The organism is Baia soyae, assembly GCF_004341445.1.
Classification (GTDB): Bacteria; Bacillota; Bacilli; order Thermoactinomycetales; family Thermoactinomycetaceae; genus Baia; species Baia soyae.
In genome coordinates this window covers 1-44,226 of the sequence record NZ_SLXV01000023.1, presented here as the reverse complement: position 1 = coordinate 44,226, position 44,226 = coordinate 1, and the positions used below count along the sequence as shown (strand labels likewise).

33 protein-coding genes are annotated in these 44,226 nt (G+C 42.5%); 7 read left to right on the top strand and 26 right to left on the bottom strand.

Annotated features, from left to right (window positions below; translation table 11 throughout):
* Positions 1–74: 74 nt before the first annotated feature.
* Entirely contained in the window at positions 75–4,160 is a 4,086-nt protein-coding gene (locus EDD57_RS08595; protein ID WP_131849051.1) for a DNRLRE domain-containing protein, read from the bottom strand.
* 142 nt (positions 4,161–4,302) lie between these two features.
* Between EDD57_RS08595 and EDD57_RS08590 the strand changes: the two genes are divergently transcribed.
* Positions 4,303–6,114 (top strand): cell wall-binding repeat-containing protein, encoded by a 1,812-nt coding sequence (locus tag EDD57_RS08590; protein WP_165873730.1) that lies wholly within the window; start codon positions 4,303–4,305, stop codon positions 6,112–6,114.
* A 244-nt stretch (positions 6,115–6,358) separates the two neighbouring features.
* On the top strand, positions 6,359–7,165 hold the full coding sequence (locus tag EDD57_RS08585; protein WP_131849049.1) for a DUF2797 domain-containing protein: 807 nt from the start codon (positions 6,359–6,361) through the stop codon (positions 7,163–7,165).
* Here the strand turns inward: EDD57_RS08585 and EDD57_RS08580 are convergent.
* From EDD57_RS08580 to EDD57_RS08520, 13 genes are all read right to left on the bottom strand, one after another.
* A complete protein-coding gene (locus EDD57_RS08580) occupies positions 7,162–7,695 on the bottom strand; it encodes a glycerol-3-phosphate acyltransferase (protein WP_131849048.1) in 534 nt (177 codons plus the stop codon). The genes EDD57_RS08585 and EDD57_RS08580 overlap by 4 nt on opposite strands.
* 18 nt (positions 7,696–7,713) lie before the next feature.
* A complete protein-coding gene (locus tag EDD57_RS08575; RefSeq protein WP_131849047.1) occupies positions 7,714–8,763 on the bottom strand; it encodes a YkvI family membrane protein in 1,050 nt (349 codons plus the stop codon).
* 121 nt (positions 8,764–8,884) lie between these two features.
* Positions 8,885–11,635: a transglycosylase domain-containing protein gene (locus tag EDD57_RS08570; RefSeq protein WP_131849046.1), complete on the bottom strand. Its 2,751-nt coding sequence runs from the start codon at positions 11,633–11,635 to the stop codon at positions 8,885–8,887.
* 254 nt (positions 11,636–11,889) lie between these two features.
* Entirely contained in the window at positions 11,890–14,328 is a 2,439-nt protein-coding gene (locus tag EDD57_RS08565; RefSeq protein ID WP_165873729.1) for a penicillin-binding protein 1A, read from the bottom strand.
* A gap of 380 nt (positions 14,329–14,708) precedes the next feature.
* Positions 14,709–15,632 (bottom strand): RluA family pseudouridine synthase, encoded by a 924-nt coding sequence (locus EDD57_RS08560; RefSeq protein WP_131849044.1) that lies wholly within the window; start codon positions 15,630–15,632, stop codon positions 14,709–14,711.
* 244 nt (positions 15,633–15,876) lie between these two features.
* Complete coding sequence (locus EDD57_RS08555) at positions 15,877–17,124, bottom strand: transglutaminase domain-containing protein (protein ID WP_131849043.1); 1,248 nt, start codon at positions 17,122–17,124, stop codon at positions 15,877–15,879.
* A gap of 50 nt (positions 17,125–17,174) precedes the next feature.
* Positions 17,175–18,428 carry a transglutaminase-like domain-containing protein gene (locus EDD57_RS08550; RefSeq protein ID WP_131849042.1) on the bottom strand — a complete coding sequence of 418 codons (1,254 nt, stop codon included), beginning with the start codon at positions 18,426–18,428 and terminating at the stop codon, positions 17,175–17,177.
* A 190-nt stretch (positions 18,429–18,618) separates the two neighbouring features.
* Positions 18,619–20,628, bottom strand: a complete 2,010-nt coding sequence (gene ligA, locus EDD57_RS08545) for an NAD-dependent DNA ligase LigA (protein WP_131849041.1) — start codon at positions 20,626–20,628, stop codon at positions 18,619–18,621.
* Positions 20,629–20,645: 17 nt separating this feature from the next.
* Entirely contained in the window at positions 20,646–22,853 is a 2,208-nt protein-coding gene (gene pcrA, locus EDD57_RS08540) for a DNA helicase PcrA (protein WP_131849040.1), read from the bottom strand.
* Positions 22,854–22,900: 47 nt separating this feature from the next.
* Entirely contained in the window at positions 22,901–23,602 is a 702-nt protein-coding gene (gene pcrB, locus EDD57_RS08535) for a heptaprenylglyceryl phosphate synthase (RefSeq protein WP_131849052.1), read from the bottom strand.
* 93 nt (positions 23,603–23,695) lie between these two features.
* Positions 23,696–24,010, bottom strand: a complete 315-nt coding sequence (locus tag EDD57_RS08530; RefSeq protein ID WP_131849039.1) for a YerC/YecD family TrpR-related protein — start codon at positions 24,008–24,010, stop codon at positions 23,696–23,698.
* 366 nt (positions 24,011–24,376) lie between these two features.
* Entirely contained in the window at positions 24,377–24,808 is a 432-nt protein-coding gene (locus EDD57_RS08525; protein WP_131849038.1) for a peptidylprolyl isomerase, read from the bottom strand.
* Positions 24,809–24,932: 124 nt separating this feature from the next.
* Complete coding sequence (locus tag EDD57_RS08520) at positions 24,933–25,520, bottom strand: N-acetylmuramoyl-L-alanine amidase family protein (RefSeq protein ID WP_165873728.1); 588 nt, start codon at positions 25,518–25,520, stop codon at positions 24,933–24,935.
* A 458-nt stretch (positions 25,521–25,978) separates the two neighbouring features.
* Here EDD57_RS08520 and EDD57_RS08515 point away from each other — a divergent pair, with 458 nt between their 5' ends.
* Positions 25,979–28,669 carry a phosphoenolpyruvate synthase gene (locus EDD57_RS08515; RefSeq protein ID WP_131849036.1) on the top strand — a complete coding sequence of 897 codons (2,691 nt, stop codon included), beginning with the start codon at positions 25,979–25,981 and terminating at the stop codon, positions 28,667–28,669.
* 574 nt (positions 28,670–29,243) lie between these two features.
* Here EDD57_RS08515 and rlmD read toward each other — a convergent pair.
* The 5 genes from rlmD to gatC form a co-directional block, all read right to left on the bottom strand.
* Positions 29,244–30,617 (bottom strand): 23S rRNA (uracil(1939)-C(5))-methyltransferase RlmD, encoded by a 1,374-nt coding sequence (gene rlmD / locus EDD57_RS08510; protein ID WP_131849035.1) that lies wholly within the window; start codon positions 30,615–30,617, stop codon positions 29,244–29,246.
* A 35-nt stretch (positions 30,618–30,652) separates the two neighbouring features.
* Positions 30,653–30,949, bottom strand: coding sequence for a hypothetical protein (locus tag EDD57_RS08505; RefSeq protein WP_131849034.1), 297 nt, complete (start codon positions 30,947–30,949; stop codon positions 30,653–30,655).
* A 78-nt stretch (positions 30,950–31,027) separates the two neighbouring features.
* Entirely contained in the window at positions 31,028–32,458 is a 1,431-nt protein-coding gene (gene gatB / locus EDD57_RS08500; protein ID WP_131849033.1) for an Asp-tRNA(Asn)/Glu-tRNA(Gln) amidotransferase subunit GatB, read from the bottom strand.
* Positions 32,455–33,921: an Asp-tRNA(Asn)/Glu-tRNA(Gln) amidotransferase subunit GatA gene (gene gatA / locus EDD57_RS08495; RefSeq protein WP_131849032.1), complete on the bottom strand. Its 1,467-nt coding sequence runs from the start codon at positions 33,919–33,921 to the stop codon at positions 32,455–32,457. Before gatA ends, gatB begins: the two co-directional genes overlap by 4 nt.
* 12 nt (positions 33,922–33,933) lie before the next feature.
* Complete coding sequence (gene gatC, locus EDD57_RS08490) at positions 33,934–34,224, bottom strand: Asp-tRNA(Asn)/Glu-tRNA(Gln) amidotransferase subunit GatC (RefSeq protein WP_131849031.1); 291 nt, start codon at positions 34,222–34,224, stop codon at positions 33,934–33,936.
* 269 nt (positions 34,225–34,493) lie between these two features.
* Here gatC and EDD57_RS08485 point away from each other — a divergent pair, with 269 nt between their 5' ends.
* The 3 genes from EDD57_RS08485 (at position 34,494) to EDD57_RS08475 (ending at position 38,071) form a co-directional block, all read left to right on the top strand.
* Positions 34,494–35,699: a cytochrome P450 gene (locus EDD57_RS08485; RefSeq protein ID WP_131849030.1), complete on the top strand. Its 1,206-nt coding sequence runs from the start codon at positions 34,494–34,496 to the stop codon at positions 35,697–35,699.
* A gap of 119 nt (positions 35,700–35,818) precedes the next feature.
* Positions 35,819–37,888 (top strand): carbon starvation CstA family protein, encoded by a 2,070-nt coding sequence (locus EDD57_RS08480; protein ID WP_131849029.1) that lies wholly within the window; start codon positions 35,819–35,821, stop codon positions 37,886–37,888.
* Positions 37,889–37,894: 6 nt separating this feature from the next.
* Positions 37,895–38,071, top strand: coding sequence for a YbdD/YjiX family protein (locus tag EDD57_RS08475; protein ID WP_131849028.1), 177 nt, complete (start codon positions 37,895–37,897; stop codon positions 38,069–38,071).
* Positions 38,072–38,201: 130 nt separating this feature from the next.
* Here the strand turns inward: EDD57_RS08475 and EDD57_RS08470 are convergent, their stop codons facing one another.
* The 7 genes from EDD57_RS08470 to EDD57_RS08445 form a co-directional block, all read right to left on the bottom strand.
* On the bottom strand, positions 38,202–38,996 hold the full coding sequence (locus EDD57_RS08470) for a tRNA-specific adenosine deaminase (RefSeq protein ID WP_131849027.1): 795 nt from the start codon (positions 38,994–38,996) through the stop codon (positions 38,202–38,204).
* A 667-nt stretch (positions 38,997–39,663) separates the two neighbouring features.
* Complete coding sequence (locus EDD57_RS08465) at positions 39,664–40,854, bottom strand: multidrug effflux MFS transporter (RefSeq protein ID WP_131849026.1); 1,191 nt, start codon at positions 40,852–40,854, stop codon at positions 39,664–39,666.
* Between the two features lie 586 nt (positions 40,855–41,440).
* The gene (locus tag EDD57_RS08460) at positions 41,441–41,629 is read right to left on the bottom strand and encodes a hypothetical protein (protein ID WP_131849025.1); all 189 of its coding nucleotides are present in this window, start codon (positions 41,627–41,629) and stop codon (positions 41,441–41,443) included.
* A 146-nt stretch (positions 41,630–41,775) separates the two neighbouring features.
* Complete coding sequence (locus EDD57_RS08455) at positions 41,776–42,297, bottom strand: DUF4367 domain-containing protein (protein WP_131849024.1); 522 nt, start codon at positions 42,295–42,297, stop codon at positions 41,776–41,778.
* Positions 42,298–42,469: 172 nt separating this feature from the next.
* Positions 42,470–42,835: a peptidoglycan-binding domain-containing protein gene (locus EDD57_RS08450; protein WP_243649498.1), complete on the bottom strand. Its 366-nt coding sequence runs from the start codon at positions 42,833–42,835 to the stop codon at positions 42,470–42,472.
* A gap of 77 nt (positions 42,836–42,912) precedes the next feature.
* Positions 42,913–43,065 carry a hypothetical protein gene (locus tag EDD57_RS14390; protein WP_165873727.1) on the bottom strand — a complete coding sequence of 51 codons (153 nt, stop codon included), beginning with the start codon at positions 43,063–43,065 and terminating at the stop codon, positions 42,913–42,915.
* Between the two features lie 8 nt (positions 43,066–43,073).
* Entirely contained in the window at positions 43,074–43,385 is a 312-nt protein-coding gene (locus tag EDD57_RS08445; RefSeq protein ID WP_131849023.1) for a hypothetical protein, read from the bottom strand.
* Between the two features lie 265 nt (positions 43,386–43,650).
* Between EDD57_RS08445 and EDD57_RS08440 the strand changes: the two genes are divergently transcribed.
* Positions 43,651–44,154, top strand: a complete 504-nt coding sequence (locus EDD57_RS08440) for a helix-turn-helix domain-containing protein (RefSeq protein ID WP_165873726.1) — start codon at positions 43,651–43,653, stop codon at positions 44,152–44,154.
* Positions 44,155–44,226 lie beyond the last annotated feature (72 nt).

Below are 44,226 nucleotides of genomic sequence, written 5' to 3'. Positions count from 1 at the left end.
CATTCCATCCCTCGGTAAATCAGTTCTCATTTTAGTTTTCTAAAACGGTCTAGTTTCGTGCTTGAGGCACTTATCTAGAAACGTGTCGCACCGTTATATTGGTACTCAGTTTTTATACCAAACGGATCTTCCATGCTCTTAAGCTGGCCATTATCAAAATACTGCATCTTACTATTGATACGATCAACTTGTCCATAGGAAGGTGGAGTGCTTACTTCGACTACATTCCCCAGTTCATCATATTTGTAGGTCATGCTATCCCGCTGCAATTGCTTGCCATCATGCGGATAGATCACCTCTGTAACACGATTTAGTTCGTCATATACTTTTTCGTGAGTAAAGTCGCCCTTAGTTGGTGTAGCAACACCACGAGGGGTCTCTACTTTACGAAGGTTTCCGATAGGATCATATTCATACTTGGTAATACGCTCTTTACCACCAAAAGGAGAACGTGTTTCTGTTAACATTCCTCGCTTGTCGTAGTAATTATAGTGATGGTTTCCTTCTTTATCTTTCAGGCGTGTCACCAAACCATCGGAATCATAGGTAGCATGAGTATATTGATCTTTAGCATCAATCTCACGAACGACTCGATGGTTTTTATCGTATTCCGTGCGAAGGGTATGGTCTTTATCGTCCGCCTGGGAGTTGATCCCTTCTGGCAATGTAACCTTAATCTGGTTACCCACATCGTCATATTCGTACGAAATCTTATTCCCAAGCGAGTTGGTGACAGTTGTAAGTTGATTAAAGTCATCATACTCATACGTTGTAGTGTAGTCTTTATCGTCATCCTTGGTTAAGCTACCGTTTGGATCGGTCTCTTTAATGAGCTTCCCAACATTGTTATACTGAAACTTTTTCACTCGAGGAGTCTTCGTATCCGAATCGGACGGAAGTTTCGCCTCGATCATCCGATCCATCGCATCATAATCAAAATAGGTTTCTGCTCCATTAGGGGCTGTTTCCTTAATGATGTTCCCATTTTGGTCGTATTCAGGAGCCGTTATCGTGATGTACTGATCTTTCTCCAAGTCCTTTGGAAGTTTAGTCGTATGCAAACGCTCGTAGATGTCATACGTCATCGTGGTTCGTTTACCCTTCGGATTGGTGGAAGTTAATGTCTCTCCACGTGGTCCGTAAGTGAAATAAGTAACATTCCCCTTGGCATCCTTGATTTCCTTAGCTAAACCATTTGGATCATAATCACTCATGAATGTGGTATGCCCATTGGCATTGGTGGTACTCTTTACAAGTCCTCCATCTCCGTATTCATAAGTGGTTCCAAAGCCAAAACCATTTTGCTTCGTTAGCATGTTCCCGTTGGCATCATAGGTATAGCGAATCTCTCTTCCTTCGGGTGATATCTCTTTAACAAGCTCTGAAACCCGTCCATCCATACCCATTTGGTATTCGTAACGAGTGGATTTCCGTGCGGAAGCATCAGATAAAGCATTGTTTTCCGCATCCATCTTGGTCAGGGGCTGTTTGTGTTCATTGTATGTCCAAGTAGTAACCGCACCGTTAGGCTCTTCTAAACGAATCATGTTATCGTCATTGTCATATTCATACTTGGTAGTAATGCTTTTTGCTTTGGCGGTAACTGTTTGTTGTGTTTTCCGCCCTCTGCCATCAAAGTAGTATTCGGTATGTCGATCTTTATTTGCATCGGTCACAACCCGCTGATTAGCGTTGTAACTGATAAAAATATTTTCATTCGCTCTGTTGGTCATCTTGGAAACTTTATTAGCTAGGTCACCACTTGTATGGTAATCAAAGCTAGTTGGGTTCCCTCTAGAATCGGTCACTTTCGTGATGAGCGATGTTAAAGTTGGATGATATTCAAATTGATATGTTTCTAAGCGGGTTAAATCGTAACTTTTATCCCGATCGATCCCATCTATTATCTTGGTAAGACGATTTTGTTTATCATAGAGAAACTCCATCCGTCTACCGGCAATATCATCAATCGATTGGATTTTATTCTGTTCATTATAAGTAATTTGTAATGTTTCCCGGTTCATCGAATCCTTGATGCGACGAAGCAGTTGGGCTGGCTTGTTATTCACTTTTCTTTCTTCGTACTCAAGACTCAACTTGTTACCGTTTTGGTCGACAACCTCACTGGTGTATCCGTGTTCGTCCACGTAGTATTGATCTCGACTCTGTTCAGTGAAGACCCACTTTTTCCGTTTGTCTTTACCGCCAAGGTATTGTAGCGATATATTTAAGTCTTTAGGAGGATCAAATTTCTTTTTACTTGGATTCCAAGTAAACTGGTGACTTTCTCCCTCTTCGTCTACCACGATGACAGATCCAGAAACGACTTCATCGTCTTTATTCACCTTCACAACATCAGTAGCTGGGGCTAATACATCTACAAAAGAGCCTACCCCAAGCGACCAGCCCTTGCCTAATCCAGAATCACTCGTGCTCAAGCTATTGTAATTAAGCTGGGCATAAGTATTAAAGCCACGGGAAGGGTTTGAGTACGGTTTATAGAAAAAGGTGACGTTACCTTGGTTAACGTTTACCCCTACTTGACTATCATTACTAGCAACATCCGTAATATGAGTAGCACTATGTCCGAGGCCTTTTAAGTCCCCCTTCTTCTCCACTGCTACTTTCTGTTCGAGTGTGGCGACTGGATTAGCATCTTGCGAGAGCCATTTCCCATTTTTTAGAAAATCCCAACGCAATTGATAGTCTTGGCGTTGCTGGTTTCCTAAAAGCTCAGGAGCTTTTACTTTTGCCCGAACCTTGATGGTTTCTCCGGGATTGACATCAATCGCGTTAGGAGCTTCTAAACCATCCGCATCAACAGGACGTAGCGGACTTTCAAGCTTAGCATTTGTCACTTCTTTTCCATCTGGATCAATCCAGTGATAGGAAAGCTTATCTGTGGAACCGCTCCATTTTTGATCGGTGGTATTGGTTAAGGTAACATCAACCAAGTACTCGCTACTTGTGATCATGTGAGAAGGGGTTCCCGGAGCATAGTAGCTGTTTTCTGCGGATTTATTCGTATAGGTAACAATTAATTTAGGGCGTAAAGACGTTTCAGGTGATTCACTACTGAGGAAAGATGTATTCTCTTTCACAGTCCCTGACTCATGCTGATGCTTTAACAAGAATCCATGGTTGGTTTTGGTACCACTTACCCATGCTTGTACGGCTGGAGTCGTATCCCAGATGTGCCACTTTTGTGTATAACTAGCACCAGTGGAACCTAGGGATCCTGCCTCATAATCTCCACCCGGTTGACTCCATGGAGAGTTCCAAGTGGCTGCTTCGGTAAAAGCTTTCGATAAGGCATAAACGTCATATTTGGTAGGTACTTCACTCGATATCTCATGCTCTACATTTATGAGAGCTAGTTGTGACTTCGATATCTTAGCTCCTTTTGGCAACTCGGAGAGATCAAATTTTAGTACTCCCCGTGTAATTCCATACGTAGCTCTGTTATTTCCTGCCGAAATCCACGGTTTCCCGTCGAGTTGATCTAGATTTGAAGTAGGCTTTTCACTGGAGAGAGTCGTATCCTCCGCCTTTTGGATTACTTGTTGCGTAAATCCAGCCTTTGGCAATTGGGTTTTTTGTGCCTTTGAAGGAAAGATCTTTTGCTCAGAGGTTTTCACTGCGACTATGTAATAGTACGTTCTACCAATTGGATGAGGGCTAACTGCTGGAGTTGGCTCAGCTGTTGTATCCCGAAACTGAAGCTGATTCACTCCGTCAATCGGGGCAAGTAAGGTCGAACTGTCTGGGGTAAAGTCCGGTTTTAGACTTCGATGAATCTGGTATTCAACAAAGCCAGATCCGGTGTACTTGCTCCAGCTTAACTCAGCTCCATCACCGTGAATCTTCGTCGGTTCTTGTAGCGTGACGACTGGTTCCTTATCTGTGATTACCTGATCTTTCAGGATAGAAGCAGGCTTCACTTGCTTTGTCTGCTTCTCCCCACTTGTTTTCGTGTGGAGCGCTAAGAGCGCATTGGACGAAGGAGCAGAGTCCTTTTCCATGCTGTATGGTTGTTGGGATTTCCATGCATAGTACGCATTGCTTGCCATATCTGCCGCATAAGCAGGTAAGGGTTGAATGCTTGTCCATAGAAAAATGACAACAGTCATACTTGTTATAAATTTAATTGTCTTACTCATTACAATACATCATTCCCTTTCTATAATTATTCCAATGAAGATTATATATTATCATTCATCATTTTTAAATTATTTTTATTGTTAACATAAACACAATCATGCTAAATTAGTAAAGGTACAAAATATAAAGGGGATGAAAGACTTGTTTACTAGTTCGATCAGATTGTTTCGCGTATTTTTACTAGCGACCTTATTGGTAGTGCTCAGTTTTCCAATGAATTCTTTTGCTAAAGAGGCAAAATCACCCGTTCGCCCAACGACAAAAGATTCTTACACACCTTCTTTACCCAAGCCAATTGTTACAGACTGGAAAGATGGACTTAAAAGCTTACATACTACCAAGCCGAATCAAAGAAAGAAAAGATCGGTTGATTCTGAGAGTAAAGCCCAGCAAGCCCCTTCCGCTGATCCAGTTACCTACGGAGCTTACCTTCGTAAAGGTGAAATCCACTATTATTCGTTTGAAACAGCAAAAGAAGGAACGATTAATCTAGCGGTCTCAGGTGAGAGAAAAACACCTGATGTATTTATCACTTCCTTAGATGGACTGAAAACCTATCGAACAGGAGATACACTTCCTGCTGGGAAATATGCATTGGTTGTGGAGAAAGGTGAGATGATCTATTCTGTCACACTTTCCCAACTTCAATTTCAAGAGAAACCAAATACAACACTTCCAGAACTAAAAATCACGAAACCAGCATTTGAAAACCCGATTCATGAGTCTCATCGACTCTCCGTAGAAGATGTTCGTTTGTCCTTTGAAGGAACGACTAATGCAGATCGTTTAACACTACAAGAACAAGGTGACGAAGGTTCACTTCGTGACTTGCCTACATCCAGTTCCTTTTTAGAAACCTATGTAATCAATCGAAATACTCCTGCTTATAGCCAATTTCAATTCCAAGCAACTAGCCAGACCGGAAACTCTATCATTCGAGCAGTTGAAATCGTACGACCAAGCCTCTTGAGAACAAGTGGTTCTGACGCTATTGATACTGCAATTAAAACCAGCCAAGCCTTACATCCTGATAGTGCTAAATCCGTTATCATCACACGTGGTGATATTACATCTGCACCTGATATAACAGGTGGAGCTGTTCTCTCCCACTTCGACAATGCTCCAATACTACTAACTCCTTCTGGAAAAAATGGTGTACTCCCAGATAAAGTAAAACAGGAGATTACTCGTTTAAAGCCAGAAACCGCTTACATTTTGGGCAACACGGACGTCATTTCTACGAATACAGAAAAAGCGATCCAAGATCTAGGAGTAAAGCCTGTTCGCCTAGGTGGGGCTTATCCAGCCCAAACAAATGCGAAAATTGCTGAGTATTTCACTAACAAAAAGAATGAATCAGGTAAAAAGCCAGATACCGCTCTTATCACCAGTAGTAGCTTTGGTGCAGTAGGTACACAGGCAATGAATGTATCTATTCAAAAGGGTATGCCTCTTCTCTATGTAGGAGATACAAGAATTCATGATGATGTGAAAGACTTTCTGAAAAAATATCCACAGTATAAGAAGTTTGTGATTGTAGATGATCCATCGGTTGTTCCTACAAACATAGAAAAAGAACTCCTCTCCCTCTCATCCACTAATACAGTCGAGAGAATCGGAGATGGCAAAGTGCTCCCACGTTTCGATGCTGGGGTAGAACTAGCGAAAAAGTTTCAATTGGATTCTAAGACAGTCGTCCTAGCAAACGGAGTGAATCTTCCTGGTGAGCCATCTGGTACTATTCGTACAGATGCTGCTGTAGGTGCTCCACTTGCTGCTAAACATAAAGGTACACTACTCCTGACATTCAATGATAGCCTTCAAGAGAATGTAAGAGGGTATCTGGACGAGCAACGTAGCAATGGCAAGAAGATTGATCAGCTGTTCCTACAAGGCGGCCCTATTTCTATCACAGAGAGTCTAGCAGACATGTTGTTAAAGTATTTACAGTAACAAATGCAAATAACACAGAGATCAGTCTTTCACATACATGATTACAAATTTATAACCTATTAACATAAACAAGAGGAATTCACCTATCACTGGTAAGCTCCTCTTGTTTAGTTTCCAGAAATAATTATTAGTAGAAGGTATTTTATCCCCTACATTAAACGAATTCGTTATATAGTAAAGATAGAACTCTCTCATTCATAAACCTTACATAGATAGAATAACTAGAAAGGAATATCATATACCTATGAAACAAACTGGCACACTTGCACCGCTTGTACATACTTGGAATCAGGATCAGCCTATCGACTACTTACTCCAGCTTTCGGGTGAAGAAATCACGCTTAACGATTATCTTGGAACGGAGATTACCATATCATTTACCGGTGAGATCCGCTGTATCCACTGTGATAAGCGGATTAAAAAAACATATGGCAGTGGTTACTGTTACCCATGCTTTGCTTCTCTTCCACAAACGGATCTTTGCTTTGTGCGGCCGGATCGTTGTCACTTCCATGAGGGGACTTGCCGTGATTCTGAATTCGGACTAGCCTATTGCATGACGCCACATTTTGTATACTTAGCGATTAGTAGCGGAGTGAAGGTAGGAATAACGAGGGCAGGAAACGAAACGCGACGCTGGATTGACCAAGGAGCTGTTTCGGCTGTACCGATTGCTTGTGCGCCAACTCGTAAGGACGCAGGAGACATCGAGGCTCTGTTAAGTAATCATCTACCGGATAAAACGAATTGGCGGCGTATGCTCACAAGTCAAGGTAGTGATGTCGATTTAACGATTGTGCGGGAAGAAGCGCTCGGATACATACCAGAACCTTATCATCCTTATCTATTATCGGACGAGGAAATTCGTCATTTTCACTATCCACAAGTAGAGATTCCAGAAAAGGTCAAATCGATCAATCTACTAAAGCAGTCGGACGTAACAGGGAATCTACTAGGTGTGAAAGGGCAATATATTATTCTCGATCAAGGCGTTCTTCAAGTGCGCAATCACTCTGGGTACCACATATCGTGGGAAGCTTCTGGAGCCTAAAACAACTTATACGGAGGTTTGATTTTAGGCTCCATTCCTTTTTGGAATCGGATCCAATGATCTTTTTGCTGATAGATACAACCTGCTCCCAGTCCAAACAAGATGAGCCACACGGAGATTTGTGAGACGAAAAATAAAGAGAGAAAACAAATCCCCGCGATAGCGAGCCATGTAGAGAGAAAAGTAAAACGGGTGAGAAAAAGACTTACAACAAAGATCAGTCCCCCTACTACAAGGAGAAACGGACTTAGCACAATCAAGCCACCTACACAAATCCAAATTCCCTCTCCAGGCCGAATGGATGGATAAAAGGGATACCATGTTCCTAAAACAGCGAAAATGAGTGCTGCCCACGCCCCCATCCATCCAGCAAATATCAGACCGATGCCTACTGCTACTAGCCCTCTCACTATATCCAACAAGATCCATGCCACTCGAGTGGGATAGCGAACGGAACAAATTTGAATACACCACTTCGGAGATAAACTTCCAATTAGATATGCCATGATGGCACAAAAAAGGAAACCCACTTTCGTTCATCCTTTCCCTTATCCAACTTTTTGTTTGGGAGTAAATCGATATAGCAATTGAAACATAATAATGAAGCCACAATAACCAAACAATGGATATAAAAAGTGCACCAGTGTAGAGAAACCGGCTAAAGAACAGATATACGCAATCCCAAAGACGGCCAGCATCAGATGCGTCTGACGTACAGGGAATACTCGTTGTAAATTCGTTGTTAAACCGTACACATTACTTACGAGTGTCGTAAAAATCTCCGCCCAGATCACGATTAAGAAGAAACCCTGCATCCACTCTCCTAATTGCGAAACCATCCATGCCATTGGTAAGTCGTATAGTTTCACTTCATCCATATGAAGCTGTAGTGCATAGTTACTAGCTAAAAGCATAAATCCGAGTCCAAGTCCTCCAATCCAACTACCTAACCGCAATACACCTTCATCTCGAATCTCTGCACCAAGTGGTACCAACACCGCTTGGGCCATCACAATATTAAAAGCAACATAGGTAATCGCTGAGATAAGCCAATGTCCATGCTCTCCGTTCGATTCTTGTACCGCAATCACTTGCCAATCTCCGTAATACCAAGAATACAAACCAATCACGATCAGGAATGAAAACATCAACGGAACAACGAACGAGTTTACCGACATAATTCCGTTGATTCCCTTCGTACAGACAAAGTACGTGATAGCAATCGTGATCATCACACCCAGATGAAAAGAAAGCCCTAGTTGCTCCTGAAACAGAGACCCGACTCCTGATAACATCGAAGCCGTCACCCCGAACAAGACGATGCTAATCATCGCACTCATCACAGGTCCAAAACGGGGGCCAAATACATATAGATTAAACTCCTCAAAAGAGTGAGCCCGAAGCCGTGATCCAAAGATCATCATACGAGTTCCAAACCATGAAAATAGAAAGGTACTAATCAATATCGCTCCCATCGCATATCGACCGTACATGGAGAAAAATTGCAAAATTTCTTGTCCGGAAGCAAATCCTGCTCCCACAATCGTCCCGCAATACGTAAATCCTACTCGAACTGCTAAGGAAAGACGACCTCGCACAAGTCTCCACAACCTTCCTGATAAACATGGCTAGGACTACTATATGGGACAGGTCGTTGGATTAGAACACAAAGAGAAAAACCCCAGGCTCACGAGTGAGTCTGGGGTTTGATTCGATTGACTACGGTCGGTTCCTACCTCCGCCGCCTGGTCCTGGTGGTGGCTTCGGCCCACCACCTTGATCACCACCACCATCGGGTGGCTTATTTGGATCTGTTGGCTTATCTGGATCATCTTTACAATTCGGGTCCGTATTTTTGTCACATGGTGGCTTATTTGGATCCGTTGGCTTATCTGGATCCTTCGTACAATTCGGATCCGCTACTGGATCACACTTTCCTGGTTTATTGGGATCTTCCTCCGGTTTCGGTTTCGTACCTGAGAGCGAAAGTGTTTTTTCCACCGTCTTGGTACCCTCTTCATCCCCTTTTATCGTTGCAGTAATTTTGTACGTAAACTTCTGATTCGGATCGTTTGCATCGATTGTCGCACTTGAATCGACTAGAGACCCAGCAGTCCCTTCATTGACTACAGTCGTATAACCTGAAGCGTCTTTTCTCTCTACTTTGTAGACTGCATTGGACGAACCGCCTCTGATGTTGATCTTGATACCCTGACCTTGACCATGAGAAGAGATGGTGAAATCGAAGGTTCTCACTTCTTCCTGAGGTTGCGGTTCTTCTACACCAGCTGGTTTTTCAAACTTCGTGGCTGGAAGATCTTTCAGTACCTTACTCATAATCGCATTCCATAAGAAGGTTGGTTGATTTGAACCTGAGATCGGAACAAATTCAGGATCCGTCTTCTTGTATTTATAATCATTCACCACAAAGGAGGCTGCTACCAAATCTTTGGTGAATCCCATAAATGCTCCTGATTTGTCATCATCGTTAGTTCCGGTTTTCCCCGCTATTTCATGTTTCGCGATTTTAATATACTCTTTCGACTTAGCAACCTCTTTCATCATCAGCAGGGTATTATAAGCAGCTTTTTCAGAAATCACCTGTTCCTCTGCTTTAAAGCCATCTTGATCCTGTCGCTTAATCTCTTTTCCTTCCATATCCTTCACTTCTATAACGGTATGGGCCTTTACGGATTTTCCGTTATTCGGGAAAATCGCATAGGCTTGCGTCATCTCTGCAGCTGTAAAACCGTTATTCTTAAATCCACTTCCCAGTGCTAAAGCAGAAGGAGTTTCTCCCGATACCTTCAAGCCCATCTTGTTCAGATATTGCTCCGATTTTTGCATCGTAACCTTGTCAACTACGATTCTCGCAGCAGCTTGGTTATCAGATGTTTTTACAGCATCTACCAACTGCATCGATGAAGTAGTAGGAGATCCACTGTAGTTTTTAGGCTTCCAACCTTTATATTCAAATTGGGACGTACTAATGGATGAAAACATATTCAATTTCTTATTCATATCGAGATACGGTCCATATGCGGCTAGTGGTTTAATCGATGAACCTGGGTATAAAGGGGCAGTTGCATAGCTATAACCCCCTACTTTATACCCTCTCCCACCGGACAATGCTCTGATTTCTCCTGTCTTCCTATCCGTAATCGCAAACGATGCCTTTAGAGCCTTTGCTGACTTGTTCTTGAAATTATGATTGACATAGTTAGCATCATTATTTACTTCTTCTTCCACGATAATGTCCATCTTGGGATCAATAGCTACTTTAATCTTATAGCCTTTACTATTTAGATTTTGAGGATTGATACCATAACTCTCGGCTAATTCCTTTTGTACATAGTCTATGTAAGCTGCGTGTTGCGTTTTCTTTTGAAACTCATCCGCTAACTTATTATCTTCTCCCAAATGAAGCGTGGACGCAATCGGCTTAGCAACCGCTTGCTCTGCCTTGTCTTTCGTCAGTAGGGCTGGCGTATACTCAGAATCGGTCATCTTGTTCTTCAAAATCCAGTCTCGACGCTCTTTTAGCTTTGGATAACGCTTTTCTAGAAGAGGATTGTACAAGTTTGGATTGTTTGGAATCGCAACCAAGGTAGCCACTTCTTCTGGTTCGAGCTGATCCTTCGTTAAATCTTTACCAAAGTAAATCTTAGAAGCCGCCTGGACACCTTGGATCGTGGTTCCAAAGTCGATATAGTTCAGATAGCCTTCTAGGACTCCATCTTTTCCAACATTAGGATCAGAAACCAAATCCCAAGCAATTTTCATCTCCGCAACCTTACGGTTTGCTGTTTTCTCTTTGTTCTTTAAGATGATGTTACGCCCAAGTTGCATCGCAAGCGTTCCACCACCGCCACCTTTCCCAGGGTTCAAAATATTGAGGTAGACAGCTCTTCCCAATCCCTCGTAGTCAACACCGCCATGCTTATAAAATCGAGCATCCTCTGTTTTTACAAGGGTTTCAACCAACATTGGATTATGTTTCTTCAGATCTTGAATAGAAACAAACTGTTGTTTTCGATCCCCGATACTACCAATGACATTTTTTCCTTCACGATCAGTTACAACACTGGAACTCTTGTTTGCTTCTTTTAACTTATCTATCCCCATCTTTGGCACTGACATGAAAAAGTATGTAAGAACTCCGGCACCGATGAGAAATAGAAGCCCCGCGGTAATCCCGATCGTTTTCAAATTAATATACTTTCTCCAGCCACTGCGTCCTTTCTTGCTCCCTGTCTGTTGGGAACGTCTACCGCCTGCTCCCTTACCTGCGCGACTCCGCGCCCCTCGTTCAGCGCGAGATGATGCCGAACCCCCGTCTTGACGCGAACTATTTACTGCTTGAAGACGACTCATCCGTCCTCCCGAACGACTCGCCTCTGATCGAGACGACTCTTGGAAGTTGGAGCCTTGATGGTTATGGCTACGCGAATTGCGTGGATAATCACTCATTACTTCAACCTCCTATGTAAACAAACTCAATTTTTTTCCAATTTTTAACATTTATAAAATGCATATTTTCTAGTAGAAAATCCTTCATCATTACACCCCTTATTTTCTTCATTAGACTACATTAGACCGCTCCGAGATGCAACCGAAGAATTCCCCATTCTGTTGGCAAATTCTAAATATGCGGTGACATTTCCTTGAACACTGATAAAAAAGCTAGGACCTCAAAGGAATCCTAGCTTTTTCTACGTTTTTCTCTACCAATCAGTTAACCAATCAAAGAAGCCTTTGTCTTTCTTGCTTTCTTTCGGTTCCCCAGATCCTGATGGTGTGACAGTTACAGTATTAGAGTCTACTGACTGTCCTGTCTCTCCATCAATCACCTTCACTTTAAACTGGAAGCTATTGCCTGACTCTCCATCTAGTGGGACTCGAATAGAGCTATCACTAAAGGCCGCATCTTGTACTTTCTTCTCGCCACCATCTACGCGATAGACTTCATAGCGAACACGAGGGTTTTGCATGTCTCTCGGCACAGACCAGTTGAGAATGGCTTCATTTTTGACAGAATCAAAATTACCAGTCAAATTCACCTTGCCCAGCTCAAACGGTGGTGATGGGTCTTTTACTCCATCTGGGCGGGTAAATTCGAGAGCCTTTTGACCTTTTTCTGCCTCTTGAATAATGTCGTTAAATACGCTAACCGGAACTTTTCCGCCTGATAGAAGACTTACTTTCTTCTCAGGCTTCGTATTATATACCATAACCGCTGTTATATAGCGGGGGGTATAGCCGACAAACCAAGCTACCTTATTTTCATTGGTTGTACCTGTCTTACCGGCAACAGGCTGATTCCCTGATTTCACACCAGTCGCTGTTCCGGATTTAACCACTTCTTGTAGCATCTTATGGGTATAGTACGCTGCTTGAGGTTCATACACTTTCTTATCTTCCAACCTCTTTTTTGCCTTGTCCCCTAACTCTTTCTTTTTTAACTTTCCATCTGTAGGCTCTTGGACTTCTACTATCGTCCGTGCATGCTTCATGACTCCATTGTTAGGAAATGCGGTGTAAGCTTGAGCCATTTGTAGAGGTGTTACCCCTTTACTAACGCCGCCTAAGCCGAGAGCACCTAGATTTTTATCCGTTTTGGAATCGAGTCCCAGCTCCAATTTTTCCGCATATTGGAATGCTTTACTAACTCCCACGTATGTTTGCAAGGTCTCTAGAGTCCCTAAGTTATACGACTTCTTAGCCACTTCTTGTAAGGAAACCGTACCATGCTCTCGTCCATCGGCATTATCTGGTGAATATCCACCGCCAAAGTCCTTCTTACGGTCTTCTACCATCGTATACGGATCCACTTTATCCTTATTTAAATCCATCGCCGGAGCAAATACCGTTAAAGGCTTAATCGATGAACCAGGCTGTTTTGGATCATTAAAGGCTTTATTTAGATCACCTGGTTTATAATTTTTCCCACCACCGATGGCTACGATATAACCATCTTTATCTAACGTAACCGTTCCTCCCTGAAGTTGGGAGCTGGTTTTGTCGAGATTATTAAGCGCTTCTTGTGTTTCTTTCTGTACATTTTGATTCAGACGGGTTTTGATCTGAAGCCCAAGTGTACTTAAATTATCAACTTCTTCATCTGAATATCCGTAGTCCTCTTTTAGCTCTTCTTTTACTTGCGCGATAAAGGCAGAGTTTAATTGTGAGCTTTTACCAGCTAAGTATTTATCTCGATAATCGGTCGTCCATTTAAATTTGTGCTTCTTTGCTTTTTCATATTGATCCATGGTAATAATTGGCTTAGCCCCATCATCATCATGTGACATGACATATAAAGTCGTCTGTGCACGCTCTTCACCTTTTTGAGCATTTGTTTTTCCACAAAAACCGCAATATCTGGTTGGAGCCTTAGGTAATCCTGCTAAATAGGCGATCTCAGCGACTTCTAACTTGTCTTTACTAATATCTTTATTAAAATAGAAAAGAGCAGCTGCTTTGATTCCACGAGCCTTTCCACCAAAGCTAATATAGTTGAGGTAAGCTTCTAGGATTTTATCTTTTCCAGCTTCTAACTCCAAATTCCACGCGGTTCCAATCTCCATCAATTTCCGTGAAAATGTTTTCTGCCGGTCATTTAAGATAACATTCCCCGCAACCTGCATCGTGAGGGTACTACCACCTTGCCTTTTTTCCATCGCAATGAGGTTCGTCACCATCGCACGACCCATACTCCAATAATCGACACCTTTATGCTCATAAAATCGGTTATCCTCCACCTTCACAAATGCTTGTGGCAAAAGTGGGTTTACCTTCTTTATATCTTCTAATGAAATATAATCGCGATACTCATCATCGCTAACAGGAATCTTTTTCCCATTCGCATCTTCGAGTACGGATGAGGCTAAGATTTGATCTAATTTCGTAATCGGATATACCACGCCCATCGCTGAAATAGTGACATACATCCCCACTACTAGCAACATGGATGTAGCAAATACGATCCCCATCCATTTCAATGTAAACAACTTTTGAAAACCAGTTTTGCCAGTCGAGCTTCCACCTGATTTTCTTCTCGCAATACGAGAGCTAGGGGGCCGTTTCGTTTGAGATTGAACCAATGGCGCCGATCCCGATAATCCAGAGCTCTGACTAGTGTCTTTACTCCTCCTAAATAGATTCATAGATTCAAACCTCCTTGAAAAATTCCCAATCGACTCCCACATCCTACTTGCAAAACAGCATCTAGCCTCCACCTGTTGGCTTGTTATCCAGCCAAAAAGCACTTATGATAGGGGATGAGGTGAAGAATATATGAATATGGATGCTGCTGTATTTGCATGTCGTTTCACAGGAATCGCAGGGATCTTACTGTCTATCTTTTTAGGTTTTACTAGCGGATGGGACCTATTTTTCTATGGTATTCTCTTTTCTGCTTTCTGGTTTTGCCTGTCTTGGTATTTTAAGAGATCGAATAAGGAAAATAAGAACTAATTTTTATTATATCGCAATCTACTCTTACCCGACTATATCTCCCCCAAAACTTGCCGGTAGGGGTACTTGTTTATGAGTCCCTACGCAGTATATGGAGTAATTGCTTCATATCTTCGGGGATCGGTGCTTCCCATGCTACCCAGTCCCTTTTTCGCAAATGGTAGAGTTTAAGCGACTTCGCATGTAATGCTTGCCTACCGATCAGATGCTTCTCTTCCTCTCCGTTTCCATAAAGCTCATCCCCGATAATGGGATGTCCAATGGAAGAGAGGTGAACCCGAATCTGATGTGTTCTACCCGTTTCTAACCACAGACGCAAGACAGAAGCATGGGAAAAGCGTTCGACTACTTCATAGTGGGTAATCGCCCTACTTCCTTCCTCGCTAAAGTCAATAAATCGGAGTAGCGGCACATCTGGAACTTTTCCAATGGGGAGGTCAATCGTTCCTCTATCGTGAATGAGATTGCCATGAACGATCGCAAAATAACTTCGTTCGTACCGTTTCTTTGCCATCTGATCAGCTAAAAAGGCATGACCATAAGCATGTTTTGCTAGGACCATTAGGCCAGATGTATCTTTATCTAATCGCGTAACAGGACGGATCTTATGATTTTCTCCCCGCTGTTGCCAATAATAAATTAACCCATTTGCCAGGGTTCCGTGTTGATGAGAACCAGTAGGATGGACGACTGTATTCGGCGGCTTATTCACCACGATGAGATCCTCATCTTCATCCACTACCGTAAAAGGTACCTCTTCAGGAGAAATATACTCCACGTCTTCCGCAATATTCAACTCAATTCGAATCAGGTCCATCTCTTTCACCCGACTTCGAAAAAAAATCCACTCTCCATTTACCCAAACTCGCTTTTCATGCTTGAGAACACGCATCATCCGCCTCGAAAACCGAAATTGCTTTCGTAAAACGGTTTCGAGCAACTCCCCATCTTCTTCAGGAGTGACAACATGCTGAAATAGGGTTGTCTTAGACATCCTTACACCTCCGAATATGACGATATCCGTCAACTCGTGTAGTATATCAAAGGAATGGGTAGAACGCACGAAATCCTCGTTATATAAAGAATCTCTACTATATCCTAAAAGAAACCTTCTAGCTGTTCTATCGTTTTATCTTACAACAACCTTACTTCTTTGTTATATTCCAAAGTCTGTTAATACAAAAAAACCATATTCCTACCAATAATTGATGAATGGTAGGAATATGGTTCATTATTTTTTAATATTCAACCTCAGGCTTCTTATGGGTTTTCTTAAAAGAAGCTGGATTTGGATTAAAATAGGATGGGTCGTATGCCTTCACAAACTTTTTCCCAGTCGAATAGCCTGAACCCCATGTAGGATCCATCGGTATCCACTTGCCACCGATTTTCGCCTCAACCCATGCATGAGGCTCTCCTGCATCTCCACTGATATATCGTGCGGGAATTTCACTCGCACGTAGTAGAGCAACGGTGGTAAGCGCATAGTCATGGCAGATTCCTTTTCGCTCACGTAACGTCTTCAGTGCACCATCGTCCCAATAGTTATCCTTCTTTTTCAGATCATAAGAAACATTTGTGGCTACATGTTTATAGATCGCTCGTGCTTTCTCCATAGGCGAACTCGCATTAGCCGTGATTTTTTTACTAAGAGCGATGAGTTCAGGATTGTCGGATTCCATACCACTTCCTGGCAATAAGTCACGTAAATCGGCAGTTACTGTATTCTTTACATTAAAATCAGCAACAGGGGTCAGATAATCCGTCATTTCATCTAGCCAAATGCTTACTTTGTAATCCCCAGCTCCAAATCGCAACGGAATCCATTGGGAGAATTTTTGATTCTCGACTGGCAGGTAATACCTCGAGGTATCTTCTCCTTTTTCCGCATGAACAATCATATATTTTAATGGTTTCTCATCCTTAGAAGGGGGCACAACTGTTCCTTGTAATAGTACTTTTCCATCGTAGGATTTTCCACCCGTAAGAGGTTGATGGAGTGTAATTCCATTTGTTTGATAAGAGCCGCTATATTTCACAGGTGTTTGTTCCACATCGGACGTTTTATCTACTGTGAACTTGGCAACAGTCACATGAACACCATTTTTTTCAATCATGATCTCCACCTGATGCTGTCCCTTGCCATAGTAAAGAGGAATGGTGTCCTGAAACTTTTTATCCATGATCGTAACTGGCTTTTTCCCAGATAGACCATCCTTTGAAACCCAAACAGATAATACATCCCCTGCCTTTGATTCTGCAAGAGATCCTTGAATTAAGAACTCATCTTTCCCTGCAACTGCTCCTGTTGCAGGCTTCTCCAGTGTAAATCCACTCTTTTTTGCCTCATCTGTGTATTCAATTTTCTTCCTATCTTCTTCATTTCCCATTGAATCCACATAGTTGGATACTACAATTGGTAGCGCACACGAAGTTAACATGCTACCTAGTAAACAAAATCCTAATATTATTGCAAGTTTCCTCAACCATACCGCACCCTTTATCTTTTCATCTTAATCATGAACACATCTACATGTTAGTAAATAACTTCCGGTTTTTTATGAGTCTTCTTAAAAGAAGCTGGATTTGGATTAAAATAGGATGGGTCGTATGCCTTCACAAACTTTTTTCCAGCCGAATAACCTGAACCCCATGTGGGATCCATCGGTATCCATTTGTCACCGATCTTCGCTTCAACCCATGCATGAGGCTCTCCTGCATCCCCGCCGATATATCGTGCAGGAATTTCAATCGCTCGCAGAAGAGCGACGGTAGTAAGCGCATAGTCATGGCAGATTCCTTTACGCTCGCGCAACGTCTTCAGTGCACCATCATCCCAATAATTTCGATCCTTTTTCATATCGTAAGATACATTCGTAGCCACGTGCTTGTAAATCGCTCGCGCTTTTTCCATGGGTGAATTCTCGTTAGCCGTAATTTTTTTACTCAGAGCGATGATTTGAGGATCATCAGATTCCATACCGCTTCCTGGCAGTAAATCACGCAAATCAGCCGATACTGAATTTTTTACTTCAAGGTCTACAACAGGCGAATAATGCAAGTCTCCTACAGTAAGTTGTACTTTGTAATCCCCAGCTCCAAATCGCAACGGAATCCATTGGGAAAACTTTCGATCTTTAACTGGAATGTAATAATTTGATTTGTCCTCTCCTTTATCCGCTCGAACAACTAAATATTCTACTTGTTTCGTACTTTTGGAGGGGGGATCGACGGTTCCTTGTAATAAAACCTTTCCATCGTAGGTTTTCCCACCTGCAATGGGTTGCTCTAATGTGACTCCATACTGTCTATAAAAACTGCTATTATACCCCATAGGTATTTGTTGTAAAGAGGAGCTATTTTCTACTGTAAATCTCGTAGCAGAGTAATAGTAGTCCGTTTTAGAGTCGCCTGGAATTAAGACTTCAACTTCATGCTTCCCCTTACCATAGTATAGAGGGACTGCCTGGCGAAATTTTTTATCCTTTATGGAAATAATCTTTTGTCCAGACTTACCATCTTTCGAAATCCGAACTAATATCTGATCCCCTGCTTTCGCTTCTGCAAGAGACCCTTGAATGAGAACTTCCTCTTTCCCTACCACTACTCCCGTCGTGGGTTGTTCTAATGTAAATCCACTCTTTTTTGCCTCATCTGTGTATTCAATCTTCTTATTGCCCGCTTCACTTCCAATTGAATCCACATAGTTGGATATTACCGTTGGTAACGCACACGAAGTTAACGTGCTACCTAGTAAGCAAACTCCTAAAATCATTGCAAGTTTCCTCAACCATCACTCACCCTTTATCTTTTTCATCTCATCACTTTACTATAAAAAAGAGAATTACCGTTTGGCAATTCTCATAAAAATAGACAACCAATGACCAAACCAATTAGATTTTCAAACGCCAAATAAAGCATTATCATCATACACCAAAATAGAGATTGATAGTTAATAATATTTTTGGTAGTTTTCTGTTTTATTTCATGGACATAGATAAGAAAGTAGCTTCATCTAAAATGTTGATTCCAAGTTTTTCTGCCTTATCCAATTTAGAACCTGCTTTTTCACCCGCAATAACATAATCCGTTTTTTTACTAACACTTCCGGTGACAGTCGCTCCCAGGGTTTCGAGTAAATCTCCTGCCTCACTTCGGGAGAGCGTTTCAAGTGTACCTGTAATGACCACTGTTTTCCCGCTGAATGGACTTTCCACTACTCCTGCTGTACGGACTGTTCCTCCTGTATAGCTCAAGTTCACTCCTGCTTGGCGCAACTGTTCGATGGTTTGACGCACTTCGGGATTGGCAAAATAGGCAACAATGCTCCCTGCCATCTTCATTCCAATCTCTTCAAGTTCAATTAGCTCTTCTTCTGTCGCAACCATGATGGCATCTAGATCCAAATAGTGCTGTGCTAAAATTTTCGCTCCTTTGGCCCCAACAAAGCGGATCCCTAAGCCAAATAGTAGCTTCTCTAGAGAATTCTTTTTACTCTTCTCGATTGCTTCCAGCAAGTTTTGTACCGATTTCTCCCCCATCCGTTCTAAGGCGAGAAGCTGCTCGCGAGTCAAACTATATAAATCAGCTACTCCTCGAATCAAACCAGCTTCAAATAGCTGGGTGACCACTCGATCCCCTAAGCCATCGATATTCATCGCGCCACGGGAGACAAAGTGAATGATGCCTTCCCGAGTCTGAGCCGGGCATTGCGGATTCACACAGCGGAGAGCCACTTCCCCCTCTAATCGGACAAGGTCACTTTGACACTCTGGGCAATGGGTAGGCATCGCGTAGGGGCGTTCATTCCCAGTCCGTTTGTCTGTTAAAACCGTCACTACTTCTGGAATGATATCCCCTGCTTTTTTGACGATGACATGGTCACCAATCATTACCCCTTTTTCGCGAATGAAATCCTCATTATGAAGAGAAGCCCGTTTGACAGTGGTTCCTGCTAAGCTTACAGGTGCTAGCAATGCAGTCGGGGTCACCACACCTGTACGTCCTACATTAATCTCAATTCCCTCTAAGACCGTGACAGATTCCTCAGCCGGAAACTTGTAGGCAATCGCCCAACGGGGGCTTTTAGCAGTAAAACCTAACTCTTCTCGTAGCGCAAGATCGTCCACTTTAATCACGATTCCATCGATTTCATAACCGAGATCCGGACGTTTTGACTGCCAATTCTCGATATACTCAATCACGCCATCGATATGATCTACCCGACGGAACTCTGGATTTACTTTACATCCGAGATGGGTTAAGAAGTTGAGCGACTCCGTATGGGTGTGAATACCAAGCCCAGATAGGTCACCCATTCCGTACAAAAAGATATCTAGCGCACGTTCCGCCGCCAGCTTCGGATCTAATTGCCGAAGCGAACCAGCCGCCGCATTACGAGGGTTAGCAAAAAGTGGCTCCCCGCGCTCCTCTTTTTGCTGATTAATCCGGGCAAACTCTTTTTTAGGAAGGTATGCTTCCCCGCGCACCTCTATTGATAATGGCTCGGTCAAACGAAGGGGAATCGAACGAATCGTCTTCAGATTTCCGGTGATATTTTCTCCGATTTCTCCATCTCCACGAGTGGCCCCTAGTTCAAAACGCCCGTCCTCGTAGCGTAGGGAAACCGCTAAACCGTCGATTTTTAATTCGCAAACATAACGAACATTCCCTTCGCCAGTCATTTTCCGAATCCGCTCATCGAAATCACGTAGCCCTTGTTCATCAAATGCATTTCCTAGACTTAGCATCGGACTTAAATGCTCTACTTTTTCAAAATGAGCAAGTGGAGTCCCCCCTACTCGCTGAGAAGGGGAGTCAGAAGTTAATAGCTCTGGGAAACGATTTTCGATCTCAACTAATTCACGTAACAACTGATCATACTCTGTATCTGCAATCGTTGGTTGATCTAACACATGGTATTCATAGTTATAACGATGGAGCAAACGATGAAGTTCCTCCACACGCTGTCCCGCTTCTTGAATCGTCAACGGTTCAGACCTCCTGATTATTCTGCTTTGGTAATCGGGGCAAACTTGGCCAGTAGTTTCTTCACACCCACTGGCGTAGGGAAGGCAATATTCAGCTCCATATTTTCTCCCTCACCCGAAACTTGAACCACAGTCCCCGTTCCCCACTTGCTATGTTCCGCTTTATCACCCACAACCCAGCTACCAACTGGTTGAACAATCCTAGTAGTAGTTCCTACCGAGCGACGTTGGACCGGCGTCGTTGTACTTCCGCGCTCCGCACCCATGCGTTCTAAGATTTCGGACGGAAGCTCCTTCAGAAAACGAGAAGGCAGGTTCATACTGGTACGCCCATAGATAGAGCGAGCACGAGCATATGTGAGATGTAGCTCTTTTTCTGCACGTGTAATTCCTACATAAGCAAGACGTCTCTCTTCCTGCATCTCAGACTCATCATCCAGCGAGCGGGAATGCGGGAAAATACCTTCCTCCATCCCAACTAAGAAAACATGTGGGAACTCTAACCCCTTCGCACTATGCAGGGTCATCATTCCAACTTGGTCCCCTTTTGAACTCTCATCTAACATGCCATTTTCATCTAATTGATCCACATCTGAAACAAGTGCTAAATCACTTAAGAATGTAATCAGCGACTTATCCTCGCTCCGTTTCTCAAACTCCTGCGCCACAGAAACGAACTCGTCAATATTCTCTAGACGGCTAGCCGCTTCAATCGTTTTCTCTCGTTTCAGCTCTTCACGATAGCCCGATCGTTGTAGGACTTCTTCCGTCAATTCCACTGCTGATAAATACTCAATCATCGCATGCATTTGTTGAATCAAGGAAGTAAACTCATACAATGTCGTCATGACTCGCTTCGTAAGTCCAATTTGCTCTGCTTCTAGAATCGAGCGGAATAAGGACAAACCTTGCGTTGCAGCATACTGAGCAATCTTCTCCAATGTCGCCGCGCCAATTCCTCTTTTAGGTACGTTAATTACACGTGTAAAGCTTAAATCGTCATCAGGGTTTACAACGAGACGTAGATAAGCTAAAAGATCCTTAATTTCCTTTCGTTCGTAGAACTTAATTCCGCCTACTACTTGGTAAGGAATATTCGCCTTCAGCATAACTTCCTCTAGAACACGAGATTGTGCGTTAGTCCGGTACAAAATCGCAAAATCCCGATATGGAACCCCCTCGCGATGGCCTTGCAAGATTTGCTCCGCTACATAATAAGCTTCTTCATGTTCATTTCCGGATTCCATCACGATAATCGGTTTCCCTGCATCATTATCCGTCCACAGGTTCTTAGGCTTGCGCTCTGTGTTATTCGCAATCAGAACGTTAGCCGCCTCTAAGATCTTTTGGGTAGACCGATAATTCTGCTCCAGCTTAATCATCGTCGCTTGCGGATAATCGCGTTCGAAGTTCAAAATATTGCTGATATCTGCGCCTCGGAAGCGATAAATAGACTGATCACTATCCCCTACTACACACACGTTTTCGTGATGTTCGGCCAATAACTTTACCAATGTATACTGTACATGGTTGGTGTCTTGGTATTCATCCACATGGATATACTGAAATTTGCGTTGATAAAACTCTTTCACTTCTGGAACAGTAGAAAGCAACTCGACCGCTTTCATCAATAAATCATCAAAATCGAGAGACTCATTGGTCTTAAGCTTATGTTGATACTTCTCATAGATTTGTCCCGCAACTTCGTCCAAAAAAGTAGACGCATGAAGTTGCATTTGCGCAGGCGTGCGTAGGGCGTTTTTAGCAGAGCTAATCTTATTTAGAATGGTTCTCGGTTCAAATTTCTTCGGGTCTAAGTTTTCCTCTTTCAATACCTGCTTAATAACCGTCAACTGATCCGATGTATCTAAAATCGTAAAATTCCTTGAATATCCGATTCGGTCGATATCTCTACGCAGGATTCGCACGCACATCGAATGGAAAGTAGAAACCCAAATATCTTCCGCTGCCGAGCCTACAAGCTTCCCAATTCGCTCTTTCATCTCCCGTGCCGCTTTGTTGGTAAAGGTAATCGCTAGGATATTCCATGGATGAATGCTTTTTTCGGCTAAAAGATAGGCCACACGATGAGTGAGGACTCTCGTCTTCCCACTTCCTGCTCCGGCGATTAATTGAACAGGCCCCTCTGTTGTCTCCACTGCTTGCCTCTGTGTAGGATTTAATCCGTTTAAAAGTGTATGTATAGATGAAGTATATGATTGCATGTAATGATCGCGCCTACCACGAATCAGTAAACGCTGCCCCCTTCCCCTTATCGAATCAGTTTGGTCTCCTTAACCCAGGATACCGTTTGAAGCGCCATTTCTATATCATCATAAATGAGGTTCCCCACCACTACGATATCAGCAAATTGAGCCATTTCTCTCGCCTGCTTTTCGAAGCGAATCCCGCCTCCATAGATGAGTTTCGTATGCCTGAGATGATTTGCTGTAGCTTGTACCACTAGAGCATCCCCATAAACTCCACTATATTCGAGATAAAAAAAAGGAAGACGAAATAGGTGCTCCGCTATCTGCGCATAAGCCAAAATATCGTCATGCGTTAACGACGTTTGTGCCCCTGTTAGTTGTGCTACTTTTGCTTCGGGATTTAGTACGACATATCCTTCTACCGCTACTTGATTCCACGGAATCCACTCACCAAATTCTTTCATCGTTTTTTGGTGAGCTCCGATTAACCATTCAGTATCATTTGTGTTTAGCACAACCGGGATACAAAATCCATCGAATCCAGGAACCACCGCTTTCGCATTTGAAATTTCTTGTACGCATGGGAGTGAAGTTTGTTTGACACGTCTCATTAACTCATAGGTATTTTGATAAGTAATCCCATCCGTTCCACCCACGATAATTCCATCCGTACCCGATTGGAGCAAACGGACAATCATCTCTTCTTCAATCGGACGATTAGGATCTAGTTTAAATACATGACGCCATGTTTGCATCTGCTCTATTAACATCTCATGACCACCGCCGTCATCTTATCCCATATTATACCATCACAAGAAAAGTCCCGCCAAAAAATGCGGGACCCCTTACCTATTTCGTTAATCCTCATTCTTTAATAAGCCATCTTGACGAAGACGATCCAGCGCCAACTGATAGCCTTCTGTTCCATAATGGAGACAGCGCTTCACACGTGAGATCGTAGCTGTACTCGCACCTGTCTCTGACTCAATCTGGTTATACGTACAGCCTTCTTCCAACATCCTCGCTACTTCCAAACGTTGGGCGATTGATTTTACTTCTCCAACTGTACATAGGTCATTAAACAGGCGATAACATTCTTCCATTGTTTCTAGTTTTAAAACGGCATGGAATAATTGCTCAAGTTCTCTTTGTTTTAGCTTATTTAACTGCATGGGTAACCTCCTCAGAGTAGAAGGAAACAATCTTTTCTTTTATTTTTCAAAGCATAAATTCAACAGAAATACAAAAATACCTTTTTCCTATATAATTTACCGCCATGAAAAAAAGAACCAGGTAGTGTTGGTTCCATTTTCAAAAACCATCTTCTCTGTTAGTATTTCCAACTTTATCTTAACATAGTTGCGATCAATTTAGAAATATGATAATAGGTTCTACTATCGACTCTTTTAAAGCCAAATATTGGGCAATAATCGAACAGACTCTCCTTTCCCTCTAACCTTAATCTCTTGTTAAAACTTCTTAATCAAAAAATAAAAGCTAAGAGCATGTTCGCCCTTAGCTTTTGTCTCTAAAAAATACTATCCTTGTACGCGAATTTCTTTAATGCCTGCGCCTTGTTTCATGTTTTGTGCGTGCTCGAGTCCGCTGGTAACTTGGCCGAACACAGTATGTACACCGTCTAGATGAGGTTGTGGATCATGAACGACAAAGAATTGACAAGAGCCTGTATCTTTTCCTGCGTGAGCCATGGATAGGGAACCTGCTACATGTTTATGTGGATTTCCTGTGGTTTCGCATTTGATTTGATAGCCAGCTGAGCCAACACCTGTTCCTTGTGGACAGCCTCCTTGAGAAACAAAACCCTTAATCACACGGTGGAAATTGAGCCCATCATAAAAGCCTTCGTTTGCCAACTTTTCAAAGTTAGCTACTGTATTTGGAGCTGCTTCGTCATAGAACTCCAGCTCCATTTTGCTACCATCCTCTAACAATACATAACCTGTTTTCATTCTTCTTCCTCTCCTTTCGTCTTTCTATTCTATAGTACCATAAATAGCCAATCTCGCACTAAAAAAGCACCTATCCACTCTCCATAGGAAAACAGGAGGGAATCGGTGCAAAAGAATAAGTCCCTTAAATCGAATCCTTGGTCTGACATTCATAAATACTTGCCAAACCGCATGCAATACATTTAGCATACTGATCTCGAAAAGATAAATCACTAAATAGTTCATAAGTTTGCCCCTTTGGTAAAGAAGAGAGCGCTAACGTAATCGCTGGCATATCCGCACTACGCAATTCAATAATCTGTCCACCTTTTGATTCCGTATCATTTCGCTTTCCTAAATCGCATATTCCAAATTTACGCAAAAAACGAGTCACTTGATTATGCAAATAGCACTGTACTCTACGAACTTTTGACCCTGCAACCACACTTACATACGTACTAAATCCACTTTGATCTCGATCTAACATCCCATGCGTATGCAGGCTTACAAATAAATCAGCCTTCCTTTGGTTAGCCCAACCAGCCCTCTCATTATTCGTCAAGTCAACATCATACCTACGAGTAAGAGTGACATCGATCCCTTCAAACTTCTGCAGTTCTCTCTCAATACGATGAGCTAAATCTAGGCATACGTCCTTCTCTAAAAACATGGAACCCACCATCCCACTGTCTGTCCCACCATGACCTGGGTCCAAGCATATGAGGACGCCCATTACCATTCACCACCTACATGTCGTGTTCTAATCGAATGTGTTCATTACATCTACACTCATTCTTTCTCTTTATAACCTTTTGATAAACCTATTTTATTTCTATTTTTTAGGAGCTATACGCGCTACACAAATAAGCGCTTTCATATTGCTTTTCCCTAGAAATAACACGATATTGTCAAAAGGTCAAGTAAACTTTGAAACATTGATCAATTTACATTTCCCTATTGACACTTTCTCAATTCATCATATAATGAAATTGAGAATCATAATCAATAACGGCCACCTATTCATTTTTTAAGCAAAATGAAATACAAACTACACTTCCATAAGAAAGAGTTATCCATTTATCTGGATAACTCTTTTGCTTATGGAAGTCTTTCTATGTGCGTGAGACAATATAATAAAGAGAGAAGATGGATTTTATTAAAAATATTCTTTAAATATTGAGGTGAGATCGTTTGAAGTATGTTTCCTATTTTGAGCAAATAAACCGGGACAGCATAGCCATCGTGGGTGGAAAAGGGGCCAATCTTGGCGAATTAACACAAGCTGGCTTTTCAGTCCCTCCTGGTTTTTGCATTACGGTAGACGCTTATCAACAAACTTTATCCTCAAGTGATCGAATGAATGATTTATTTGAGATGCTGAATCAAGTCAACCCAGAACAACTCGATGGAATTCAACTCATTTCCGAGATGATTCGCGAACATATTCTCACTCTGCCAATGGATGACATCGTTGAATCTGAAATCATCCATACATGGGAACATCTTGGAGCAACTGATTCTTATGCTGTTCGCTCCAGTGCAACAGCGGAGGATCTACCCACTGCTTCCTTTGCAGGACAACAAGACACTTACCTTCATGTAAAAGGACGAGATCAATTGCTCGATTCCGTGAAGAAATGTTGGGCTTCTCTCTTTACGGATAGAGCAATCATATACCGATCTAAAAACGGCTTCGATCATTGCTCTGTCTTCCTGTCAGTCGTCGTACAAAAGATGGTATTCCCAGATGTTTCAGGCATTCTCTTTACCGCTGATCCCATTACAGGACATCGACAAACGACATCAATTGATGCTGGATTTGGACTCGGAGAAGCATTTGTCTCTGGAATGGTAACTCCTGATCTATACAAAGTCCGAAACAATCAGATTATCCACAAACAAATTGCTAAGAAGGAAAAAGGAAGCTTTGCCCAAGAAGAAGGGGGAACCGAGTACCGAGAAATAGCTCCGGAGTTACAAGAGACACAAGCCCTTTCGGACGAAAAAATCAAAGAATTAGCAAACATAGGGCGTAAAATTGAGCAACACTTTGGTTCTGAACAAGATATCGAATGGTGCCTGTGCGGGGAGCAAATCTATATCCTTCAAGCCCGTCCTATTACTTCTTTATTTCCAGTCCCAGCTCCTCGGGATCCACAATACCGGATTTTTTATTCAGTCGGCCATGGCCAAATGATGACCGATTACATTAGACCACTTGGTAGATCCGTTTGGAAGACGATGTTTCCCTATGGAAAAACAGCAAAAAGTACCGAAAGCGCAGTATTGGTCGATGCCGGCGGTCGATTGTTTATGGATATCTCCGAATTTCTCTACATCAAACGTGCTCGCCAAAAAATTCTCAAGAATAAAACGATGGATGCAAGTCTCTCGGCGCTCAAAAAAGCGATCTTAGATGGAGAAATAGAAAAACGCTCCCCAAAAGGAAGTACGTTACGAAAAGCGTTCCAAACCTATAAATCTATGATCGGATTCTTTACAAAAATGATCCCACGCTCGCTCAAAGTGATCTATTTTGAGAATCCTGACTTAATCCAAGAACGGGCCAAATCCAGCTATCAAGCTGTACTAAACAGTTATAAAGAAGAAATAGCACGCCGACCTGGGGTTGAACGCATTCGATATATTCAAAAATTACTATGCACCTTCTTTGCTCCAAAATGCTTTGGAAATGCTCTTACCTACACATATGCGGGCTTTATAACCCTAGGTATCCTAGAAAAGAAAGTAGAAAAATGGTTACATGAAAAGTTAGATCCCGCTATCCATAAATCGCCACCGGGTAATATAACAAGTGAAATGGGCTTAATGGTTGGTGACTTAGCCGATGTAGTAAGAAACCTCCCTGAAGTGATGGAATATTTAAAAACGTCTGACAGCACTACTTTTTACGTGGGATTATACGATGTCGCAGGTGGGGATGTATTTCTAAAATCATGGATCCAATTCATGGAGATCTATGGAATGAGAGGACCCGGTGAGATCGATATAACGCGAACCCGTTATCGAGAAGCTCCGATGATTTTGATTCCAGCTATCCTAGGCCATATCCAGACTAATGCTCCAGGAGAACACTGGGAGAGATTTAAACGCGGGGAACAAGAAGCAAACGAAGCAATCCACCGTTTATTAGTACGATTGCACGCACTTCCTGGTGGATCGCGAAAAGCAAAAAAAGCATCCAGACTGATTCACATCTTTCGAAATACTGTAGGCGTCCGTGAATTACCTAAGTACATCATGATCCAATATTTCGACCTTTTTAGGAGAGCGATTATAGGAGAATCCTCTACTTTATGTGGGCAGAATCATCTTGATCAAATCGAAGACATCTTTTATCTATCTCTAGACGAAATCATCGCTCTACTAGAAAATCGTTTACCGGGTGCCAAAGAGCTTATCCAGTCGCGAAAAGAGCATGAGTCTAGGTATCAAAACTTTACGACTCCCCATATCATCACAAGCGATGGAGAGATTTTCACACCTGAACAAAGCAACGAACATGCTCCGCCTGGTGCTTTAATCGGGATCCCTGTATCAGCTGGGGTTATAGAAGGTTATGTAAAAGTCGTCCGTAGTTTAGAAGAAGGGCAGTTAAACAAAGGAGAAATCCTCGTTGCACCTTACACAGATCCGGGTTGGACTCCTCTCTTCCAATCAGCAAAGGCGCTGATAACCGAAATAGGTGGCTTAATGACACATGGGTCCGTTGTGGCAAGGGAGTATGGGATTCCGGCAGTTGTCAGTGTAGAGAATGCAACAACAAGGTTGAAGGATGGGCAGTATATTCGGGTGGATGGTACGAATGGGTTTGTAGAGATTTTGCGGGATGTCGGAGAGGAAGTTGTGGCTGATGCTTGATTATTAGATTATTGAGTCAAGTAAGCCTATTGATTGATGGGGATTAGTTGATTAGCTAGATTAGAGTAGTCCCGGGGCATGTATCTGTCCACAACTCAATAGTGAGCCTGCTTAGCGCAGTGGACAGATACATTGCCCCTCATCCTACTTCCAATTGCTAGTTAATAAACCGACATGGTGTGTGAGTGAACGGAAGCCATTCATGTAAGCAGAATCAAGCATATACGGAGGAAGAGACAGGCAGTGAGGATCGGTGAAACAGACAGCTCTACTCCCTTTTCCAAATGTAAAAAGTAGTGCTGATAGTCGAAAGTTAGATTAGAGAGAGGGAGTGTCTATTTGACCTCTGCGATGTTAGCGATCCTACTTAGCGTAGCTATCCGTAGCATGGGGCGCTTTTGGGTGCAACATGTCTGAGCGCTCTTTGCGAGTTTTGCACCTGCCCCTGCGGAGATAGCGAAGCGGACAGTTCTACTTCCCTACTGGATCGGTATTGAGCAGTGGTCAAATAGACACTCCCAATTCTGATTTATCCAATAGACAGCACTTAGTATTTTTATTTTCCCACATCAAATTAACCCCGCTTCATCCACGCCACACACTCCACATGACCCGTCTGTGGAAACATATCCACCGGTTGAACCTCCACCGTCTCATACCCTAACTCAGCCAAATACTTCGCATCCCGCGCAAGAGTCGCCGGATTGCAGGATACATAGACAACTCGCTCAGGCTTCATCCCGACAACTGCGTCCAAAAGCTCCGGATCACAGCCTTTTCGAGGTGGATCCACAATCACGACTTCGGGGCGAATTCCACGATTCAGCCACTTCGGCATTACCTTTTCAGCAGCTCCAACCTCAAAATGAACATGCGACATTTGGTTACGCTTTGCATTCTCCTGCGCATCCGCAATCGCCTCTGGCACAATCTCCACTCCGTACACTTGCTTCGCTTGATCCGCCACATACATCGCAATCGTGCCAATTCCACAATACGCATCTACAACCGTTTCTTCACCCGTAAGAGCCGCGAATTTCCGAACTTGGTCGTAGAGAACTTCGGTTTGAATTGGATTCACTTGGAAGAAGGAATGAGGCGAGATGGCAAATTTCACTTCACCAATCGTATCGTAGATAACTTCTCTTCCCCACAGTAGAATATTCTCTCTTCCTAAAATCACATTAGTCGAGCGATCATTCACATTTTGCACGATCGATTGACACTGAGGAAATGCTTCTCGAATCTTGGAAACCAGTATCTCTTTATGAGGTAGTTTTTTACCATTCGTAACGAGGACGACCATGATCTCATTTGTATGTACACCAATCCGCACCATCAGATGCCGGAGAATCCCTGTATGGGTCTTCTCATGATAGACCGGAATCGATAGCTCTCGTACTACCTGCTTCACAAAGCGGATCACTGCATCGTTATCTGGATTCTGAATAGAACAAGATTCTAAATCAATAATTTCATGTGATTGGTTGGCATAGAAACCCGCTATGACTTCCCCTTGTGGATTCTGTCCAAAAGGAACCTGCGCTTTATTCCGATAGATCCAAGGCTCATCCATTCCTAAAATCGGATGAATCGCTAGATCATGAAAACCACCAATCCGCTCAAACTGATCACGGACTTGTTGCTCCTTTAAACGCAATTGCTCGGGGTAGCTTAAATGCTGGGATTGACACCCTCCGCATTCTTGATAAATCGGGCACTTTGGCTCCATGCGATTTTCATGTGCTTCTATCACTTCCAGTAGATCTGCTTGAGCATAATTTTTCTTGACCAATGTTACCTTTGCCAGTACTTTCTCCCCAGGTACTACTAATGAGATGAATACCGTAAATCCATTGTATCTCCCGACACCAGATCCATTATGACCTTGTCCATGAATCTCTACTTCGATCACTTGTCCTACTTGGACGGGTGGCTTTCGCTTCATGCAAACTCTCCTTGTTTCTCCTCAACTGAAAGGACTTATCTCTTTAAACGTTGGTGGGATTGCCATAACGAGAAGCCAAAGAAAAGGCTTATAATTCCTGCGAAGATATTTCTCTGGATAAAGAATTGGTAAATCCCATCCACTACCAACAAAACAGTCGTTAATAAATAAATATTTCGTTCAAATGGCTTCTTTGAAAGCTCACATACAATTACGTGGCAAAGTAACACAAATAACAAATAATGAACAGCTAGGGATGCTTGACCAGAAAATAAGTTATACATCCCATTTACTAAACAATAGATACCGATTACTACATACAGTAAATACAAGACATATCACCCTTAGCCGATAGATAGAAAAAGGAGCCCGTCCCGGAAATGGGACGAGCCTCTCTTACAAAGACTCACTTATAGCTTGCTCAATTCTTCTCGAATCATTTCATTTACCATCTGTGGATTCGCTTTTCCTTTAGTCGCCTTCATCACTTGCCCGACTAAGAAACCTAACGCACGATCTTTTCCATTTTTAAAATCATCGATGGATTGTGGATTTGCTTGGATTACCTTCACGACTTCAGAGCGAATCGCTCCTTCATCACTAATCTGCACCAACCCTTTTTCTTCCACGATCTTAGTCGCTTCTTTCCCTGTCTCAATCATCTCTTTGAAGACCGTTTTCGCGATCTTACTGCTAATCGTTCCCTTTTGCAGTAAGTCGATCATCCCAGCAAGCAACGTAGGCGTTACGTTCGACTGATGAATCTCTAAGTTATGGCTGTTTAGATAACCCATCAAATCCCCTGTAATCCAGTTCGCCGCCATTTTCGCTTCAGATCCAGCTTGTACAGTCTGTTCAAAGTAATCCGCTACATTACGCGTAACGGTCAACTGGTCAGCATCGTAGTTAGAAAGCCCCCAGTCCTTGATATAGCGAGCTTTTCGAGAATCGGGAAGCTCTGGAATCGAGCTACGAATCTCTTCCTTCCACTCATCACTAATCACCAGACTCACGAGATCTGGCTCTGGGAAGTATCGATAGTCATGCGCTTGTTCCTTACTACGCATCACTTTCACTTCATTGGTCTCTTCATTCCAACGAAGGGTTTGTTGGGTAATCTTCTCACCCGCATCTAGAGCCTTAGCTTGACGATCCTCTTCATATTGAAGAGAACGCTCAATGTTACGGAAAGAGTTTAGGTTCTTCAGCTCTGTTCTCGTACCAAATTTCTCTTGCCCGTACGGACGTAAGCTGATATTCGCATCACAACGAAGAGATCCCTCTTCCAACTTCACATCCGATACACCTGTATACTGAATAATCGATTTCAGCTTTTCTAAATATGCTTTCGCCTCAGCTGGAGAACGAAGATCTGGCTCCGAAACGATCTCAACGAGTGGCATCCCTACACGGTTAAAATCGACTAGCGTTGCATCATCGTCATGAGTAAGCTTTCCTGCATCCTCTTCCAAGTGAAGACGTGTAATCCCGATCCGTTTTTTGACACCGTCTACTTCAATCTCCAGCCAACCATTTTCCCCGATCGGTTGATCAAACTGGGAAATTTGATATGCCTTTGGACAGTCCGGATAAAAATAGTTTTTACGATCAAATTTCGAGTGGGTCGCAATCTCACAATTTAGTGCCATCGCAGCCTTAATCGCGAAGTTTACCGCTTCTCGATTTAAAACAGGAAGAACTCCTGGATGACCTAGACAAATCGGACATGTCTGTGTATTCGGCTCTGCACCAAAAGTTGTAGAGCATCCGCAAAAAATCTTACTTTTGGTATGAAGTTCAACGTGTACTTCTAAACCTACTACTGTTTCATACTTACTCATGCGCGGCTCCCTCCTAACTTTGGCTCAGGCAGCCGATCCGTTGCTTGCTCAAAAGCATGTGCGACACGCAACAGAGTTGCTTCAGCAAATGGCTTCCCAATAATTTGCAGTCCCACAGGGAGACCGTTTGATAATCCACAAGGCACACTGATCCCCGGAAGACCCGCCAAGTTAGCTGGAATAGTACACATATCATTCGCATACATCGTCATCGGATCATCGATTCTCTCATTCAGCTTAAAGGCTGTCGTTGGAGTCGTAGGTCCAATAATCACATCATATTTCGCAAATAATTGCTCGAAGTCTTGAGCGATTAGAGTACGAACTTGTTGTGCTTTTTTATAGTACGCATCGTAGTAACCAGAGCTGAGCGCATACGTCCCAAGCATGATCCGACGTTTCACTTCAGGTCCAAACCCTTTACTACGTGTTTCATGATACAGATCAATCAGGTTTTCGCCATATCTCCGAACCCCATAACGAACTCCATCAAATCGGGCCAAGTTAGAAGATGCTTCCGCTGGCGCAATCAAGTAATAAGTAGCTACCGCATATTCCGAATGAGGCAAGGATACCTCTTCGATCGTAGATCCCATACTCTCCAATGTAGCCAATGATTTTTGCACGAGAGCCTTCACTTCTGGGTCAATGCCCTCGCCCATCATTTCCTTTGGAACCCCTACTCGTAGTCCCTTTACATCACCTGTCAAAGCAGACAGATAATCTGGAACTTCCACATTGGCCGAAGTCGAATCGTTACGGTCATGTCCCGCAATCGCTTGTAACACATAGGCCGAGTCTTCCACATTCTTCGTAAGCGGTCCAATCTGATCTAGCGAAGAAGCAAACGCAACGAGTCCATAACGAGAAATCAAACCATAGGTAGGCTTCAAGCCAACGGTACCCGTAAAAGCTGCTGGTTGACGAATCGAACCACCTGTATCCGAGCCAAGTGCAAAATACACTTCACCAGCCGCCACAGCAGCAGCAGAACCACCGCTCGAGCCACCTGGTACTGTACTCAAATCCCATGGATTATGTACAGGAGAAAAGCTCGAGTTTTCATTGGAAGAGCCCATCGCAAACTCATCCATATTCATTTTTCCTATGGTAATTGCATCCGCATTATGTAACTTCTCTACTACCGTTGCATTGTAAACAGGTTGATAGTTGGCTAGTAACTGACTCCCGCAAGTAGTCGTTAAGCCTTCTGTACAAATATTATCTTTTACTCCAACAGGTAAGCTGGCCAAAAGCCCTCGCGTACCTTCTTTGCTATATTTTTCATCTAACTCTTTTGCTCGCTTCAAAGCCCCCTCTTCATCAACCAACAAAAAGGCGCGAACATCTCCGTCTACTTCTTGAATCCGCTTCAATGACTCCTGAACGAGGTCAACTGAAGTAATCTCCTTTTTCGCTAGACGGCTATGAATCCCTTGTAACGATTCACGTAATAGCGACATATCTCTTCTCCCCTAACCCTCAAATACTGCTGGCACCCGAATCAAACCATCTTTTTGATCCGGCGCATTAAGTAGAACTTTCTCCAGTGGAAGCGAAGGACGAACCTCATCTTCCCTCATCACATTCGCCATCGGCAACACATGACTCGTCGGTTCAATTCCAGTTGTATCTAATTCACTTAACTTATCAGCCATCTGCAAAATGCGATTCAACTGATCCGTAAATTGTACTTTTTCTTCTTCTGTGAGTGTGAGACGTGCCAAGTCAGCAACGTGCTCTACCTCTGCTTTAGTTATAGCCAAATCCCATTCACCTCCGTACAAATCACAATATCAATGCTAGTACTATTCTAGCCAATTCTCATATCACACAGTATAGCACATGCATTCCGAAATGAGTGAATGACATGGATACAAGGATTAAAACAAACATCGCCAAATCCTTGCTAGATTCCTTATAAGCCTAATACGAGATAAAACACACCCATCGATATTACTCTGTTGACATTGTTTTTTTCATCACTTATGCTATTAATTAGCCAGGCAAACTAAATCGATAAGGAGCTGATTTTGTGAGTAACAAGAATGAAACCATCCTTTTACGAGAGATAACAAAGTTTACGTCTAGAGAAGAAGCATGGGACCCGTTTACTTGGTTTAAGCAGATGAGAGAAGAAAATCCTATTTTTTACGATGAGCAACAAGATGTTTGGAATGTGTTTTTATATGATCATGTAAAACAGGTTCTCTCTGACCACCAACTATTCTCCAATAAAAAAGGGAGAAGCTCCATTCCCTTCCCTCGAGACGACTCTCGAACAAACGTTAATTTTTGTGATCCCCCAGAGCACCGAAAGAGACGAGCTTTACTCGCTAAAGCCTTTACTCCTCGTAGCCTGGATGAATGGAAGCCTCGAATTGAATCGATTGCAGATGCATTAGTGGACGATATGGCAGGCCTTACAAACGTAGATATTGTCGATACATTAGCTGCCCCGCTTCCGATCGTAGTCATCGCAGACCTACTGGGTGCCCCAGCTAAAGACCGGGAGTTGTTTAGAGCTTGGTCAAATATTCTCTTCCTCCCTTATGCGATGGGATCATATGATGAGATTGCTCAGCAAAAAGCCCAAGCAATCAAGGAGTTCCAAGAATATTTGTACCCTATTGTGCTAGAGAAGCGGAAACACCCAGAAGACGATATCATCTCTGATTTAATCAGAGCAGAGTTAGATGGCGAGAGATTAACTGATATAGAAGTAGTGAATTCGAGTCTCGGATTATTAGCCGCAGGGAATGAAACGACAACCATGTTGATCTCGAATATCTTTTACTCCATGTTAGTGGATCAACCGGGGATTTATCAGGAGTTACGTACAGATGTTACATTAGTCCCTAAACTCATTGAAGAAGTGTTACGATTCCGCTTTCCGATTGCGATCGATCGAAGAATTGCTCAAGATACAACCGTTTTTGGACATGAGATGAAACAGGACCAAATGATAGTGGCGTGGGTCTCCTCAGCGAATCGAGATGCATCCAAATTTGATCACGCCGAAAATTTCAATATTCATCGCGCTAATAATCATAATCATCTTTCTTTTGGAATTAGTTCTCATTTTTGTCTAGGCGCACCACTGGTTCGCTTAGAAGCAACATTTGCGCTAACTTCCTTTATCAATCGGTTTAGCGATATTCGTTTACATGAGGAATTTAAGGTGACCGATCATTTAACGGATTCGATATCACTTAAGAGTTTTCCGATTAGCATAATCTAGGAAGATATATTACGAATCTTAGATAGGAAAAACAAGTAGAAGAAATGAATATATCAGTGTAAAGGTAATTATTCTCTGTGTGAATAGTTACCTTTTATCACATAGGAAGGATGAACCAAATGAAACGAATCGGATCTTTTTTAATCTGGATGTTCATTTCCATGCTGGGTGCAGCAGGATTTGCCATGATTGCACTTTATAGCGGGGAAAAAGTAAACTCCATTTGGCTGTTAACAGCGGCCGTTTGTACCTACGCTGTGGCCTATCGATTTTATAGTCGCTTTCTTGCTAGGAAAGTCTTTCAATTAGACGATAATCGAAAGACCCCTGCCGAAATTCATAACGACGGCAAAGACTTTGTTCCTACGAATAAGTGGGTTCTCTTTGGGCATCATTTTGCCGCTATTGCTGGAGCAGGTCCTTTAGTCGGACCTATCCTAGCCGCACAGATGGGCTATCTACCAGGAACTCTATGGATCATCGTCGGAGTCGTATTAGGAGGAGCTGTGCAAGACTTCATCATCCTATTCGGTTCGATGCGTCGTAATGGAAAATCACTTGGTGAGATTGCGCGGGAAGAAATCGGGCCCGTTGGCGGTTTTACAGCTCTGATTGCCGTACTGAGTATCATGATTATCCTGCTTGCAGTACTCGCACTTGTAGTTGTGAAAGCGCTTGCAGATTCACCTTGGGGCATGTTTACGATCGCGATGACCATCCCCATCGCTCTCTTCATGGGGGTTTATATGCGTTTCGTACGTCCTGGTAAAGTATTAGAATCCTCACTCATTGGATTTGGGCTACTGCTTCTTTCGCTGGTACTCGGACAATATGTATCCGTCCATCCCACACTCGCTCCTTTGTTTACCCTAAAAGGAGAAACGATCGCTTGGTTTTTGATCATCTATGGCTTTATCGCCTCCGTCATCCCGGTATGGCTATTACTAGCACCACGAGACTACTTAAGCACCTTTCTCAAAATCGGCACCATCTTCGCTTTAGCACTGGGGATTATCTGGGTCGCACCTGAGCTTCAGATGCCAGCACTAACGAAATTTATCGACGGGACAGGCCCTGTGTTCGCAGGAAATCTATTTCCCTTTGTCTTTATCACCATCGCTTGCGGGGCCATCTCTGGATTTCATTCCCTCGTCTCTTCCGGAACCACTCCTAAGATGATCGCCCGCGAATCACATGCTCAGGCGATTGGGTACGGTGGGATGATTACCGAATCATTTGTCGCCATCATGGCACTAATCGCCGCCTGCCTCCTAACTCCAGGCATCTACTTCGCGATCAATAGCCCGGCCGCTGTAATCGGGGTGGATGTAAATAGTGCCGCCACTGCTGTCTCTAACTTTGGATTTACCATTACGCCTGAGGAGTTAACGACCACCGCAAAAGATATCGGAGAAAATAGCATCCTCTCTCGAACAGGTGGAGCACCTACACTTGCAATCGGTATGGCTCATATTTTTTCAAGTGTGTTAGGTGGCAAAGCGATGATGGCATTTTGGTATCATTTTGCCATCTTATTTGAAGCCGTCTTCATCCTAACCACGATTGACGCGGGCACCAGAGTGGGGCGTTTTGTCTTGCAAGATTTAATCGGCAACTTTGTTCCCAAATGGAAGCGAACCGACTACCTCCCGGCCAATATCCTCGCGAGTGCGCTCATCGTAGCGGGTTGGGGCTATTTCCTCTACCAAGGCGTAATCGATCCCCTTGGTGGCATTAACACACTGTGGCCTCTCTTTGGAATCGCCAACCAGATGCTTGCTGTCATCGCACTAGTTGTAGGAACTACCATCCTCTTTAAGATGGGCAAAGCCGTCTATACGTGGGTGACATTGATTCCTTTCGGATTTCTAACGATGGCTACCATGACCGCAGCATATGCCAAGCTATTTGATCCGAGTCCAAAAATCGGCTTCCTCGCCGCCGCTGACAAGTATCAAGCCGCACTCGATGCCGGCCAGCTTCTCGCACCCGCTAAATCCGTCGATCAGATGAAACAAATCATCCTAAACAACCAAATCGATGCATGGGTCACAGGTCTATTTATGCTACTAGTTGCTATTATCATCCTTGATGCGTTCAAAGTTTGGTATAACATCCTGTTTACCAACAAGCAACTCCCACTTCGTGAATCTCCCTACGTTTCAAATGCTCATTCCATAAGGGGGTAAACAAGCATGTGGTCTAAGCTTTGCAACTTTCTCCATGACATCGCAGGAGTTCCTAGCTACAAACGCTATCTCGAACACTTAGCCAAGCATCATCCCAACCAAGAGCCTTTGAGTGAAAAGGAGTTTCACAGACAAGCAACAGACAAGAAGTATGGAGGGGGGAGTATTCGGCGTTGTTGTTGATGAAAAAACCAAGCGTCCCTTTAGAAGGATGCTTGGTTTTTTTAACGATGTGCCATTTCCGAAAGAGTTTGTAAGCCCTTTCAATTCCTTAGACATTCAATAAATCTTATCTTGGGTCATTCTTGTCGTTTTAAGCATTGGGTTTTAATCCATAATCTTTACGATCGCTAGCCTTTGCCCATGCTTGGAAAGGTCCACCTTCATTTTCTACATTGATGTAAACATGTTCTACTTTTTGTGCATTCTTTTCTATTTTTAAATGCTCTTGTTGGAGAACATAAATTTTTTCGATCCCCATCCAGCATGATGCCATATAATCGAGGATTTTTAGTTCTTTAGAAGAAACGAGAAAACAGTTAGGCGTTTCAAACGTGTTGATCTGTTTCGTTAATTTAGGGATTGCATTAAAAAGACGATCGCTTTCACAGGATGCGATGATGCTATGCGTCTCATCCAGAAGATAGAAATGATCAGGAGTGAGCGTTGCACGAAGATCATCAGGCAATAGCACAACTGGAACAGATGGCTCTTTGTCTTCTTCTAGAAGGGCTTGTTGTACATAGAGGAAATCATCAGCAAATCCAGCGTCATCTGCATCTTTCTTATTGCTAGAATAAGTGGATCTGCTAATTCCTTTTTCCTCCATAAAAGCATTACACATCGGGCATGGGTAGCACGAGGTAAAGATCTCACCATTTTGTAGAGATCCTTCTCCATACACCTCTTCATGGTTTCGAATCGCTTGCACTTCTGCATGTGCAGTCGGATCTAGATGATCTGTCACACGATTACATCCTACTATTTGGTTCTGTCCAGTTTGATCAACTGCAACTGCACCAAATGGCCCACCATTTTCTTGTATATTTTGAATAGCCGAATCATTTGCTCTTTTTAGAAGTTCTATTCCCTTTTCTTTATTTATCATAGGAACACCTCATTTTTCAGAAATAATGAATCTTTTTAGAAATGCACTCTATATACATTCCTTCTTCTTAATTTTACATAAAGAATTGGCTATGTCAAAGGATACTTTATCCATTTAAAGAGTTAATCTACTTGTGTATTCGATGAATTTAAATACTCAAACAAGTATATCCATCCAAACATTTGAGATTGAGAGATTCCATGTGGTTCTCTCATTTTTTATAGGAGCTACTAATCCGAAGCGGAAACAACCCTGGAGTTATCTAGTATGCTTCGCCGTTTTTTATGTGTATGTAATGGATGTGATGAAGTACACATTATTCCCCATACATATTGGAATTTTTTCAGACTCAGTCTGGCCATCAATCAACACAGTCCCATTTCGTATGGAGTCAATTCAGTATCTCCTATCAGGTCAATCTCTTGTTCAAATTTGTTGGTGTGGTAGTGGGATACTATATTTTCCGGCTGTTCTTTCTTGTAGTGGTTCGTATGATTGAGAAATCTCAAGGGGATTTGGATGCGTTTTCTGGTTATATCTCTAGCAAAAACCCATTCTGAGGCAAATAAAAAGAATCCGTTTTGAAAAAAGATTGATCAAAACGGATTCTTACATAATAGATGTAAGTTTAGTTTTTTTCGACTTGGCTTACACATCATATAGCGAACTAAATCATCGCCTCTTTTTTATAAAGTAAGGGTAAGCTTACTAGCAACATAACCATTCCTAGTGCCAAAAAATATAGTGGCATTGCAAGGATTGTTCCATTATGGAAAACGCTCATACCATAGATTATAGCGCTGACGAATAAATAATAACCTAAGCTAAATATCGCACTTGCAGAACCAATGACGTCTTGAAAGTCAATGAGAGCTAAGCTTAAACAGTTTGGCAAAGCAGTACCTGTACCAAATAGAATAATAAACACACTACCAATCATGAATAGCATTTGTAATGAAATCGGTAAAAAATGTACCGATGTAGCGAGCAATGTACCGATAAGCATAATAGCCAACCCGCGTACGATAATCTTCTCAGGTTTTGTGTTACTAACGAGTCGCTTAGATAACATCGCACCTGCAATAGAAGCAAACGCAACGATAATGCCTAAAAAACCATACATCGCACTTGTTAGTGTAAAGTATTTCGTAAAAATAAACGGTGCTTCGGCATAGTAGCTAAATAATACACCGTTAATACCACCAATTAATAAGCCATAGCGCCATAGACGAACATCTGTGATCATGCGCTTTACTATTGGTAGTAGAGGCTTGATTTCGGTTATAGCAAGCGCTGTTTCAGGTAAACGTAAAAATGCATGGCAAAATACAATAATACCCATAACGACTAACACCAAAAATACGACTTTCAAGCCCAAATAATAATCGGTAAAGCCACCGATTAACGGACCAATGGCAGGTGTAAAGGCAAGGGCAGCTGAAATTTGAGCGAACAATTTATGGCGCTCAACGCCAGAAAAGCTTTCGCGTAAAATCGTTTGTGTCACGACAGAGCCAACACTAGCACCAAACGCTTGAATAAAGCGTGCTACTAATAAAACCGCCATTTCATTTGCTACTAAACAAAGTATATTACCAACAAAATATAAAAGTAGCCCATAAAGCATTGCCTTGCGACGACCGACTTTATCGGATAAACGCCCAAAGAAAAATACCCCTAAGGCAAAAGCGATAAAATATACACTCATAACAAGCTGTGCATCACTCATAGAAGTTCCAAATGCTTCTGCGATAGAAGGTAATGATGGACTAAAAATGGTTTCACTAATTTGCGGAAAGCCTACTAATATAATCAGTAATAATAAGCTAGGTGTTTTGTTTTCGATGTTTTTCTTCAAAAGAATCCTCTCCTAGATAATTATAGGTTTGAAAGAAAAACATCGTAGCTTGGGAAATGGTGGTTTCATGAGTTTAATTTTTTCTAAATCACTCATGGATTCACTTCCTTCCAACTAAAAATCCGTAATAAATCATACTATCTTTTTAGTACGTATTCAATACAAGGTTTTCTCCCTGTTAGGTTTTTCCATTCAGAAAGAGCCATCCTCCCATGTTGTATATTGAAAAGAATAGCGTTCTTTATTATACCGCACATAACCACAGCTAATATATGGCTCTATATCATGTTTTTCCATAAAAACATCCAATCATACTAGGTTAGAGAAAAAGGGTGCTTATCAAATATGAAGGTCGATATTTAGGGGGTACTTTTAGCGATAGCAAATATGGCTATCTGGAATAGCTGGACAGGCCAAGAAACAGCAGATTTGTTAATCGCTTTTATACGTAAACATGGTGTGGATTCAAAACTATTTGATCATCCGGATTATTTAGAGAGAACTATCGACCGAGCCCTCAACGACATCGAAAAACAAAAAGAATCACGAGTATCGGACATCCACGAAGAGAGGGCTAGAAGAGAAATCAAAACATCACAAAATGAAAGACTGAGGTGGGATTACGTTGAACCTGGAATTCCTGAATTCCAATACCATCTTGTCCTACTAACTCACTCGGATCGGTAATAGGCATCTCAAAGTCAATTACCGCCTGAATCTCGCCGACTGGCAGTGTTACATAGATAAATGCTTTAACAGGTCCATTAGGAAACACCCCATCTCACGGAAATCAAGTCACTTCCACTTTTCTTACCAAAAGATCCGCCAAAATGAAAGCCTTTAAAGCCCAATGACACTGTAGAAAAACAGAATGGTACTAAATAGTTATCTCTAACTACCAGTATCCATTCTGCGTTTTCGTTAGTTAAACATGGATTCCGTTACCTTAATCAGCTCGGATTCAGGGATATTTTCACCACGAATCAAGTAATACTTCCCATCTTTCCAGAGCATGATCTTTGTAAGATCATCCATCAGTATAATCCAAGCATCAACACCAGCGAGAGTTACCCTCTTTCCCTCACTAAGATCACTCTCTGGTTTTTTAGAGCCATCATCATTTGATTGTAGAACAAGTAAATTTCGTCTTTCGTTCGTTGGATCAACCCACGCTTGTCTTGTAATATATAGACTATCACTGGACAATTGCCCCACTTTACTAACTTGCTCTGGCACGGCATTTAATCCTCGTGGGATAAAGGTTGGCTCCTTCACCTCATAGGTAGCTTGATCCACTACTGTCCTTTCATTTGTTTCTTTAGAAGCAGTCATTTGCTTCTGCGTAGAATCCTTCGCTTTTGCAAATCCGACCTGATAGAGTACAATTCCCAGAGCAATTACGAACGCTGTACTAATCGCAATCAAACTCAAACTTTTTTTCATCGAAATTCCCCTCCTAATTATCTAGAATCAGACTTACATACAAATGAAATGTTGCCTTTCAAATCCATGATCAACCTTCCAATATTCAAACGCCTTGTTGGTTGTCTCAATATCAACGAACCAGCCGTAACATGCATCACGACGATACATCGCTGGGGAATTGTCCTGTACGTTAAATAAATTGATATAGATGAGCAGAGCCCTTTGCTCCTACATATGACCGATAGGCCTGGAATCTTGCCCATGTATCGCTCCCTACAATTCCATCCGCTTTCATCTTTCGGTTTTCCTGAAACTCCATAATCCCTTTTTTTGTATTCTTCCCATAGCGTCCATCAACACCGCTGTATCCCCATGGAGTTTCAAGTAACATACGCTGTACCGCCTGTACATAACCTCCAGAGGATAAATATCCTGATCCAACATAGTCATTTTTAGACCATACATCTTGCATTGGGTGAGCAAATGCGGTAATTGGCGCCATAACGATTAAAACCATAAATAGAATGGGTACTAAACGCTTTACTCTACTTTTCATTCTCCTCGTCTCCTATTCCTTTCCATTCTCCAAATAATTTCTGGCCTATCTCTTAGCGAAACAGAAAATGGACCCATCTATCCTTCATCACACTCATCCTCATCTACCATCATCGCCATCTCCACAGTCCCATCTTCCCGATAGACCACGATTCGGTTCAAACATAGCTTGCGATCTTCGGTTACGATGCCATAGGCCCTGAGCATCTGCCATTCTTCTGGTTTACTCATGGGGCAGTTCATCCAGCGAAGATGTCATAGTTTTTTCCTCGAACAATCGTCAGATCTCCCGACTTAAAGGACATGCTGTCTAGGAGGGCAATATCAAATTCCTTCCCTTGAACAGTCGTCAGTTTGACGATGACCATCTTACGGACAGTCGGCTTTAAGAGGTTCGTCGTGACATCCAGCTTAATAATCTCCGTATCTGTCGAATCAACCGCTTCCTGTACCATTTCCTGCTGTTGCACGTCAAATAATGCCTGTTCCTTTAGATAGCTAACGAACGCTTGAATCTCTGGCGATTGCCCTGAAATACTCATCTGTAACATGCACTACACTCCCCTTACGTAATAAGAAATGAAAATGTATCTCTTCTCTACTCACAATCATATTCTTCCACATTGCACACCTTCGGACAAATCTGTATATTTAGAAATATAAATGAATATTTTGTCCTCTTATCTTGGATAAAAACCAAATCGTCACACATATTCGGAAAAATAAAAATAAATCTAGCCATCTTGCAACTGACTACGTGAATATGGACAAGAAATGCGGTTTTCTGGTCTGAAAATATTTTTTAGAGGTGAGCCTATGAAAACAATCGATCGTTTCTTTGTACCGTCGGAACTGGGTGAAGTATTCCGCAAAGCGAGAGAACAGAGGGAAATTACACAACTAGACCTCGCCCTAGAAACCAATCTACATCAGTCATTTATATCTAAAGTCGAACGCGGCGCCTTCCAAGCCAACCGAGATCGGCTACAAGTATTATGCGAATCATTAGAGTTAGACTGGAATCAGCTAGATCAGTATATACAGCAAGCACCTGATGACGAATTGGACATACAGTTACTTCTCATGGAAATTGAACATGAGATTAGTATCGGCGATGCTGATCTCGGTCTCGAAGAACTACGAAGATTAGAGGAAACTCGGAAGATGGGTAGCGAGAGCAACAAAGATGTATTAACTCCTACCTTCCATTACTTACGGGGTAGACATGCAGAGAAAAAACAGAAATGGCATGATGCTTTGGAGTTCTATGCCTTGGCAGAAAAGACTGTTCGCCAATTTGAAGTGAACCCAAAAAGTTAGACACGAAGTTTTAAGCAATCTGCAGGGTATGTGTTCGGTATTGAACCGGACTCATGCCCTTTAGTTTTATCT

Bases quoted from the DNA above. Each gene is read 5' to 3' on its own strand.
- EDD57_RS08570 (WP_131849046.1), bottom strand. From the start codon at position 11,635: ATGAGTGATTATCCACGCAATTCGCGTAGCCATAACCATCAAGGCTCC.
- EDD57_RS08480 (WP_131849029.1), top strand. From the start codon at position 35,819: ATGAAACGAATCGGATCTTTTTTAATCTGGATGTTCATTTCCATGCTG.
- EDD57_RS08440 (WP_165873726.1), top strand. From the start codon at position 43,651: ATGAAAACAATCGATCGTTTCTTTGTACCGTCGGAACTGGGTGAAGTA.
- pcrA (WP_131849040.1), bottom strand. From the start codon at position 22,853: ATGCAATCATATACTTCATCTATACATACACTTTTAAACGGATTAAAT.
- EDD57_RS08475 (WP_131849028.1), top strand. From the start codon at position 37,895: ATGTGGTCTAAGCTTTGCAACTTTCTCCATGACATCGCAGGAGTTCCT.
- EDD57_RS08595 (WP_131849051.1), bottom strand. From the start codon at position 4,160: ATGAGTAAGACAATTAAATTTATAACAAGTATGACTGTTGTCATTTTT.
- EDD57_RS08470 (WP_131849027.1), bottom strand. From the start codon at position 38,996: ATGATAAATAAAGAAAAGGGAATAGAACTTCTAAAAAGAGCAAATGAT.
- EDD57_RS08520 (WP_165873728.1), bottom strand. From the start codon at position 25,520: ATGGGCGTCCTCATATGCTTGGACCCAGGTCATGGTGGGACAGACAGT.
- gatB (WP_131849033.1), bottom strand. From the start codon at position 32,458: ATGAGTAAGTATGAAACAGTAGTAGGTTTAGAAGTACACGTTGAACTT.
- EDD57_RS08560 (WP_131849044.1), bottom strand. From the start codon at position 15,632: ATGTCTAAGACAACCCTATTTCAGCATGTTGTCACTCCTGAAGAAGAT.
- EDD57_RS08585 (WP_131849049.1), top strand. From the start codon at position 6,359: ATGAAACAAACTGGCACACTTGCACCGCTTGTACATACTTGGAATCAG.
- EDD57_RS08530 (WP_131849039.1), bottom strand. From the start codon at position 24,010: ATGCAGTTAAATAAGCTAAAACAAAGAGAACTTGAGCAATTATTCCAT.
- EDD57_RS08445 (WP_131849023.1), bottom strand. From the start codon at position 43,385: ATGTTACAGATGAGTATTTCAGGGCAATCGCCAGAGATTCAAGCGTTC.
- EDD57_RS08565 (WP_165873729.1), bottom strand. From the start codon at position 14,328: ATGAATCTATTTAGGAGGAGTAAAGACACTAGTCAGAGCTCTGGATTA.
- EDD57_RS08455 (WP_131849024.1), bottom strand. From the start codon at position 42,297: ATGAAAAAAAGTTTGAGTTTGATTGCGATTAGTACAGCGTTCGTAATT.
- EDD57_RS14390 (WP_165873727.1), bottom strand. From the start codon at position 43,065: ATGAGTAAACCAGAAGAATGGCAGATGCTCAGGGCCTATGGCATCGTA.
- EDD57_RS08525 (WP_131849038.1), bottom strand. From the start codon at position 24,808: ATGAAAACAGGTTATGTATTGTTAGAGGATGGTAGCAAAATGGAGCTG.
- gatA (WP_131849032.1), bottom strand. From the start codon at position 33,921: ATGTCGCTATTACGTGAATCGTTACAAGGGATTCATAGCCGTCTAGCG.
- rlmD (WP_131849035.1), bottom strand. From the start codon at position 30,617: ATGAAGCGAAAGCCACCCGTCCAAGTAGGACAAGTGATCGAAGTAGAG.
- EDD57_RS08450 (WP_243649498.1), bottom strand. From the start codon at position 42,835: ATGAAAAGTAGAGTAAAGCGTTTAGTACCCATTCTATTTATGGTTTTA.